The following is a 56,034-nucleotide window of genomic DNA, read 5'->3' on the forward strand; positions in this document are numbered from 1 at the left end:
GGCGTCAAGAGGATTGATAAAGAAAATCACCAGAAGCTCACTCGCGCGAACTTCCGCTTGCCAACCTGAAGCACGACCGTCTCGCCAGCGCGCAGCAGCAACCCTTTATCAGAGAGCTTCTCTCCATTCAGCCGAACCCCTCCCTGGTCAATCATTCGCAGAGACTCTGACGTACTCGCCGTCAAGCCAGCCTGCTTGAGAACCCCAGCAATCGCCAACCCTGCCTCACCAGCAATCAGCGAGACCTCGGGCAGATCATCCGGTATGGCGTTCCGTTGAAAACGCGCTTCGAAGTCTTCGAGGGCAGCAACAGCCGCAGCGGCCCCGTGAAAACGGGCAACCAGCTCCTGAGCCAGCAAGACTTTGACGTCACGCGGATTCCTGCCCTCAGCGATCGACTGGCGAAGCCCTTCGACTTCCGCCGTCGGCTTGAACGAGAGCAGCGTGTAGTAACGCCACATGAGCTCGTCAGAGATCGACATGACCTTGCCAAAGATCTCGCTGGGCGGCTCGTAGATCCCGATGTAGTTACCCAGGGACTTGGACATCTTGTTTACGCCGTCAAGACCTTCCAGCAACGGCATGGTCAGCACACACTGGGGCGGCTGGCCGTAATGCTTCTGCAACTCGCGACCAACGAGGAGGTTGAAACGCTGATCCGTACCGCCGAGCTCCACGTCGGCCTTCATCGCCACTGAGTCATAGCCCTGACAGAGCGGATACAGAAACTCGTGAATGGCAATAGATTGCTGAGCGGCGTAGCGCTTGGAAAAATCGTCGCGCTCGAGCATCCGCGCGACGGTATGCTGCGCGGCAAGGCGGATCATGCCCGACGCCCCGAGCGCCTCCATCCAGCTGGAGTTGAAGCACACCTCGGTTCGCTCAGGGTCAAGAATCTTGAAAACCTGCTCCTGGTAGGTCTTCGCGTTGTCGAGGACCTGCTCGCGGGTCAGCGGCGGGCGGGTGGTGTTCTTTCCGGAGGGGTCTCCGATCATCCCGGTGAAGTCGCCAATCAGGAAGAGCACCTGGTGCCCCAGCTCCTGAAAATGACGGAGCTTGTTGATCAGCACGGTGTGACCAAGATGAAGGTCGGGCGCCGTCGGATCGAAGCCAGCCTTGACGCGCAAAGGGCGGCCGCTCTTGAGCTTCTCAACCAACTCGCTCTCAACCAGAAGCTCGTCGGCCCCACGCTTGATGAGCCCCAGCATCTCTGTGATTTCAGTCATATTTATCCTCGCACAAGTCCCGACCTGCGCAGTTTTTGGTAGACTCCGAAGCTTATTTTTGCTTGGAAAGTCTGATGCGTGAAGAAAAGACGTCGATTTTAGCGCATCTCAAAAAGCTGCGTGAAACCGACCCGGCGCGGCTTTGGCGAATGGCAAGTGTGGCCATCGGCTCAGCCGTGGGCATGGCGGCGGCGATAGCAGTTGTCCCTGGCGCAAGCGAAAGCCCTTTCTCCACAGAGACTGTCGTTCAGCAACTCGGCACCCCACCGATCAGCATCAGTCGCCACGACGAACACCCCTTCATTCGCGAAGACCGCGTCCGCTCCGGCGAAAGCCTGGGCACCGCCCTGCGGCGGCTGGGCGTCTCCGACAGCGCCCAGATCTCCCAGGCAAACACCCAGAAGCTCCTCAAGCAACTAGCCGGCGCATTCCGTCCGGGGGCAACCCTCACCGTGGCCAGCAATGCGGAGGGCAGACTGGTAACAGCCACCCTTGCCCAGCCGGGCGCCGAAACAACCCCGGTCATCGAACCCAGAAACGGGCAACTCGAGGTCACTCAAAAGCCCCTAGAGCTCGAAAGCCGCGTGCACATGCAGAGCGGGACGATCCAGTCGTCCATCTTCTCCGCCCTAGACATCGCCGGCCTGCCTGACAGCGTCGCCGAAGCACTTTCGGACATTTTCGGCGACGCCATCGACTTCCACGCCGACCTGCGCCGGGGCGATCGCTTCAATGTGGTTTACGAGGTGTTCTACCACCGGGGCCGGGCCATCCGGACCGGGCGCATTCTCGCCGCAGAGTTCATCAACCGAGGGGTTCGCCACTCGGCCTATCTGTTCCGCGGAGCTGACGGCCACGAAGACTATTACAGCCAGGACGGCAGGAGCCACAAGGCCGGCTTTCTGCGCTCCCCGCTGGAGTTCTCCCGGGTCAGTTCCGGCTTCTCGATGCGCCTTCATCCGGTACTGGGCGTCTGGCGCGAACACAAGGGGGTGGACTACTCCGCTCCCCATGGCACCGCCGTCAAGGCCACCTCAGACGGCATCGTCGAATTCGTCGGTCAGCAAAACGGCTACGGCAACTTCATCGTCCTGCGCCACGGAGAAAAATACACCACCGGATACGGTCATCTGAGCGGCTTTGCCGGCGGGCTGAAGCCCGGCAACAAGGTACGCCAAGGGGAAATCATCGGTTTTGTGGGGAGCACAGGCTGGTCCACCGGCCCTCACCTGCATTATGAATTCCGCATCAATGACGTCCATCAGGATCCGCTTACGGTTTCACTGCCGAACGCCGCCGCGCTCACAAAAGCCGAGCTGCGCAGCTTCGAGACCCAGATCGCCCCACTAACCGCCCAACTCGCCCATCTGGAACAGAGCAAGACGGTATTTCTCGACTAGATAGGGTGCAGCCCAAACAAAAGGGCGCCATTGGCGCCCTTTTTCATGGACTGCTAGCAGCCAGAGTCAAACCGAGAAAGAGGAGCCACAGCCACAAGTGCTCGTCGCGTTCGGGTTGCGAATCACGAACTGAGAGCCTTCCAGGCCTTCCGTGTAGTCGATTTCAGCACCGACGAGATACTGGTAGCTCATCGGGTCGATCAGCAGCTTCACGCCATCCTTTTCCATCACGGTGTCATCGTCGTTGAGGATCTCGTCGAAGGTGAAACCGTACTGGAAGCCTGAACAGCCGCCACCGTTTACGAAAACCCGAAGCTTGAGGTCGGGGTTCCCCTCCTCGATGATCAACTCTTTAACCTTGTTTGCGGCGCTGTCAGTGAAGACCAACGGGCTCGGCGTATCAGTTACGGCGTTCATGGAACAACTCCTTCAAATTTATCTTCGAATTATGGTCAGCGCCCGACCTTCAGGTCAAGACGCCAACAACAAATAGTCGACAAATCTAGTCGTGTTTAGTTCAGGGCATCACCGGGATCTGGCCCAGGCCCGTGGTTTCGGCGAGCCCGAACAGGATGTTGAGGTTCTGTACCGCCTGGCCAGCCGCCCCCTTCACGAGATTGTCGATCACCGACAAGACGACGACCACGTCACCCCCTTGCGGACGGTGCACGGCAATGCGGCACATGTTCGCAGAGCGCACGGAGCGAGTGGAAGGATGCGAGCCCTTCGGCATCACATCAACGAACGCCTCACCGGCAAAACGCTCCTCGAACAGCGCTTGCAGATCCACATCCTTCTTGAGGCGGCCATACAGCGTCGCATGAATGCCGCGGATCATCGGCGTCAGGTGCGGCACGAAGGTCAGCCCCACCGGAGCCTGGGCGTAGCGCGACAAGCCCTGGCGGATCTCTGGCAGATGGCGATGGCCAGCCACGCCATAGGCCTGGAAGTTGTCGGCAGACTCGGAGAACAGGATGTGAGTCTCCGCCTTGCGCCCGGCGCCCGACACGCCCGACTTGGCGTCCGCCACAAGGCTGTCCAGCTCGATGACGCCAGCCTCGACCAGCGGGAGAAAACCGAGCTGCACGGCCGTCGGGTAGCAGCCCGGGTTCGCGATGACTCGCGCAGCCTTGATCGCCTCACGATTCACCTCCGGCAGACCGTAAACCGCCTCAGCGACCAGCTCGGGACAGGCATGCTTCATCCCGTACCATTTTTCCCATTCAGCGACGTCAGTGATGCGGAAGTCGGCCGCCAGATCGATGACCTTGACGCCCGCATTCACCAGCTCGACGGCCTGCTGCATGGCAATCCCATTGGGGGTGGCGAAGAACACTGCGTCACAGGCGGCAAGATCCGCAGACTGAGGATCGACAAAGCGCAGATCGACGCGCCGACGCAGACTGGGGAACATGTCCGCAACAGGCAGTCCCGCCTCACCGCGAGAGGTGATTGCCTTGATCTCCACCTCCGGATGCTGTGCCAGCAAACGCAGCAGCTCCACGCCCGTGTAACCGGTACCACCCACCACACCAACTTTGATCATGCTCGCCCCCAACAGGAAATGAATCGCCAGCCTTGAGCCGGCTCCAACAAGACATCAGCCGAAGATACTACTCCCAGATGACAAAAAGCCGCCCGAGGGCGGCTTTTTGGTACAGCCCGGAAGCGATTAACGCTTCGAGAACTGCTTGCGACGACGCGCCTTGCGGAAGCCGACCTTCTTACGCTCGACTTCACGGGCATCGCGAGTCACCAGACCGGCCTTCTTCAGCGGGGACTTGAGCTCCGCATCGTAGTCGATCAGGGCGCGGGTGATGCCATGACGCACGGCACCAGCCTGGCCGGATTCACCACCACCGGTAACGTTGACCAGGATGTCGAAGGTGTCGACAAAGTTGGTCAGCACGAGCGGCTGGCGAACGATCATGCGACCGGTTTCGCGGGAGAAGAACTGGTCAACCGGCTTGCCGTTCACGACGATGTTGCCGGAGCCCTTCTTGATGAACACACGGGCAACAGCCGACTTGCGACGACCAGTACCGTAGTTGTAAGTCACAGCCATTGTCGGCTCCTTAAATCGCGAGAACTTGGGGCTGCTGGGCGGCGTGCGGATGCTCGGCGCCGGCGTAGCACTTCATCTTCTTGAGCATGGCGTAGCCCAGGGGACCCTTGGGCAGCATGCCCTTGACGGCCTTCTCAAGAACACGAGCGGGGAAGCGCTGCTGCAGCTTGGTAAAGTTGGTTTCGTAGATGCCGCCCGGGTAACCGGAGTGACGATAGTACTTCTTGTCCTGGGCCTTGTTGCCGGTCACGCGCAGCTTCTCGACGTTGACGACGACGATGTAATCGCCGGTATCAACGTGCGGGGTGTAGATAGCTTTATGTTTGCCGCGCAAGCGACGCGCAACTTCGGAAGCAAGCCGACCAAGGACCAGATCCGTCGCGTCGACAACGAACCAGTCGTGCTTGACCTCATGCGGCTTGGCAGAAAACGTTTTCATGAAGATTCCTTAGACACTTTTCCCGACACCGGGAACGACCATAATTCGGAAAGCCGCGGATTCTATCGCGCAGCCTGGACCGATGTCAAATGCTATCACGCAGCAAGGACAAAAAAAGCGCAGACCGGGGAGGTCTGCGCTAAATCCACACCAAAGGAGGAGGGTGGAGGAGACACCTTTCAGCCGCTTCAGACCACAAAAGCAACTGGACTAGCTTGATTATCCTGGCACTCACCGGGCAAACACAAGCCATTTTTGTGCGTCGCCACACAAATCCTTGAATGCCTGCATAAATACCAGTGATTGTCGGGAAAACCCCTACAACACATTGTTTTAAAGTTGAAAAACATCACATACCCGGAAAGGAGGCCGCACACTCCTGCGCATGAACCCCGCCCAAAATGCTGCGTCGCGGCAAAATCCGGCAAGCCCGCCCTGCCGGGGATCGCTACAATCACAACCTGAACCGCACAATGCGGGCCTCCCCAACAGCCGTTTTCAAAGGACGCAAGGATGGAATGTGTAGTGAAGTGGGTCGGCGGCATGACCTTCATGGCCGAGACCGGCTCTGGCCACGTCGTGACGATGGATGGCGCCCCCGAGGCCGGTGGCCGCAACCTGGCCCCCCGGCCGATGGAGATGATGCTGGCCGGCGCCGGTGGCTGCACGGCCTTCGACGTGGTGCTGATCCTCAAGCGCAGCCGCCAGGACGTCATCGACTGCACCGTCAGCCTGAAAGCCGAGCGGGCCGACACCGATCCCAAGGTGTTTACCCGGATCGCCTTCCACTACACGGTGACGGGGCGCAACCTCAAACCTGACTCGGTTGAGCGCGCCATCAAGCTGTCTTACGAGAAGTATTGCTCTGCGACGATCATGCTCGGCAAGACCGCCGAGATCGAGCACACCTGGGAAATCGTCGAAGCCTGAGCCCGGCAAGCCGGGCCGCGGCGCCGCCGGCTAAACCCAGTAGGCGACGCCCGTCATGAGCTTCGAGCCGGCCTTCATGGCCGCCTTCACCGGCCCGGGCAGCTCGACACCACCGAGCTGCAGGGCCGTTTCTGCGTGCGCGACCTCATCGACCTTCATCTGCTCGACGATCTCGCGGGAGCGCAGATCCTGCTCCGGCAGCCGCGTCAGATGGCTCTTGAGGTGAGCCTCGACCTGACGCTCGGTTTCGGCCAGAAAACCCAGATTGGCCCGATCCCCGAAGCGCGCCGCGAGCATGCCGATGGCCAGCGAGCCGCCGTACCACAGGGGGTTGAGCAGGCTCTTGCGCCCGCCCAGCTCGGCAATGCGCCTCTCGGTCCAGGCCAGATGCTCGGTTTCCTCCTGGGCGGCGCCGGCCAGCGCCTTCTTGATGCCCTCGTTGTCCGACATCAGGGCCTGCCCCTGGTAGAGCGCCTGTGCGCAGATTTCACCGCAGTGATTAACGCGCATCAATGCCGCCGCATGGCGCCGCTCCTCTTCGGACATTTCCGCCTCTGGTTGCGCTTCGCCAGGAACAGGGCGCACTGTGTGGGCATTGGCAAAAACTGTGCGCAAGGCCCGGTCGAAACCGATTATCAACTGGTCAATCATCTCTAACACCCCGGCAATCAGAACAATCAGCGCACACCCGCATCCCTGCGGAGAAGATCGAGGATCTCGGGCAAGGACGGCCGAACAGCACCAGGCGGGCAAAAATACTCTTTGGCCAGCACCGCATGATGGCGATTGAGCGCGTTATCGGCAATCCAGTGCCAGGCATCGCTGCGGGAAGGCACCCATTCGCCGCTCCGCCCCAGCGCGTAAAGCTTGCGCTCCGCCGTGGCGCAGCGGATTCCTTCGAAGCTCACGTTCTCCGCCCCGCCTGCCCCACGCACGACCAGGGTGTAGCGCACCACGCCATCCTCGGCAAGGCTCAGGGAGCGGACATCGATGAAAAACTGCGTGCGGGTCGGACTGCGCACATCCAGAGGGATGAGGTCGGCGCTCGAGGGATAAGCGGGGAGGCGAACCTCCGCCTCCTTCCACTCGGCGGCGGTGCTTTCCTCGAAGAGCGCCGTACGCTGGGCCGACGCAGGCAGCGCGGCGAAACCCAGAGCGAGTGCCACCAGCCCCCCGGCACCAAGCCGGCAAAAAAACTTGTACATGATGTATTCGGCCCCACGGAGGCGAACATGAAAGAGACGGACTCCAGGCCGCCCCGCGGGCCTGCTGCAGGCCACGCAGACAAAGCCTTTGCGGGCTTTCTGTAGCGGGGGAAACCGCACGCGGGATCCCCCGCCCCAGTCAGGAGGGCGGCGCTTCAGTATGCCCGTCCGCACCACCGGGCGGAAGATAGCTCGCCGGCACCTCAAAGAACATGTTGCGGAACAACAGACGGGAAAGCTCGAGGAGTGCCGACTGATACACCCCCCGCTTGAACTCGATCACCGCTTCCAGCGGCACCCAGTAATAACTCCAGCGCCAGGCATCGAACTCCGGGTGATTGCTCGCGCGCAGACAAACGTCCGAGTCGCGCCCCACCAGCCGCAGCAGAAACCAGATCTGTTTCTGCCCGCGATAGGTGTTGCGCCACTCACGCTTGATCCAGTGCTTGGGCACGTCGTACCTCAACCAGCCGCGCGTGCGGCCGATGATACGGACGTGCTCAGGCTTCAAGCCGACTTCTTCGAAGAGCTCACGGTACATGGCCTGTTCCGGCGATTCGCCGTGCTTGATTCCGCCCTGCGGAAACTGCCAGGAATGTTCTCGTATCCGTTTGCCCCAGAAAACCTCGTTGCGCGCATTCACCAGAATGATGCCGACGTTAGGCCGATAGCCTTCACGGTCGAGCATGGTGCAACCTTCAATTCATGAACTGGCCAGAATTCTTCCACAATTCCACCGCCCGTGAAAGGAGCGCGCCCGAATCAGGTCGCCACACGTCGCACGCCGCCAGAGCCCCGGTGCACGGTAAAATCCAGGGCTGTATTCACAACGGATTCCGTCATGCGTGCCTCTCAGTTCTTCCTCTCGACCCTCAAGGAAGCCCCTTCCGACGCCGAAGTCATCAGCCACAAGCTGATGATGCGTGCTGGCCTTATCAAACGCCTCGCCGGCGGCATCTACACCTGGATGCCCCTCGGCCTGCGCGCCCTGCGCAAGGTCGAGGCGATCGTCCGGGAAGAAATGAACCGAGCCGGCGCCATCGAGGTGCTGATGCCCGCGGTGCAACCCGCCGAGCTGTGGCAGGAATCCGGCCGCTGGGATTTCTACGGCCCCGAGCTGCTGCGCTTCAAGGACCGCCACGACCGCGACTTCGTCGTCGGCCCGACCCACGAAGAAGTCATCACCGACGTCGTCCGCCGTGACCTGCGCAGCTACCGCCAGCTGCCCAAGCACTTTTATCAAGTGCAGACGAAGTTCCGCGACGAGATCCGCCCGCGCTTCGGCGTGATGCGCGGCCGCGAGTTCGTGATGAAGGACGGCTACTCCTTCCACAGCTCCTTCGAGGATCTGCAGCGCGAATACCGCAACATGTACGACACCTACCACCGCATCTTCAACCGCCTCGGCCTGAAGTTCCGCGCGGTGGCTGCCGACACCGGCTCGATCGGCGGCACGGGCTCCCACGAATTCCACGTCATCGCCGAGACCGGCGAGGACGACATCGCCTACTGCCCCGACTCCGACTACGCCGCCAACGTCGAGCTGGCCGAAGCCCTCGCCCCGGCCGCGCCGCGTCCGGCGGCATCCGCCGCGCTCACCAAGGTGCACACCCCCGGCGTCAAGACCATCGACGAGCTCGCCGCCTTCCTCAAGCTGCCGGCCACCGCCACCGTCAAGGCCATCGTCGTCGATGGCGACGAAGCCGCTGGCAACAAGCCGGTGCTCCTGCTGCTCCGCGGCGACCACGAGCTCAACGAGGTCAAGGCCCAGAAGGTCGCCGGCGTCAAGAACCCGCTCACCTTCGCCGCCCCCGCCGACATCCTCGCCGCCTTCGGCGCCAACGCCGGCTCGCTGGGGCCGGTGGGCTTTGCCGGCCGCGTGGTGATGGACCGCACGGTGGCTGCAATGGCCGATTTCGTCACCGGCGCCAATGAAGACGACCACCACTACACCGGCGTCAACATCGGCCGCGACTTCCCCGAGGCCGAGGTGGCCGACCTGCGCAACGTGGTCGCCGGCGACCCGTCGCCCGACGGCAAGGGCACCCTCGAGATCTGCCGCGGCATCGAAGTCGGCCACATCTTCCAGCTGCGCACCAAGTACGCCGAAGCCCTCAACTGCAAGTTCCTCAACGAGCAGGGCAAGGAGCAGATCATGGAGATGGGCTGCTACGGCATCGGCGTGTCGCGCATCCTCGGCGCCGCCATCGAGCAGAACAACGACGCCCGCGGCATCATCTGGCCCGACGCCATGGCGCCCTTCCAGGTCGCCATCGTGCCGATGGGCTACGCCAAGTCCGAAGCCGTGCGCACCGCCGCCGACGCGCTCTACGCCGAGCTGCAGGCCGCCGGCATCGACGCCTTCCTCGACGACCGTGACGAGCGCCCGGGCTCGCTGCTGGCTGACAACGAGCTCATCGGCACTCCGCACCGGGTGGTGATCGGCGACCGTGGCCTGAAGGAAGGCGTCGTCGAATACCAGGGCCGTCGCGACGCCGAGGCCACCAAGCTGGCCGTGGCCGACGTAGCCGCCACCGTCATCGCCAAGCTGAAGGGCTGAACGATGAAGGCGCTGCGCCCCCTCCTCCTTCAGGGCTTTCTCGCGCTCACCGCGGGCATGAGCAGCGCGGGGGCGCAGGCCGGCAACCAGCAGTACGAACCCCTGGCCGCCAGCGTGCAGGCCGCCCTGCACGCCGCGGTGGCCGACCAGGCGCCCCTCGACCCGAGCTTCCAGCGCTCCCCCGAGCGGGCGCGCTGGCTCGCCGAGATGTCCCAGCGCCTCGCCCGGCGCATCCCCGACGAGGCCTACCGCTCCGAACTACTGCGCGCCGTGCACTACGAAGCCACCCGCGCCGGGCTCGACCCACAGCTGGTGCTCGGCCTGATCCAGGTCGAGAGCGGCTTCAAGAAATACGCTTTGTCTACCGCCGGCGCCCGCGGCTACATGCAGGTGATGCCCTTCTGGGCCAAGCTGATCGGCAACGAAGAGAGCAACCTCTTCCACATGCGCACCAACCTGCGCTTCGGCTGCACGATCCTGCGCCACTATCTCGACATCGAGAAAGGCGACCTCTTCCGCGCCCTGGGTCGCTACAACGGCAGCCTCGGCAAGGCCGAGTACCCCAACCTCGTGCGCGCCGCCTGGGAGCGCAACTGGAGCTACCCGGCCAACCTGCGCCTCGCCCAGAACTAGCCGCCGGGCTTCTGCAGCAGCTCAAAAAAAACAGGGCGCCGCGGCGCCCTGTGTGTTTTTGTGCCGACAGGCCTCAGGCGATGATGCCACCGCCAAGGCACACCTTGCTCTCGTAGATCACCACGCTCTGCCCCGGCGTCACCGCCCACTGGGGCTGGGCGAAGGCGATCTCGGCGCGGCCATCGGCCAGCGCATCGATCTCGCAGGGCGCATCGGGCGTGCGGTAGCGCGGCTTGGCGGTGTACACCCAGTGGGTGCGCGGATCGCGGCCCGACACCCACGACAGCTCGGTGGCGAACAGGCGATCCTTGAGCAACGCCGGGTGGTCGTGGCTCTGCACCACGTACAGCACGTTCTTCGCCACGTCCTTCTGGGCCACATACCACGCGTCGTGCTCGCCGGCTTCATCCTGGTTGCCCTTCAGGCCACCGATCAGCAGGCCCTTGCGCTGGCCGATGGTGTGATGCATCAGGCCCTGGTGCTGGCCGATCACCTTGTCACCCTCCAGGGTGCGGATCTCGCCCGGCTTTGCCGGCAGGTAGCGGGACAGGAACTCGCGGAACGGCCGCTCGCCGATGAAGCAGATGCCGGTCGAGTCCTTCTTGTCGAACACGTGCAGCCCGGCCGCCTCGGCCATCTTGCGCACCTCCCGCTTGTAGAGGCCGCCCAGCGGGAACAGCGTCTTCGAGAGCTGCGCCTGGTTCAGGCGATACAGGAAATAACTCTGGTCCTTGGTGCCATCCTCGGCCTTCAGCAGCTGGAATTCGGTGCGCCCGTCGTTGGTCCATTCGCGCACCTGGGCGTAGTGGCCGGTGGCGATACGGTCGGCGCCCAGCGCCAGCGCGTGGTCGAGGAAGGCCCGAAACTTGATCTCGGAGTTGCACAGGATGTCGGGGTTCGGCGTGCGGCCGGCCTCGTACTCGCGCAGGAACTCGGCAAACACCCGGTCCTTGTACTCCTTCGAGAAGTTCACCACCTCGAGGTCGATGCCCAGCACATCGGCCACCGACACCACATCCACCAGATCCTGGCGGGTCGAGCAATATTCGTCGTCATCGTCGTCCTCCCAGTTTTTCATGAACAGGCCGACCACGTCGTAGCCCTGCTGCTTGAGCAGCAGCGCCGCCACGGACGAATCCACGCCGCCGGACATGCCGACGACGACTTTTTCCTTACGAGACATTCGGTCCCTCTCCATCCAGCCAATCTTCCAGGGGCAACACCACGGCTGGATCGCCATGTTCCCCGAACCACGTATCCACAACGAAACTGGCGCCCACCCGGGGCGCCTCCGCATTCTCCCGGACAACCGCCGAAAAGTGCTGGGTCACCACCCAACGCGTGCGGCGCCGGATCGGCTCGACCGCATGGAAGCGCAGCAGGCCGCGCCCTTCGAGCAGCTTGAGCAGGCGGGTCGTGCTCTCCGCGTGGTCGATGCAGTCCATCATTCCATGCACGCCATCGTCGAGGAAATCCCCCGGCCGATCGGCGCTGATCGGCGATTGGGTGCCCGCCCAGCGGTACAAGCGCCCCATCACCTGGCCAAGGATGGCCCGCTCTTCCACCGCCGACTCGGCCCGCCCCAGCGACGCGGCCACCTCGCCCAGCTGCGCCTCCGAAAACACCACCTCGGCCTCGGCGAGACAACCGTAATTGAAACAGATCGCCACCCGCGCGTCGGCCATGGCAGCACCACCTGCCGACAGCCCGGCCAGCGCCAGCAACACCGCACCGAGGCGCCGACCCATCATGCGTCGTAGTGCCGCAGCAGATCCAGCGGAAACCGCCGGCCGGCGAGGTAGTCCTCGCAGCACTGGAGGATCAGCAGGCTGCGGTGACGCTCCCGCGTGGCGCGGAGCTCGTCGAGGCTCAGCCACACCGCCCGCACGATGCCGTCGTCGAGGCGTCGCTCCGGCTCGAAGCCCTCGACGCTGCCGCCGAACGCGAAGCGCAGGTAGGTGATGTCGCTGCCCGGCTTGGGCCACTGGTAGATGCCCACCAGGAACTCCGGCCGGAAGCAGTGGGCCGTCTCCTCGAGGGCCTCCCGGGCCGCCGCGGCCACCAGCGACTCACCCTTCTCCAGGTGCCCCGCCGGCTGGTTGAAGCGCAGGCCGTCGTCGGTTTCCTCCTCGACGACCAGAAAGCGCCCGTCCCGCTCGACAACCGCCGCCACCGTCACGTTCGGCTTCCAGATTTCCATGCCCATTCCGTCCGCAGAAATATCCGCATTTTACCCCCTTCGGCACGAGGGTCCGCAGGCTTGCGGAATGCGCTAGAATCGCGGGCTTGAATTTACTGATTTCAGTTGGAGAACCCCCACCATGTCTATGGCAGACCGCGACGGTTTCATCTGGTACGACGGCAAACTCGTTCCGTGGCGTGAGGCAACCACCCACGTGCTCACCCACTCCCTCCACTACGGCCTGGCCGTCTTCGAGGGCGTCCGTGCGTACAACACCGTCAGCGGCACTGCGATCTTCCGCCTGGCCGAGCACACCCAGCGTCTGCTCAACTCCGGCAAGATCTACATGATGGACATCCCTTACAGCAAGGAAGTCCTGATGGAGGCCCAGCTCGAGGTCGTCCGCGCCAACAAGCTCGAATCCTGCTACCTGCGCCCGATCGCCTTCTACGGCTCCGAAAAGATGGGCATCTCCACCAAGGGCGCCACCGTGCACGTGGCCGTCGCCGCCTGGCCGTGGGGCGCCTACCTGGGTGAGGAAGCCCTCGAGAACGGCATCCGCGTCAAGATCTCCTCCTACGCCCGTCACCACGTCAACGTGACGATGCCGCGCGCCAAGCTGTCGTCCACCTACGCCAACTCCATCATCGCCAACGCCGAAGCCGTCGAAGCCGGCTACGACGAGGCGCTGCTCCTCGACACCAACGGCTTCGTGGCCGAAGGTGCCGGCGAGAACCTCTTCCTGGTCAAGGACGGCGTGATCTACGAACCCGAGATCGCCTCCGCCCTCACCGGCATCACCCGCGCCTCGGTGATCCAGGTGGCCAAGGAGTTCGGCATGGAAGTGCAGTCCCGCCGCGTCACCCGCGACGACGTGTACGTGGCCGACGAAGCCTTCTTCACCGGCACCGCCGCCGAAGTCACCCCGATCCGCGACGTCGATGGCCGCATCATCGGCAACGGCAAGCGTGGCCCGGTGACCCACAAGCTGCAGAAGCGCTTCTTCGAGATCGTCAACGGCCAGGCGCCCGAGTACGCCCACTGGCTGTCCCACGTCTGACCGCCCACGGAGACCTCCATGCCCGAGAATCAGGATAAATCCAAACCGATCGAAGTAACGGCCAAGGATCTGCCGCTGCACTGCCCGATGCCCGACGCCCCGCTGTGGGCGCGTCACCCGCGGGTCTTCCTCGATGTGGCCCACGACGGCAAGGCCAGCTGCCCCTACTGCGGCGCCAAGTACGTGTTCACCGGCGAGCTGCCCAAAGGGCATCACTGATTCTGCCGGGCCAGGCTGAGGCCAGCACGGGGGCGGCAACGCCCCCGTGTCACGTGGGTCCGCTCCGGCCCGGCAAGATCACCACGGCATCCCCGGCGGCGCCCGCATCCTGCTGCCGGATGCCTGGCTCCAACCCACGTCCTCCTTCCCTGCGAGACTCCCGCATGAGCAGCTCGATCTTCACCTCGCCCGAAGAAGCCGAAAGCGCCTTCTACGCCGCCCTCGCCCGCGCCGACCTCGACGGCATGATGGCCGTCTGGTCGGAGGACGAGGAGGTCGTCTGCGTGCACCCCGGCAGCATCCGCCTGATCGGCCTCTCGGCCATCCGCGAATCGTGGCGCCAGCTCTTCGAGAGCGGCACGCGGCTCATCATCCGACCGAGCCGGCCGGTGCAGTGGCTCAACGTGATGACCGCCGTGCACACCGTGCACCAGCACGTGCACATCGACGGTGACCACCGGCTGCACCCGCCGATCATCGCCACCAACGTCTTCAGCCGCGGCGCCGTCGGCTGGAAGATGGTCCTGCACCACGCCTCCCCCGCGCCCGACACCGACAACCTCCACGGCAGCGACAGCCCGCACATCGTGCACTGATGCCCCCGGCCAGCCCCGCCGACAGCTACCGCGCGCCGGCCTGGCTGCCCGGCGGCCATGCCCAGACCATCTGGCCGCTGCTCTGCAAGGGCCCCCTGCCGCGCCTGCAGCGCGAGCGCTGGAACACCCCCGACGGCGACTTCATCGACCTCGACTGGCTTCCCCACACCCAAGGCGCCCCGCTGGTGGTGCTCTTTCACGGGCTGGAAGGCTCCAGCCGCTCCCCCTACGCCCGCAGCCTGATGCGCCACCTGGCCGCCATCGGCTGGAACGGCGTGGTGCCCCACTTCCGCGGCTGCTCGGGCGAGCCCAACCGCCAGGCCCGCGCTTACCACGCGGGCGACGCCGAAGAGATCGAGTGGATCCTCGCCCGCATCGCCGCCCGCCACCCGGGCACCCCGCGCTACGCCGCCGGCGTCTCCCTCGGCGGCAACGCGCTGCTGGTGTGGCTCGGCACCCGCGGCCCGGCCGCCAGCCGGCACATCGACGCTGCCGCCGCTGTCTGCGCCCCCCTCGACCTGGCCGCCATGGGGCATCACCTCACGCGCGGCTTCAACCGGGTGTACACCCGCCACTTCCTCGCCACCCTCAAGGACCGCGCCATCGCCAAGCTGCGTGCCCATCCCGGGCTGTTCGACCCCGCCGAGGTGCTGCGGGCGCGCAACCTGCACGAGTTCGACAACCTCGTCACCGCCCCGCTGCACGGCTTTCGTGACTGCGACGACTACTGGCGGCGCGCCTCCAGCAAGCCGCTGCTGGCCAGCGTCGCCGTGCCCACGCTGGTGCTCAACCCCCGCAACGACCCCTTCATGCCCGCCGGCAACCTGCCCGGCCCGGCCGACGTCGCGCCGGCGGTGCTGCTCGAACAACCGGCCGAGGGCGGCCACGTCGGCTTCGTCAGCGGCCCCTGGCCCGGCCAGCTCGGCTGGCTGCCCCGGCGCCTCGTGCGCTTTTTCACGGAAGCCAGCAAAGCCTGAAGCGGCGCGCCCGATGACGCGGGGCGGTCATGGCGGGCGGCGTATAATTCATCTTTCATCCTTTGTGCACCGGAGCTTTCATGTTCGTCCCCGCCCCCGAGATCTTCAAGGCCTATGACATCCGCGGCATCGTCGACAAGACCCTGACCGTCGAAGCCGTCCGCGCCATCGGCCACGCCCTCGGCTCGGAAGCCGTCGCCCGCAAGCAGCAGGCCATCGCCGTCGGCCGCGACGGCCGCCTGTCCGGCCCGGCCCTGGCCGGCGCCCTCGCCGACGGCATCCGCGCCGCCGGGGTCGACGTCATCGACGTGGGCTGCGTGCCCACCCCGCTCACCTACTTCGCCGCCTACGAGCTGGGCACGAATTCCTGCGTGTCGGTCACCGGCAGCCACAACCCGCCCGACTACAACGGCCTCAAGATGGTGCTGGGCGGCCAGACCCTGTTCGGCGAGCTGATCCAGGCCCTGCGCCAGCGCATCATCGACGGCAATCTCGTCACCGCCGCCATCCCCGGCAAGCTCACCCAGGCCGACGTGGTGCCCGCCTACGTCAGCAAGATCCTCGGCGACGTCAAGCTCTCCCGCCCCATGAAGATCGTGATGGACTGCGGCAACGGCGTGGCCGGCGCGGTGGCGCCCGAGCTCTTCAAGCGTATGGGCTGCGAGCTGGTCGAGCTGTTCTGCGAGGTCGACGGCAACTTCCCCAACCACCACCCGGACCCGTCCAAGCCCGAAAACCTGGCCGACGTGATCCGCGCGCTGCGCGACACCGACGCCGAGATCGGCCTCGCCTTCGACGGCGACGGCGACCGCCTGGGCGTGGTCACCAAGGATGGCGAGATCATCTTCCCCGACCGCCAGCTGATGCTGTTCGCCGAGGACGTGCTCTCGCGCGTGCCGGGCGGCGAGATCATCTACGACGTCAAATGCACCCGCAACCTGGCCGGCTGGATCACCGCCCGCGGCGGCAAGCCCACCATGTGGAACACCGGCCACGCGCTGGTCAAGGCCAAGCTCAAGGAGACCGGCGCCCCGCTGGCCGGCGAGATGAGCGGCCACGTGTTCTTCAAGGAGCGCTGGTACGGCTTTGACGACGGCCTGTACACCGGCGCCCGCCTGCTCGAGATCGTATCCCGCCACGCCGACGCCAACCCGGTGCTCAAGGGCCTGCCGGACGCCGTCAGCACCCCCGAGCTCAACATCAAGATGAACGAGGGCGAGCCCTTCGCGCTGGTCGACAAGCTCAAGGCCGAGGCCAAGTTTGAAGGCGCCGAGAGCATCCTGACCATCGACGGCGTGCGCGTCGAATACGCCGACGGCTTCGGCCTGGCCCGCCCGTCCAACACCACCCCGGTGGTCGTGCTGCGCTTCGAGGCCGACAACGAAGCCGCCATCGCCCGTATCCAGGCCGACTTCCGCCGCGCTATCGAAGGCGTGTGGCCGGGCGTGCAGCTGCCGTTCTGAGGCGCCTCCGCCGCTTCAATGCAAACGCCCCGGGGTGAAAGCCCCGGGGCGTTTTTTTGGGTGGCCATGGAAAGCGTCCAGGCCGCAAACTTGAACTCGCCGACCTCAGACTTGCATCACTTCAAGTCCAAGTATCAAAAGTTCAAGTCCAACTTGAACACTTGCAAGTCCAGGCATCAAAAGTTCAAGTCAGACTTGAACTCGCGAAGCTCAAACTTGAAGTCACTCAAGTTTCAGCAACAAACACTCAAGTCGGACTTGAACTCACCGGGCTCAGACTTGAACTCAGTCAAGTCTGACTTGAGCGAGTTCAAGTCTGAGCATCAAATATCCGCATGCACGAACAGGTTGCCCTCGGCGATCTCCGGCACCACCATGCCACGGGCGAGCATCCAGTCGCGCACCGCCAGCCCGGTGGCCTGGGGCCAGGGGCGCAGCTGCTCGGGGCGGACCAGGCGATATTCGGCGAGCTCCTCGTTGAGGCGGATCTCGCCGCGGGCCTGCACGTGGTAGCCGATGATGATCTCGTTCTTGCGCGCAAACGGGTAGGCACCCAGCAGCTTCACCGACACGGCTTCGAGGGCGACCTCCTCCATCACCTCGCGCGCCACCGCCGCTTCGGGGGTTTCGCCCCGCTCGAGGAAGCCGGTGACCAGCGCGAACATCTTGTCGGGCCAGGCGTGGTTGCGGGCCAGCAGGATGGCGCCGTCGCGGTCCACGCACTCGATGACGGCCGCCACCACCGGCAGCGGGTTGTCCCAGCGCACGAAGCCGCAGCCGGGGGCGAAGCATAGCTGGCGCTCGGCGCCGGCCATCTCGCCCCACTCGAGGGGGCTGCCGCATTGGGGGCAGAAGCGCCAGCTGCTCATGGCTCAGCCCAGCTTGGCGCCGACCCAGCCGGCCACCGAGGCCAGCGCCGCCGGCAGGGCCGAGGCGTCGGTACCGCCGGCCTGGGCCATGTCGGGGCGGCCGCCGCCCTTGCCACCGACCTGCTGGGCGACCATGTTGACCAGCTCGCCGGCCTTGACCTTGCCGGTGAGATCGCTGGTGACGCCGGCGATCAGGCTGACCTTGCCGTCGCTCACACTGGCCAGCACGATGGCGGCGCTCTTCAGCTTGTCCTTCAGCTTGTCGAGGGTCTCGCGCAGGGTGGCCACGTCGGCGCCCTCCAGCGTTGCGGCCAGCACCTTGGCGCCGGCGATGTCGGCAGCCTGGCCGGCCAGGTCGTCGCCCTGGCTGGCGGCGAGCTTGCTCTTGAGGCGGGCGAGCTCCTTCTCGAGGGACTTGATGGTGTCGATCACCTGGCCGACGCGGGTCAGCACCTCTTGGGGCTGGGCCTTGAGGGCGCCAGTGACGCCATCCAGGAGCTTCTGCTGGTCTTGCACCAGGGCCACCGCCACGTCGCCGCACACCGCCTCGATGCGCCGCACGCCAGCCGCGACGCCGCCTTCGAGGGTGATTTTGAACAGGCCGATGTCGCCGGTGCGGGCCACGTGGGTGCCGCCGCACAGCTCTTTCGACGAGCCGATGGTGAGCACGCGCACTTCGTCGCCGTACTTCTCGCCGAACAGCATCATCGCGCCGGTCTTCTGGGCCGACTCGATGTCCATCACCGAGGCGTCGGTGGCGGCGTTGGCGAGGATCTCGTCATTGACGAGGCGCTCGATGCGGGCGATCTCGTCGGCGCTGACGGGCTGGGTGTGGGCGAAGTCGAAGCGGGTCTTGTCCGGGTCGACCTGGCTGCCCTTCTGCTGCACGTGGGCGCCGAGCACTTCGCGCAGGGCCTTGTGCATCAGGTGGGTGGCAGAGTGGTGGCGGGCGGTGCGGGCGCGGGCGGCGGTGTCGACCTTGGCGGTGACGCCGTTGCCCACGGTGAGCTTGCCGGTGGTGACCACGCCGTGGTGACCGAACACGCTCGCCTGGATCTTCTGGGTGTCTTCGACCGCGAAGATGCCGTGCACCGAGCGCAGCTCGCCGCGGTCGCCCACCTGGCCGCCGGATTCGGCGTAGAACGGGGTGTCGTCGAGCACCACCACGCCCATCTCGCCTTCGGACAGTTCATTGACCGCCACGCCGTCCTTGTAGAGGGCCAGGATGTTGCCCTTGGCCTCGAGGCCGTCGTAGCCGTGGAAGGTGGTGGCCGGGCCGTCGTAGTCGAGGTTGGCGGCCATCTTGAACTTGCCGGCGGCGCGGGCCTGCTCTTTCTGGCGAGCCATCGCGGCGTCGAAGGCGGCGGAGTCGACGGTCACGCCCCGCTCGCGGCAGACGTCGGCGGTGAGGTCGAGGGGGAAGCCATAGGTGTCGTGGAGCAAGAATGCCAATTCACCCCCAAACACAGCGCCTTCGACATAACTTAAAACATCAGTCAACACAGTTCCCGACTGATTGCAGTTATGCCCAATCCAATGCTGGATAAACTCTATTACCCCCGGATCACAGACAAAAAACAACTTCGGCGGCGAATTTAGTCCGGCTCCTTGCAAAGTCTGGTATTGCACTGCTTGTGATAACGCAAGGTGAAGCACTCCAATGTCAACGTCTCGCTCTGACCTCCCTGCGATACGCTTTACCTCGACAGGATGCTTTTTGTCACCTTTAGTTGCTACGAAGTCGATACGGAACTTGCCAACCTGCTGTTCAGCTAGCAGTTCATATCCATCGGCCCTCAACCTCGCCGCTACCATTGCATTAGCAACACCTTGTTCCGTGATGGCCATGCCGTTCTCGATGGTGGCGAAGAAGCGGTCTTCCTCCTGCTTGAGGATCTCGGTGACGCGCTGCTGGCCGGCCTTGAGCTCGGGGTAGGCGTCGCCCATCTCGGCCACCAGGTCGGGCACCATCTTGTGGAAGAAGGCGGCGCGGGCGCCCAGCTTGTAGCCGTGGCGGATGGCGCGGCGGATGATCCGGCGCAGCACGTAGCCGCGGCCTTCGTTGCCGGGGATCACGCCGTCGGCGATCAGGAAGGAGCAGGCGCGGATGTGGTCGGCCAGCACCTTGAGGGACGGGCTGTCGAGGTCGGCGTTGCTGGTCTCGCGGGCGGCGGCGGCGATCAGGGCCTGGAACAGGTCGATCTCGTAGTTGGCATGCACGTGCTGCAGCACCGCCGAGATGCGCTCGAGGCCCATGCCGGTGTCCACCGACGGTTTGGGCAGCGGGTGCATCACGCCGGCCTCGTCGCGGTTGAACTGCATGAACACGTTGTTCCAGATCTCGATGAAGCGGTCGCCGTCTTCATCCGGCGAGCCCGGGGGGCCACCCCAGATGTGCTCGCCGTGGTCGTAGAAGATCTCGGTGCACGGGCCGCAGGGGCCGGTGTCGCCCATCATCCAGAAGTTATCCGAGGCGTAGCGCGCGCCCTTGTTGTCGCCGATGCGGATCACACGCTCGGCAGGCACGCCGATTTCCTTGGTCCAGATGTCGTAGGCCTCGTCGTCCTCGGCATACACGGTGACGGTGAGCTTGTCCTTGGGCAGCTTGAACACGCCGGTGAGGAGCTCCCAGGCGTAGTTGATGGCGTCGCGCTTGAAGTAGTCGCCGAAGCTGAAGTTGCCCAGCATCTCGAAGAAGGTGTGGTGGCGCGCGGTGTAGCCGACGTTCTCGAGGTCGTTGTGCTTGCCGCCGGCGCGCACGCATTTCTGCGAGGTGGTGGCGCGGGTGTAGGGGCGCTTGTCGAAGCCGAGGAAGACATCCTTGAACTGGTTCATGCCTGCGTTGGTGAACAGCAGGGTCGGGTCTTCGTGGGGCACGAGAGAGCTCGAGGCTACGATCTGGTGGCCCTTGGAGGCGAAGAATTCGAGGAATTTCTGGCGGATTTCGGCGCTTTTCATCGGCGTGGGGTCTCCGGGGGGCGTCGCAGGGCGACTGTCGGGAACGCAGGTTTCAAAGCCTGAAATTGTAGCATTCAACCCCGCCCGCTCCCTCTGGCTATAATCCCCGCTCCAAGAACATACCAAGAGAAGAGGGAGCAGCCATGGGCCACCGCCTGTCCAAGATTTACACCCGCACCGGCGACGCCGGCACCACCGGCCTCGGCAACGGCAACCGGGTGTCCAAGAACAGCCTGCGCATCCACACCCTGGGCGAAGTGGATGAAGCCAACGCCGCCATCGGCGTCCTGCTGTGCGAGGAGATGCCCGATGAAGTGCGTCAGCTGCTCGTCAATGTGCAGCATGACCTCTTCGACCTGGGTGGCGAGGTGTGCATCCCCGGCATGGAGATGATCACCGCCAAACAGGTGCAGCACCTCGAGGACGAACTCGACCGCTTCAACGACGACCTGGAGCCGCTGAAGGACTTCATCCTGCCCGGCGGCACCCGCGCCGCGGCGATCTGCCACCAGGCCCGCACGATCTGTCGACGCGCCGAGCGGATGATTGTCGCGCTGGGCCAGGAAGAAGCCGTGAATGACGCCCCGCGCCAGTACCTCAACCGGCTCTCCGACCTGCTTTTCGTGCTGGGGCGCGTGCTCAACCGGGCCGGCGGCCAGGGCGACGTGCTGTGGCAGAAGCGCAAGAACGCCTGAGAGATGCTGTCGGTCTGGATACGGGGCCAGACTGTGGGTCCGGCTTCAGCCGGACAGCACCCGCCAAATCAGGAGAGATCCTCAATTTAACGCTAGTGTGCGGCGGAAGCCGCACCTGCAACGCTCCGTACACCACCTCGTCAGGGATGAGGTGCTGGTTTACCAGTCCACCTTGTTCACAGTGCCGAGCGAGCGGCCCAGAAAGCGCTCGCCGATGGTCTGGAAGCGCAGCGGGATGTCGGTGACGGTGTAGCAGTAGGTGGGCAGGCTTCGGCCGTCGTTGGCGATGCCCATCTCGGTGAGCGTGCGCGCGGCCTGCTCGGCGACGGTGATGGCCGAGTCGACGAGGCGGATATCCGGCCCGACCACATCCTGCAAGAGCGGCTTGATGAGCGGGTAATGGGTGCACCCGAGCACCAGGGTATCCACGTTCTCGGCCATCACCGGCTTGAGGTATTCCTGGGCGGTGAGGCGGGTCACCTCGTGGTCCAGCCAGCCCTCCTCGACCAAGGGCACAAACAGCGGGCAGGCCTGGGAATACACCCGCACGTTCGGATCGAGGGCGTGCATCCGGCGGGCGTAGGCGTTGCTGTTGATGGTGGTTGGAGTGCCGATCACGCCTATCGCCCGCGAGCGGGATTCAGCCACCGCGGCGCGGGCGCCGGCCTCGATGACGTCGAGCACCGGGATCGCGCCGGCCTTGTCCTTGACCACCTGCGAAGCCACCGCCGCCATCGTGTTGCAGGCGATGATCAACATCTTGACGCCCTGATCCAGCAGGTAGTCGGTGATCTGCCCGGTGAAATGCTCGATGGTGGCCACCGACTTGACGCCGTAAGGCACGCGAGCCGTATCCCCGAAATAAACGATGTTCTCGAGGGGCAGGCGCTCCATCAGGGCGCGCACGACAGTCAGGCCACCCACACCGGAGTCGAAAACTCCGATCGGCAGCTTACCGGTATCAGGCATGGCAGCAGGAAAAATGCGAGGGACGAGGAGCGCGGATTCTACGCCACCCCGGCGCCGGGCGGCGCCCGATGGCGCTCAGTAATCGAGGCGCGAGACCAGCTCGGCCTCTTCTTCGGGGGTCAGTGCGAACTTGTAAGCCGATTTTTCGTCGGGCAGCTCGCGCCACTTGCCACCGATCTCCCGCAGCCGGCGCTCGATCTTGGCGCAGCTCAGGTGCATCAGGATCGCCGGCGCGTTGACCCGCTCGCAGATCCGCTCGGAACCCAGCTGCTCGAACTCGAGCAAGCGTTCGTAGAAGGCCCGATGGCGCGGGTTGATCTCGATGAGGATGTCGGTGCAGCCCTTGACGCGGTGGGCATAGATGTAGAGCAGATGGATCAGCGAGATGATCAGCCGCTTCGAGCGCGCCGTGGGGTCGATGGCAAAGCGCCCGAACTCGCATAGCTTGCAGCCCTGAGCCCGCAGCCGCGCGGCTTCGGCGCCATAGGTGCTGTCGAGGGCCAGACCCGCAGGTGAATCGACGTTGACGGTGACGGTGGCGTAGATCCGCCCGAACAGCTCGGCGTTCATCGTCAGCTGATTGGGCTCTTCGGCCGTGCCGACGGCACCGTAGCCCCGCCAGGCGTAGCGTTTCTGGATCAGGAGGTCGGTTTCACGCCGGCGCTCGCCGTCGCGCATGAGCATCTTGATCCGGAACTTGTCCTGACGATGAGCAGGAACATCAACCTTCGGGCCGTCCTCTGCGATGCAAAGTGGGTCGAAGCGCCATGACTCCATGGCAGTGACTTCCGCCAGGGTTTGCGGCGGACGCACTTCTTCGGACGAAGGTTTGGGATCTTTACGGAACATTGATCGATACTATACAGCGCCTTGAACGTGCGGGCCATCGTGTTGTCTGAGGGCCCAGGCAACGTGTTCCCTCACCATAAGGGACGCATCTTCCCGCCGCTTTTCGAGCGCCGCAAGGACATCTTCCGCAGAAGGCGCATTACCCAGGGCTATCGCCAGGTTACGCAGCCAGCGCTCGTGGCCGATGCGGTAAATGGGGCTCCCCGCCATCCGCTCGTTAAAATCGGTCTCCGACCAGCAGAACAATTCTGCGAGCCGCGCCCCGTCGAGGCCGTGCCGAGGGGCGAAATCGGGTTCGACAGCCTTGCGGGCGAATCGGTTCCATGGACATGCCAGCTGGCAGTCGTCGCAGCCGTATATCCGGTTGCCGATCATCGGCCGGAACGCCTCCGGGATCGACTCCTTCAACTCGATGGTCAGATACGAGATGCAGCGACGGGCGTCGACCCGGTAGGGTGCAACTATCGCCCCGGTCGGACAGGCCGAGATGCAGGCGCTGCAACTTCCGCAGTGGGCGTCGGTAGCCGCATCGACCGGCAGCAGCAGGTCGGTGTAGATCTCGCCCAGAAAGAAGAACGACCCCGCCTGGCGGGACAGCAGCAGGGTGTGCTTGCCCCGCCAGCCCAGCCCCGCCTTCTCGGCGAGGGCGACCTCCATGACCGGCGCCGAATCGACGAAAACCCGGGCCGCATGGGGCACGGATTGGGCGACCCGGTCGGCAAGCCGCTGCAGGCGGGCCCGCAGCACCTTGTGGTAATCCCGGCCCAAGGCATAGCGCGAGACGTAGGCCCGGGCTGGGTCATCCAGCACCGCCAGCGCGTCCTCGGCATCCGGCAGATACGACATGCGCGCCGAGATCACCCGCCGGGTACCCGGCACCAGAGCCTCGGGCCTGGAGCGCTTGAGCCCGTGTTTGTACATATAATCCATCTGCCCATGGCAGCCGGCCTCCAGCCAGGCAGCCAGCCCCGCCTCGGCGGCGGAGAGCCCAGTATCCGTGATACCCACCTCATCGAAGCCGAGCGCCCTGCCCCACGACTTGATATCCGCAGCGAGGCGGGTCAGGTTTTCCTGCCCGCCAGAAAGATTATCGTGTTCGAAGTTCATCCCCGAAATGATAGCGGCCCCTCAGCACGGCTGCACCTGCCCGACGAAGACGCCACCCTGGCGGCCGGCGCACGGCTGGCTACGGCCCTCCCCCCGCGCCTGACGATCCTGCTGCGGGGCGACCTGGGCGCCGGCAAGACCACCCTGACCCGCGGCCTGCTGCGCGGCCTGGGCTTCACCGGCCGGGTGAAGAGCCCCACGTATACCTTGGTCGAACCGTACAAAGATTCTAGAATAAGCGTATATCACTTTGATTTTTATCGCTTCACCCATGCAGAAGAGTTTCTTGAGGCCGGCCTCGACGAGTATTTCGAAGGCGACGGAGTCCGCCTTGTCGAATGGCCTGACCGGGCACACCCCTACCTCCCCGCAGCAGATCTCGAAGTCCTGCTGCATGTCGCCCCATCCGGCGGGCGCGAGCTTTCACTGCGTGCGCTGAGCCCGGAGGGCCAAACATGTCTCAACGATTTCATCGCGCATACCGCCACCCGGCCTCCGGCCAGCCCGCCAAGCTGAAGGGCGACATGCCGGGCAGCCCGATCACCCGGCGGCGTTTTCTGGGCTCCACCGGGGCGGCCCTGCTGCTGATGATCAGCCCAACTGGCCAGGCAGCCCAGACTTCGATGCTGGCAGTGCGGGTGTGGCCGGCCCGCGACTACACCCGCGTCACCCTCGAGAGCCGCAGCCCGGTCAACTTCACGCACCAGACGGTGCGCAACCCCGAGCGGCTGGTGGTGGACCTGGAAGGGGTGGAGCTCAACGACATCCTGCAGTCCCTGCCGTCCAAGATCAGCGGCCAGGACCCTTACATCCAGCTGATCCGCGCCGGCCGCAACCGGCCGGGCGTCGTCCGGCTGGTGATCGAGCTCAAGGCCGAGGTCACACCGCAGGTGTTCACCCTCGCCCCGGTCGGCGAGTACGGCCACCGGCTGGTGCTCGACCTCTACCCGGTCGAGCCTGTCGACCCGCTGCTGGCGCTGCTCGAAAAGATCTCGCCCGAAGAGGCCGCTGCGGGCGGTGTCAGCCCGCCGCAGCGCAGCGACGAGGCCCCGCGCCGGGCTGCCGCGGAAACACCCCGCAAGCCGGAAGCCCCCCGGCAGGCCCGCCTCGACGAGCGCCCCACCGAGCCGAACCCCGGCCGCAGCAGCGACGACGAGCGGGTCAGCCGGCTGATCACCATCGCCATCGACCCCGGCCATGGGGGCGAAGACCCCGGCGCAGTGGGCGCAGCGGGCAGCTTCGAGAAACATGTGACCCTGTCGGTCGGCCGGCGCCTGAAGGCCAAGATCGACGCCCAGCCCAACATGCGCGCCATGCTCACCCGCGACGCCGATTACTTCGTGCCGCTCCAGCAAAGGGTGGCCAAGGCGCGCCGGGTGCAGGCCGATCTCTTCGTGTCGATCCACGCCGACGCCTTCATCAGCCCGACCGCCCGCGGCAGCTCGGTGTTCGTACTCTCCGACAAGGGCGCCTCCAGCACCGCCGCACGCTGGCTGGCCCAGAAAGAGAACGCCGCCGACCTGATTGGCGGCGTGAATCTGGGCGTCAAGGACGACCACCTGGCCCGCACCCTGCTGGACCTGTCACAGACCGCGTCGATCAACGACAGCCTCAAGGTGGGCAAGGCCGTGCTCGGCGAGCTCGGCACCATCAACAAGCTTCACAAGGGTCAGGTGGAGCAGGCCAGCTTTGCCGTGCTGAAAGCGCCGGACATCCCGTCCATTCTGGTCGAGACCGCCTTCATCTCGAATCCGGAAGAAGAAGCCCGCCTGAACGACGAGGCTTATCAGGACCACATGGCGGAAGCCATCATGCGCGGGTTGAAGCGCTACTTCGCCAAGAACCCGCCGATGGCCAAGTCCAAGCTGGCACGGCTGGACTGAGGTCGCCCGCCCCCCTTAGCCGGGGGGCGGCGAAGCTAGCGGATACACACCTTGCGCACCTGCTTGAGGTCGGTGAGGCCGGCCAGCACCTTCTCGATACCATCCTGACGCAGTGTGCGCATGCCCTCCTCGAGGGCCGTCGCGAGCAGGTTGGCGACCCGGGCACGCTCCTGGATCAGCGCCTTGACGGAGTCTGAGCCGATCATCAGCTCGTGGAGGCCGAGCCGCCCCTTGTAACCCCCGGTGCAGTGCTCACAACCGACCGGCTGATACAGCGTGAATCTACCCTTGCTGTCCCCGTAGCGCTGCCGCCAGGCGTCAAGAATCTGCTCCCGGGCCCGCTCAGGGTCTTCGCGGAAGGGCTTGGTCTGCATGAGGTCTTCGCAATACTCGTCGAGGAGATGGCGGATCTCGGTTTCTTCCGGGTGGTAGGCCTTCTTGCACTTGCTGCACAGGCGCTTGGCGAGGCGCTGGGCCAGCACACCAAGCAGGGCGTCGGCAAAATTGAAGGGGTCCATGCCCATGTCGAGCAGACGGACGATGGACTCCGGCGCGCTGTTGGTGTGCAGGGTGCTGAAGACCAGGTGACCGGTGAGCGAGGCTTCGAGGCCGATCGAGACGGTTTCCTTGTCGCGCATTTCGCCGACCATGATCACGTCCGGGTCGGCGCGCAGGAAGGAGCGCATCACGGTGGGGAAATCCAGCCCGGCCTTGCGGTTCACCTGAACCTGGCGCAAGCCTTTCTGGGTGATTTCGACGGGGTCCTCGGCAGTCCAGATCTTGGTGTCGGGCGTGTTGATCGAGCCGAGGATGGAGTGCAGCGTGGTGGTCTTGCCCGAGCCGGTCGGGCCGCAGACGAAGAAGATCCCGTAGGGCTTGCCCACCGCGTCCTTGAGCCGCTCGAAGTTGCGCTCCGACAGCCCCAGCTGCTCCAGGGGCAGCGGCTCGCTGTTGGCGAGGAGCCGCATCACCACGTCTTCCATGCCGCCGGTGGTGGGCACCGTGGCCACCCGCAGCTCGATGTCGAGGGGGCCGAAACGGCGGAACTTGATCTTGCCGTCCTGGGGTTTGCGCCGCTCCGAGATGTCGAGGTCGCACATGATCTTGATGCGCGTGACGAGGGGGCTGCGGTAGCTGGAGGGCACCTCGATGTAGGGTACCAGCGAGCCATCCTTGCGGAAGCGGATCTGGGTTTTCTCCTTGCCGGGGCGGGGCTCGACGTGGATGTCGGAGGCACCCTGGCGATAGGCGTCGACGATGATGCGGTTCACCAGCTTGACCAGCTCGTTGTCGGCCGCAGCCGAGACGTCTTCGGGAGTGGTCGTGCCGTCGCTGTCGTCATCCGAGAGGTCGGAGAGGATGTCGCTCACCGATCCGTCATCCGCAGCGACGCCAAAGAACTGGGCAACCGCCTGCGCGAACTCCGCCTGGGTGGTCACGCAGTAAACGGGATGGGCCTTGGGGAAGACGTTCTGCACAACCCGCGAGGCGATCGCCTGCTCGGGGTCGGTGACGAGGATCAGCAGACCCTCGGTGTTCTCTTCGAGCGGCAGCCACTGGGCTTGCTGAACGTAATCGCGCTTGAGGTTCTTGAGCAGGTCGAGGGGCTTGACCCGATCCTGGCGAAACGGCTCGTAGGGAATGCCGAAAAACCGCGACAGGGCGCTGCCGATGTCGGAGGCCTTGAGCTTGAAGTGCTCGATGAGATATTGCTCGAGGGCGATGCCCTGCTCCCGCGCGGCGCTGGTGGCGGCTTCGAGCTCGGCGCTGGTGAGCTTGCCGTCGTTGATCAGGCCCTCGTAGCGCGACTTGGGCTGGATCAGGGCATGACGCCGCTGGGCGAAGGCGATCGCCAGGGTCTGGCCCAGCCCCTGCACGCCCTCTTCGGCGATCGCCGAAAACACCTCGCCATTGCGGGTATTGATGAGCTGGATGACGCCGAGCACCTCGCCGTCGTCCGGGCTGGCGATGGGGGCCACGAGCATCTGGTGGCAGCGGTAGCCGGTGCGGTCGTCCACCTCGCGGCGGAACTCCATGCGCGACGAGATGGCTTTCAGCTCGCGCTCGTCGTAGGCGTCGTGGATGTTGAGCATCTGCCCGGTGAGTGCCACGTAGCCGGCGACGCTGTTTTCGGCGATCGGCAGGCGGATCGTGCGGATGCTGTGCAGGCCGGTCTTGACCCGCGACGAGATGGTGGTGCGGCTCTCGTCCACCACGTAGATGGTGAGGCGATCGGCGGCAAACAACGAACAGATCTCCGCCGACAACTCGAAGATGATCTCGTCGATGTTCTCGGTCGCGTGGACGCGGTTGGTGACCGCCTGGAGCCCCTTGAAGAAGGCCAGCCGGCTTGCAACGTCACCGACGCCGGACCTGCTTGCTACGCTGCTCATAGTTCTGTCGAATCCCCGATGACGGCCCCGCTCGAAGGCAGGCGCAGCCTGTGTGTTAGGAGCACTTCAACGGCGGAAAGCCGGTTTTCCTTTAACGAAGCGGGCTAAAAGGCGAGTTCGAGGCCGTTGTAAAGGGCCTTGGGCGTGAAGCGCCCGCGATAGTTGGCGATCTCGTCCAGCGTGGTCTGCGCGCGGCTGGGCTTGAGATGGGTGATCCAGACCTCCGGGTCGACCTTGATCCGATCCAGGAACAAGGCCAGCAGGCTCGGGCAGAGGTGACGCGAGGCGAGCGCGAGCTCGTGCAGGGCATCCGGGAAGGCCGTCTCGACGATCAGGTGACGCAGGTCGGGAATCGAATTGATGGCGGCGATCAGCGGCTCTGAGTAGGCCGTGTCGCCGGAAAAAACCAGGCTGCCGCCCTCGCCCTTCAGGTGGTAGGCCACCGCCGGAACGGTGTGCAGGGCCGGCAAGGCAACGATCTGCCGGCCGCCGCCGATGTGCGTCGATTCGCCGGTGCGCATTTCCTGGAAGCGCAGGAAAGGATTGCCCCGATCAGGGATGGACGAAAAATCTGGCCACACCAGCCAGTTGAAGATGTGCGAGCGCAGGATCCGCAGGGTCTCCGCCGAACCGTGCACGACGATGGGCATGGAGCGCGCCTCGCCGACCGTATCGACGAGGAGCGGGATCATCGCGATGTGGTCCAGATAGGCGTGGGTGACGAAGACATGATCGATGCGCAGCAGGTCTTCGAACTCGAGGTCGCCGACCCCAGTCCCCGCATCGATCAGAACGTCGTCATCCACGAGCAGGGCCGTGGTGCGCTGACCGCGCCCCCCGATGCCACCACTGCACCCAAGAACCCGCAGCTTCATTTTCTTCTCATGGAATTCCGCAAGCGAGGCAACCGGACTGGACGCCCAAGCACCAGATAACAATCGACTGCCAACGCGTCAGAGTACGACTCGTTGGCGCGGCCAGACACCACAAATTTCACGCTTCGCCGGCAATCCGGAGGCCTCATGCGAATCAGGCCCGATTTTGCGAGAAGAACTCCATTTTCACACCGGCGATCTCAATAATATCGTTATCGTTGAGTCGATGAGCCTGGGCATCCAGCGAGCGCCCGTTCACCACGGGGAAGACCGTGCCTTCGACGTGGGTGATGAAGTACCCGTGGGGCCGCCGGGTGATGACCGCCACCTGCGTACCGGGCTTGCCCAGGGTGGTGAGCGACTTCGACAGCTCCAACGTGCGCCCTGCGTGGGTGCCGCTGAGGATCTGGATCATCCCGACCGCGCTGGACGATGCCGGTGCCGGCGCCGGTGGGGCCTCTGGGGCCGCAGCAGCCTGACGTCCGTTGTCGGTGCCGATCGACTGGGAAAAGGAGACGTCCTGGTCTGCCGCCAGCGGCGCACCGCCATCCGAGATGTACTTCAGCCGGTACTTGCCCAGCTCGATCACGTCGTTGCTCTGCAGGACGTGCTTCTTGACCGGCTGCCCATTGACGTAGGTGCCGTTGGTGCTGTTCATGTCCTCAAGGAAGGCATCGTTCAGGATCGTGACGATCGCCGCATGGTCACCGCTGATCGCCAGATTGTCGATCTGGATATCGTTGTGCGGCTTGCGCCCGATGGTCGTGCGCTCTTTTTCGAGAACCATCTCCTTAAGCACCAAACCATCCATGCTCAAAATCAACCTGGGCATCACAATTCCTATCTGAAACCTGCCTTAACCAAGCTCGGCGCCAAGCCGCCCCGGGGTGCAGGACGACACGATGACAACCGAGATATTATCCACGCCGCCCCGATCATTGGCCAGATCAACCAGATGTTCGGCAGCCAGCCGGGGGTTGGCCCCCAGCGCACCGAGCACTTCGGCGATATCGGCATCGGGGAGCATCTCCGTAAGCCCGTCCGAACACAGCAGGTAAATATCGCCCGCCTGGATCACCGAGACGGTCAGATCGGGCACGACCGACGCCGCCACCCCCACCGCCCGCGTGAGCAAGCCACGCAAGGCAGCTCCCGCCCGCGACGGGGGGACAATCATGCCCGCGTCCCTTTGCTCCCGCAATACGCTGTGGTCACGGGTCAGGCAAGTCAGTGCCTCGTCCCGCCACCGATAGATGCGGGAGTCGCCCACATGACAGGTCAGCAGCGTGCCGTCCGCCCGCAAACACACCGCCACCAGCGTGGTCCCCATGCTGCGCAGGCTGGGATCACTGGAGGCCATCGAAAAAACCGCCCTGTTGGCCTCGGCAACCGCAACCTGCACGTCACGCTCGGAGACCTCACCATCCGCCAGACATGCGCGAAGGTGAGCCACCCATGCATCCACGGCAAGGCGCGCAGCCACATGGCCACCGGCATGGCCACCCATGCCGTCGGCAACGATGGCGATGCCGAGATCCTCGTCACAAAAGACGCAATCCTCGTTACGCCCCCGGATCTGCCCCACGTGGGTTTCCATCACCATCCGCCAGAGACCCACTTGCTCCCCTCCGTACCCAAGACCCTCTGGCCTGAAAAAACGCGCCGGGGGCGTGCCCACAATGCAGCCCCTCCAGCAAAACGCCTGAAAACGCATTATCGCCCGAGCGCGGGGTAAACAGGCTAGCGATCTGCAGACAGCTGGGGCGGCAGACAGGGGCGAGGCCCCCGGTCAAGCCGCGGGCGGGGGAAGGAGCGCTGCCTCGGAGTGGGTGGCCGGACGCTAGACCCGCTGGGCGTCCTTTGGCGCGCAGTCAAGAACCAGCACCGACACGTCGTCACCGGCCGGCTGATGCCCAAGATGCCGGGTGAGCGCCTGACGCAGGCAGTTGACCCGCCCGCCGCGGAGGCTGCCAAGCAAAGCCTGCTCCAGGCCAGCCCGACCGAAAGGCTCACCGCTGACGCTCTCAGCCTCGGTCAGCCCGTCGGAGCACAGCATGATCTGGCAGGGTGCATCCCAGGTGAACTCGTCGTGATGGGGAACGATCTCTGACGAGGGCAGGATGCCCAGGGGCAGCTGGGACGACACGAAGCGCTGCACGACCCGCCCCTCGTCGTCCACCTGGAGCACATCCGGCACCCCGCCCACCCAGAGCTGCCCGCGCTTGCTGCCAAGCTCCAGGCGCACCAGCGCGGCCGCCACGAAGCGCCCCGGCGGCAACAGGCCGCAGAGCATGGAGTTGAGATCCGCCGCCAGCGCCGACACCGGCAGGTTGGCCGCCGCGCCGCGATAGAAGGCCCCTAGCACCGGCAGCACGCTGATCGCCGCCGCCAGGCCATGGCCGGTGGCGTCGGCGAGCATCGCATACAGCGCGCCGCTCGGCGCACGGGCCACGGCCACCACGTCGCCGGAGAAGTTGCGCGCCGGCATCACCGCGTACTCCACCGCGCTGTCACGCAGCCAGTCGCTGCGAACCTGGCGCTCCATGATCGCCATCGCGAGCTCCTGCTCGCGCACGGATTCATCGTGGTACTGCTGCAGGCGCGCCGCGTCCTCGGCCAGCTGGCGCTGGATGCGGCGCGCCTCCGAGACGTCGCGGACGACCCCGATGAACATGCGCCGGGTGGGCAGGCAGATGTCGGAGACGCCCAGTTCGAGCGGAAACACGCTGCCGTCCTTGCGCACACCGCTCATCTCGCGGATCTGGCCGACCACGTGCTTCTCGCCGCCATCAAGGTAACGGGCCAGATAGCCGTCGTGGGCACTGCGGTGCGGCTCGGGCATCAGGATGCGCAGGTTCTGCCCGACCATCTCGGCCGCGGTGTAGCCGAAGATGCGGCAGGCCGAGCGGTTCACCGACAGGATCGTGCCGTCCTCGTCCGCCGAGATGATGCCGTCGATCACGCCGTTGGCCACCGCCCGCACCTGCTCGAGGGAGCCCGACAGGCGCCGCTGCATGTCGAGCAGGCGCCGCAGGGCCTTGAAGCGCGCGGCGAACACCGGGAAGGACAGCGGCTTGGCGAGGTAGTCGTCGGCCCCGATCTCGAGGCCCTGGACGATGTCGCCTTCGCCGCTGAGGGCCGACACGATGATGATCGGCACCCAGCGCTCGTCCTCCATCGCGCGGATCTGGCGGATCGCCTCGAAGCCGTCCATGCGCGGCATCATGAGATCCATCAGCACCACATCGGGCGCCTCGCGGCGGAAGAGATCCACCGCCTCCTGGCCATCCGCGGCGTAAAGCGGCGTGCAATTGAGATGGGCCAGGAAGGCGCCCACGATGGTGCGGTTGGATGCGATGTCGTCGGCGACGAGCACCCGGAGCGTGTTTTCAAGCATCGGTATTCTCTGACTTGACTGGCGGAGCGGTCACGACGGGCCCTTGGCCGGAGGTCGTCACCATCGCTGGATACCTCATTTGGACGTCTCGTCGCGCGGCACCGTCACCACCACGCGATTGCCCGGCGGGATGTAGGTGAGGCTCGAAAACGACAGCTGGCGAGACAGGGCGATGCCCCGCCCGTTAGGTGCAAAGGCCCGCTCCGGATCGAAATCGAGGAAGCGGCGCCAGTCGAAGCCCTCGCCGTCGTCGGAGATCTCGAAGACCCAGCGGGCCGAGTCCTTGCGCACCCGCATGCGTACCGCCCGGTCTTTGAATTCGGGCAGGGTCAGGCGCCGGCGGATCTCGTCCTCCCAGCAATCGCTCTCGCGCAGGCGGCTCTTTTCGGCAAAATCGATACCCAGATTGCCGTGCTCGACGCCATTCACCAGCAGCTCCGACAAGCCCATCGCCAGCGTCTCCGGCTGGGGCCCGAGCAGCGCGACGAAGGACGCCAGCCGGCGGGCGTCGTCGAGGCTGCGCACGACGAACTCACCTTCGCCCAGGCAGGCCAGCGCGTGGGCGTGATCCGCCAGGTTGGCGGTGAGCTCCCGGCGCACCCGCATGTCGTCGAGGGCCGAGCGGATGATGGTGAGGAGGGCCTCACCCTCGAAGGGCTTGGTCAGGTAGTAGAAGGCCCCCGCCGCGAGACCCTCGCGGATCTGCTCCGGCGAGGTCGCCGCGGTCTGCATGATCACCGGGATGCCGGCGAGACGCTCGTCGGCCTTCATTCACTGGAGCAGCATGATGCCGTCCATGCCCGGCATCATGCGGTCGAGCAGGACGAGGTCGAAGGCTTGCGTGGTGTCGCAGAGAGCGTCCCATGCGGCCTCCCCGGACTCAACCATCACCAGATCGAAATCCATCTCGTCCAGATATTCGCCAACGATATCGAGATTGAACGGCTCGTCGTCCACGACGAGGATTCTTGCCTGGGTCATTGAACTTCTCCCTCTTCCTGGGGCATCGCGAGCTCATGCTCTGGCAATCTGCCCAGGGGTAATGTCACGGTAAATTCGGCGCCGCCGGCCGGGTTGTTGCACGCCTCGATGCGACCGCCGTGGGCCTCGACGATCTCACGGCAGATCGCCAGGCCAAGGCCGGTTCCGCCGGCGCCGGTGCGCGTCCGGGAGCTCTGCACGAACTTGTCGAACACGCACAGCAGCTCATCGGGTGGAATGCCCACCCCTTCATCCGACACCACCAGGCGCAGGGCCGCAGCCCCGCCGCCAGCCATGCCATCCGTGATGCGCACGTGGATCACCTTGCCCTCGGGCGTGAACTTCACCGCATTGGCAACCAGGTTGCGCACCACCTGCCCCAGGCGCGCTGCGTCGCCGACGCAGACCCCGGCGGTGGCCTCCATGCGGAACTCGACCCGCTGCCGGCGGGACTGGAGCAGCAGGTCGAACTCGCCAACGATGTCGCGGGCGAGCCTCTCGAACTGCACCTCCTCCAAGTTAAGCACCATCCGGCCCGCTTCGCACTTCGACAGATCAAGAAGATCGTTGAGGAGGAGCATCAGCCGGTCGCCGCTCGCGTGGATACGCTGGAAGTACCCGCGCAGCTTTTCGTGGCCGGCGGTGGCCACCCGCGACTCGCCGAGCCGGGCGTAGCTGAGCACCCCGTGCATGGGGGTGCGCAGTTCGTGGGACATGTTGGCCAGAAAGACCGACTTGGCCTCGTTGGCCGTCTCGGCCGCCTCCTTGGCCAGCCGCAGGTCGTGGGTGCGGGCCTCGACGAGGGACGCCAGGTTGAGGTTGTGGTCGAGGATCTGGGCCTCGCGGGCCTTGGCCTCGTCGATGTCGGTGTGGGTGCCGATCATCCGCAGCGGCTTGCCGGCGGCGTCGCGCTCGACCACCAGGCCCCGCGCCAGGATCCACTTGTAGCGCCCGTCCTTGCAGCGCATCCGCAGCTCCCGCACGTAGCACGGCGACTCGCCACGCAGGTGTTCATCCTCGGCGGCCAGCGCCCCCGGCAGGTCTTCCGGGTGGACGCGGGAGGCCCACGCATCGGTGTCCTCCGGCAGCTCGCCGGGCTCGAAGCCCAGCATCGTCAGCCAGCGCTTCGAGCGGAACACCCGCCCCGTGGCGATGCTCCAGTCCCACACCCCGTCGCCGGCGCCATCGAGGGCAAACTGCCAGCGGGCCTCGCTCTCGCGGAGGGCGAGCTCGGCGTCCTTCAGTTCGGTCACGTCACGCAGCACAAGCAGGGTGCCGCCGGTGGGGATCGCCCCCAGCCGCGCCTCGAAATGCCGCCGGCTGCCATGCCGCGCCGACGAATATTCGATGCGCTGGATGCGCCCGCTGCGCGCCGCCGCCAGCGCGGCACCGCCAAACCGGCGGGCCGTGTCGGCCGACAGCACTTCGTCGAGCCGGCGGCCCAGGAAGCTCTCGGGCGGCATCGCCAGATCACTCGCGCTCGCGGCATGGTGACGCACGATGCGCAGGTCGCCGTCGAGCTGGAACAGCATGTCGGGCATCGCCGCAATCAGCGACTCGTTGGTCGCGTTGGCCTCCCGGATCGCCCGCTGCTCGGCCTTGCGGGCGCTAACGTCCTCGACGAGCACCCAGCGCTGGCCCGCCTCGCTGCCGCCCACAGCGGCGGTCGTCACCACGACGGGCACCCGCTCACCGCTCGGGCGGATGTATTCCTTCTCGTAGGCCACCATCCGTTCGCCCAGGGATGCAGCGACCATGGCCTGGACATCCCGCAGGGCGAACTCCGGCGGCGTGAGCGCCGGACAGCTGGCGCCACACACCACGTGTTCGGGATAGCCGGTGATACGGCAGAACTCGGCGTTGGCCTGCAGGTAACGCCCCTCCTCATCCATCAGGGCCATCCCGATGGAGGCATTGCGGTACAGGGAGTCGAGCCGGGCGTGGGAATCCGCCACCTCCTGACGGGCACGCCGCAGGCTGGTCACATCGGACACCGCACCGGCCGTGCGATGCGGCCGGCCCGCGGCATCGAACTCAGTCTTGCCGACCAGATGAAACCAGGCCGGCGTGCCGTCCCGGCGGCGCCAGGCCAGCTCGCAATCCAGAGCCGAGCCCTGGCGCAAATGGGCGCGCAGCGCGGCCAGCAGCTCACGCCGGACGGCGCCATCCAGCGTGCGGAGGATGCCCCTCGGGCTGCATGGCAGGGCCCCCGCCTCGTATCCGAGCAGCTGCGCGCAACGCGGCGAGAGGTAGAGGGCGTGACACCCCGCATCGTGCTCCCACTCCCAGATCCCCTCATCCGTGGCCGACACCGCCAGCTCGAAGCGCTTCTCGCTGCGCCGCAGGCCGGCGGTCATCACCCCCGCGATCCCCTCGGCCCGCTTCTGCTGCCCCGAGAGGTTGCCCAGCAGGAAAGCCAGCAGTGCCGATGCGACCAGGCCACCGCCCGCCGCCAGGGTGGACGCGGCGATCTGGCCGGACGGAGGCGGCGGATAGATGGACAAGGCCCACACCCGGCCACCAAAACGCCACTCGCGGCGCAGCCCGGCGGTAGCAGCGTCCGGGACACCTTCAGTGGCGTACAGCTGCTCGGGCGAGCCCTTGCTCACGTCGTCGACGCGCAGGCCATAGCCGGGGGCGACATCGTGGCTCAGGGTGTCGAACAGCGCCTGCAGCTTGAGGCCGACCCCGACCATGCCGTAGGGTGCCTCCGCCTCGCCGCTCTCTTCGACCAGCAGCGCCTTGCGGTACAGCAGGACGCCGAGGATGGGCGCACCGGAGTCCCGCGCCTGGAGCCTGAGGGGGCCGGTCATCGCCGGCCTGTCGGAGCGCAAGGCCTCGTCCATCGCGGGGCGCCGGAGCGCATCGCCGTAGCCATCGTAACCGATGGAGACAAGCGTTCGCGGCGACTGGGGCCAGATGTAACTGACTGGAAAAACGAAGACCGCACGTGCCGGATCGGGGGCGGGCAAGACCTTCACCTCCCGCTCGTAGGCGGCCGAGAGCAGCGCCTCGACGGCGCCGACCCGGGCCGTTTCGACACGTCGCATGAAACCAATGCCGACGACCTCGGGCAACGCATCGATGGGCCGCAGGCCGGCCACGTAGTTTTCGAACTCGCGCCGCTCGACGAGGTTCTGGGCGCTGAACAGCCCGGCGACGCTGCGCAGGATCAGGTCGACCTTGCCGAGCCGCTCATTGACCTGCTGCAGCAGCCGATCCGCCGCGGCTTCGTGATAGGCCGACTCCAGGCGACGCTCGTTCTCACGCAGGAAAAACCAGCCCGTCAGCGTGGCCAGCAACCCCATCACCAGCGCCACGGCAAACCAACGCGTCTCGATGGCGCAAAACCCGCCACTCCGCCTCGGTAAGAGGCGGGCATCCTGGGAGGTTGCGGGGCGCGGGTTCATCCCCGGCGTGAACGGCCCGCCGCCTTAAAGCTTGAGGGGCAGGCCCCAGCTTTGTCGGGCCCCTGAAGTCAGGCGCAGCCGGCGCTGTCCTTGACACCACATTTACGCAGAATGTTTTCCAGCGGGCAGAAACGCGTGAAACCGCTCTGGAAGAGGTTGGCCCCCACGAAGGCCGTAAACCACAGGAAGTTGTGGCTCACGAAGAAGGGGCTGCCTTCGACGCCGAGGGCCAGGGAGATCAAGACAAAGGCGCCGGCGAAGATGCGGACGAACTGGTTGACGGTAAGACTCATGATTGCGCTCCGTTATCGGTCGCAGCCCGCCGGTGGGTGGCCGCGTAGTAAAGAACCGGGATCACGACGAGCGTGAGAAGGGTGGACACCAGCACGCCGAAGATCAGGCTGATCGCCAGGCCGTTGAAGATCGGGTCGTCGAGGATGAACACCGCGCCGATCATCGCCGCCAGGCCGGTCAGGCCGATCGGCTTGGCCCGCACCGCGGCGGCGTGGATGGTGGCCTCGGCAAGGCTCGTGCCGGCCGCCACCTGCTGGTCGATGAAATCCACCAGCAGAATCGAGTTGCGCACGATGATGCCGGCCAGCGCGATCATGCCGATCATGCTGGTGGCGGTGAACTGGCTGCCCAGCAGCGCGTGGCCCGGCATCACACCGATAAGCGTCAAAGGGATCGGCGCCATGATGATGAGCGGCACCAGGTAGCTCCTGAACTGCGCCACCACCAGCACGTAGATCAGCACCAGCCCCACCGCGTAGGCGGCGCCCATGTCGCGGAAGGTTTCGTAGGTGATCTGCCACTCGCCGTCCCACTTGATCGCGTAGCCGGCGTAGGGGTCGTCGGGCTGATGGATGAACCACTCGTCCAGCGTACCGGCCAGCCGCTCGCCGACCAGCGGCAAGTCCTTGACCCGGCTGCGGATGTCGAACATGCCGTAGAGCGGCGAATCGAGCCGCCCGCCCATGTCGCCGGTCACATACACCACCGGCAGCAGATCCTTGTGGTAGATCACCTGCTCGCGCCGGGTCGGCACCACCTGCACCAGGTCGGACACCGGCACCAGGGCGCCGCCGGCTTCGGCACCCCGCGCCCGCACCTTCATCTGCAACAGCGTGTCGATGCTGCCCAGGCGCTCGGCCGGCAGCGTGAGGCGCACCGGGACTTCATACTTGTTGTCGCTGCCATGCACCGGCGTGACGTTCTCGCCGCCAAGGCCAAGACGCACCACCTCGACGATGTCGGCCTGGGCCACGCCGAGCTGGGCCGCCTTGGCCTGGTTCACTCGCAACACCAGCTTGGGGGCCTCCTCGTCCACCGTGTCGTCCACGCCGACGATGTCGGGCGTCGCCTCGAAGGCGGCGCGCAGCTTGCCGGCCACCGCCACCTGGCCCGCGTAATCGGGCCCATACACCTCGGCGACGATGGGCGAGAGCACCGGCGGGCCCGGCGGCACTTCCACCACCTTGGCGTTGCCGCCATGTTTCTTGGCGATGGCGGCCACCGCATCGCGCACCGCCACGGCGATCTCATGGCTCTTGCGGCTGCGCTCGTGCTTGCCGACCAGATTGACCTGGATGTCGCCCATCTCGGGCTGGGAACGCAGGTAGTACTGGCGCACCAGGCCGTTGAAGTTGATCGGCGCGGCGGTGCCGGCGTAGGCCTGGAAGTCGGTCACCTCGGGCACCGTGGCCAGCTCGTCGCCGATCTCGCGGAGCACCTCGGCGGTGGTTTCGACGGGCGTGCCGACGGGCATGTCGAGCACCACCTGAAACTCGCTCTTGTTGTCGAAGGGCAGCATCTTGAGCACCACCAGCTGCACCACCGCCAGCGACACCGACAACGCAATCGCCAGCACCACGCCGAACCACAGTTTGGCCCGCGCCCGCCCACCGGTTTGGGGGTCGAGCAGCGGCGTCATGATGCGGCGGAACAGCGCCTCGAGCCGCGTGGTGAGCTTGTCCGGCCCGTGCCCGGCGCTCCCGTGGGCCTGCCCCTTCATGAGCTTGCCGGCCAGCCAGGGCGTAACGACGAAGGCCACCGCCAGCGAGATGAACATGCCCATCGACGAGTTGATCGGGATCGGGCTCATGTAGGGCCCCATCAGGCCGCTCACAAACGCCATCGGCAACAGCGCCGCGATCACCGTGAAGGTGGCCAGGATGGTCGGCCCGCCCACCTCGTCGACAGCCTTGGGGATCAGCTGCCACAGGGGCTTGTCGGGCTCGAGGAGATGCCAGCGGTGAATGTTCTCGACCACCACGATGGCGTCGTCCACCAGAATGCCGATGGAGAAGATCAGCGCGAACAGGCTCACCCGGTTGAGCGTGAAACCCCACGCCCACGACGCAAACAGCGTGGCCGCCAGCGTCAGCGTGACGGCTGCGCCGACGATCACCGCCTCGCGCCGGCCCAGCGCAAAGAACACCAGCAGCACCACCGCAGACGTGGCGAAGACCAGCTTGCCGATCAGCTTGTCGGCCTTCTCGGTGGCGGTGGCGCCGTAGTTGCGGGTCACGGTGATCTCGACGCCCTCGGGCACGATGCTGCCCTTCAGCGCCTCGATGCGGCGGATCACCCCGTCGGCCACGTCGGCGGCGTTCTCGCCGGGCTTTTTGGAGATCGACAGGGTGACCGCCGGAAAGCGTTCGCCGCCGGCCTCCGCCGCACCGCCCGACGCCTTGCCGAGCCCGTGCCACACGAAGCGCGAGGGCTGATCCGGGCCGTCCAGCACGTCGGCCACGTCGGCCAGATACACCGGTTTGCCGCCCGAGACGCCCACCACCAGCTTGCGCACATCGTCGGCGCTGGCGATGTAGGTGCCGGTCTGCACCAGCACCTCGCGGTTGTCGCGGGTCAGCGTGCCGCTGGGCTGGGAGGCGTTGGAGAGCAGCAGCGCGCCTTTCAAGTCTTGCGGCGTGATGCCGAAGGCGTTCATCCGCCCCGGGTCCATCAGCACGCGCATCACGTGCCCCGGGCCGCCGATGGTGGCCACGTCGCGGGTGCCCTTGACGCGCTTGAGTTCGAGCTCCACCGCCCGGCCGACCTGCTGCAGCTCGAAGGCCGAGCGGGCCGGGTCGCGGGTCCACAGCGTGAGCGCCACCACCGGTACGTCGTCGATGCCCTTCGGCTTGACGATCGGCGGCTGCACGCCCAGCTGCGGCGAAAGCCAGTCCTGGTTGCTGTGGATGGTGTCGTAGAGGCGCACGATGGCGTCCTGGTTCTTGACGCCCACCTTGAACTGCACGGTGATCACCGCCATGCCGGGGCGCGACACCGAGTACACGTGGTCCATGCCGGCGATGCGCGACAGCACCTGCTCGGCCGGCCGCGCCACCAGCGACTCGACGTCCTTGGCCGAGGCACCTGGGAAGGCCACCATCACGTCGGCCATCGTCACGTCGATCTGGGGCTCTTCCTCCTTGGGCGTGATGAGGGTGGCAAACACGCCGAGGAGCAGCAGCACCAGGGCCAGGAGAGGTGTCAGCGCGTTCTGCTGGAACAGCGCTGCGATACGTCCGGAGATTCCCATGGCGGCCTCAGGGCTTGCGGCGGACGAGGCCGGCGCGCACCGGGTCGAGGGCGACGGTCTCGCCGCCGGACAGGCCCGCCAGCACCTCTACCGAGGCGTCGTCGAGCGCGCTACCCAAACGCAGCTGGCGCAGGCTGAAACCGCCCTTGCCGTCCGCCACATACACGCCGGTCACCTCGCCGCGCCGCAGCACGGCGGCGCTCGGCACAGTAAGCCGCGGCGCCGAACCGACCACAAAATGCACCCGCGCCGCCATCCCCGGCACCACACCGGCCGCATCGGCAGGCAGCGCCACGCGCACGCGGGCGGTGTGGGTGCGCGGGTCGGCCGCCGGTAGCACGGTGACCGAGGCCGCATCCAGCCAGCGCCCGCTCTCCGGAAACTCCACCTTCGCCTGCAGGGCCCCGCGGCCGAGGCTGGCGAGCTGCTGCTGGGGCACGTCGGCCACCGCGCGGAGGGCGCCGGGCTCGTAGATCAACATCAGCGGCCGCCCGGGCTGGGCCATCTCGCCCGGCTCGGTGAGGCGCTGGGCGACGACCCCGGTGAGGGGTGAGGTGACCGTCGCGAAGCCCCGCGAGGCGTCCGCCTGGGCACGCCCGGCCTCGGCCGCCGCGTGCTGGGCCCTGGCCGCATCAAAGGCCGCCTGGGCCTGGTCGAGGGCGGCAGCGCTGATGAAGTTGCGCGCCCGCAGGCTGCGCGTGCGCTCGAGGGCCGCGCGGGCATCCACCAGCCGAGCCTGCGCCGCCGCGACATTGGCCGCCGCCGCGGCCACGGCCTGGTCGGCCTCGCGGGTGTCGATGCGCATCAGCACGTCGCCCTGGCGCACTCGCGCGCCGGCATCCGCCCGCGCCTCCAGCACCCGGCCCTGCACCTGGGCCGCGACGGTAGCCTGGCGCACGGCCTCGATGGTGGCCTCGCTGGCGTGGCTGCGGGCCCGCAGCTGGGGCTCGATCTTGACGGTGGGAACGGCGGCCTCGCCCTCTGCCGCAACAAGCGCGGCAGGCAACAGAAGCAGCCCGGCAATCAGAAGGCCCGAACGGGCGTGCAGGGTATATCGGCTCATAATATAAGAATACACTTATATTATGAGCCGTCAAGGCGGGCGGGCCTTCGCCCGCGGCGAATCAGGCGGCGAGGTTCAGGTGAGCCTCGCGGCGCACGACGCCCTCGACACAGCGCCCGCCATCGAGGAAGACCAGGTCGGGGAAGGCCAGCATCCGCGCGATGGCGATGCCGCGCCCGTGGGGCTCGACGGAGCGCAGCGGGTTGAGCTGCATGTAGGGGTCCGGGTTGAAGCCATCCCCCTGATCGCGGATCAGGAAGCGGATCTCCCGCGGTCGGCACTCGACCCGCAGGAAGGCAAAGCGCCCCTGGTGTTCGGGCAGTTCGAGCAGGCGCTCGACCTCGTTGCGCCAGGCGCCGCAGCTCATCAGCTCGCCCTTGCGGACAAAACCCAGGCCGAGGTTGCCGTGTTCGACGGCATTGAGCATCAGCTCCGACAGCGCGATCTGCACCATCTCGGATTCGGGGCACAGGCCCGCCACCAACTGCGACAGGCCGGTGACGTCCTCGAGGGTGCGGAAGGGGAAATAACCACCCGACGGAGCAGACAGCTCTCCCGCCGGCATGGCCAGCGCTGCCTCCAGGGAGCGCTGGCCGAAGGGTTTGATCAGGAAGCCCGACGCCCCCCGCTGCAGGCCCAGCTCGACCGCCAGCAAGTCCTCGGCCTCCAGAAGCAGGGTCACCGGCACACCGGCCGCGCGAAAATGGGGCAGGAGCTCGAGGCTGCCGCTATGGGAACCGCCATCCACCACGACCCGGTCGACGCGCGGGCGGGTCGCGCCCAGCCGGCTGAGCGCTTCCGCGTGGGACAGGCGCTCGGTGGTGAAACCGGCCGCCGTCAGCCAGCCCTCGAGCTCGCCCCCCACCACCGGATCGCTTCCCACCAGCCAGATACGACACGCCATCGACACTTCGCCCTCTTGCCTCCAGCCCCCCGCAACCGACATATCAGGCTCCTGCCGAGTATGCGGCCATGGCGCGCACGACGCCTTCATCCTCACCAACCGCCGACACCAGCTCGATACGGCAGCCGGGGTGCTTCTGCCGCGCTGCATCCATGAGCGCCGGCACATCCCGCTTCAGGTGCCCACCCTGGGCCAGAAACAGCGGCACGACCCGGACCGATTCGGCCCCGGCGCGTGCAGCCTCATCCACTGCATCCACCAGATTCGGTTCCATGAACTCGAGAAAGGCGACGGTCACCTTAACCTCCGGACGCAGCCTCCGGACCTCCGCGGCGACACGCTGGGCCGGCAGGGCCCAGTCTGGGTCCCGCGCCCCATGGGCGAACAAGACAATTGATTCGATTGACATTTTTGTATCTCCAGCCGGCCTCGATGACGAAAAAGTAAGCACCAATTTGTGCCCTTCCCCTCCTTCGGGGCAGGGCCTCCCGGGGCCGCGCTACGTTAAGCTTTACAAGATGTTAAACCGCCAAAAGCGGCATTCATGGTGAAATTCGGGTCCGCACCTCACTTCCTGCTGCCATGTGTGACATAGTCCCTCAGAACAAGGCTTTCGTTCCCGCGATCACCGCCGCCGCCCTGTGCGCCGCCCTCCTGAGCGCCACGGCCCAGGCCGATCTGCGCCCCGAACCCGTCCCCGGCGGGGTCGCCGAAATCCACGTCGCAGCGGCCGGAAACCCTCGCCCCGAGGTGCGTTTCGACGGGCGCCCGGTGCTCCTCCGGCAGCGTGCCGACGGCTGGCACGCGGTGGTCGGCCTGCCCCTCGACACACCGGTCGGCGAGCAGACCATCCAGATCGGCCCCGAGGGCAACAGCCGCGCGCAGACTTTCGTGGTCGGCCCCAAGGCCTACCCGGAGCAGCGCCTCACGATCAAGAACCCCAAGATGGTCACCCCACCCACCGACGAGCTCGCCCGCATCGCCGAGGAGCGCGAACGCCAACTCGCCATCCGCAGCCGCTTCCGCGACGTGCCGGTGAACCGGGTCGACCTCGACCTGCCGGCCGACGGGCGTCTGTCCAGCCGCTTCGGCCTGCGCCGCATCTTCAACGGCGAACCGCGGGCGCCCCACACCGGCCTCGACGTGGCGGTGCCGACCGGCACCCCGATCCGTGCCCCGGCCGACGGCGTGGTGAGCCTGGTGGACGACCTCTACTTCAACGGAAAAACGGTTTTTGTCGACCACGGCCAGGGCTTCGTCAGCATGGTCTGCCACCTCGACCAGGCCCGCGTGGAGGTCGGCCAGAAGGTGGCCCGGGGCGAGCGCCTGGGCGACGCCGGCAGCAGCGGCCGCGCCACCGGCCCGCACCTGCACTGGAGCGTCTACCTCAACGGCGCGGCCGTCGACCCGGCCCTCTTCATCGCGCCGCCGAAAGCGCGTTGATCGCCCGCGCCGCGGCAAACAGCCCGACCGTGGCCGTCACCGTCACCACCGAGCCGAAGCCGGCGCAGTTGAGGCCGGCTGGCCCGCCCTGGGGCAGGTCGCAGGCCGCGCCGGCTTGCGGGTAACGCAGGGGCTCGGTGGAATACACCGCCTCCACGCCGAACTTCTTCTTCGGATCGCGGGCAAAGCCGTGGCCCTTGCGCAGCTGCCCGCGCACCTTGGCGAGGAGCGGGTCCTGCACCGTGCGCGACAGGTCGTCGACGCGGATCTGCGTCGGGTCGATCTGCCCGCCCGCCGCACCGCAGGTCACCACCGGCACCCCGGCGCCGCGGCAGAAGGCGATCATCGCCACCTTCACGCGCACCGCGTCGATCGCGTCGATCACATAGTCGAAGCCCGCCCCCAGCAGCGCCGCGGTGTTGTCGGCGGTCACGAAATCATCCACCACCGTCACCGCGCAGCCCGGGTTGTAGCCGGCGATGCGCTCGCGCATGGCCTCCACCTTGGCCTGGCCGAGGGTAGCGTCGGCGGCGTGGATCTGGCGGTTGATGTTGGATTCGGCCACGTGGTCGAGGTCGATCAGCGTGAGCCGCCCGACGCCGCTCCGCGCCAGCCCCTCGGCCGCCCACGACCCGACGCCGCCGATCCCCACCACGCAGACCCGCGCCGCGGCCAGCCGGGCGCGCCCGTCCTCGCCGTACAAACGCGCGATGCCGCCGAAGCGGCGGGGGTCGTCGGGGGCGGAGATGTCGGTGGTTTCCATCGGTCGGGCGATTTTTGAGGAAGACCAGGATTATCCGCCAGGACGCCCCTCGCCCCTATACCTCCGCCGTGGATTCCTGCCGCGGCGCGACGGCGCGATAATCACGCCCATTCCGCCCACCCCAGCCAAGCCCATGCCCCGCTACCAGCACATCCTCTTCGACCTCGACGGCACCCTGATCGACTCCGCCCCCGCCATCCTCGCCAGCTACCGCGAAGCCTTCTCCCGCTGCGACGTGGCGCCGGCGCGCGCCATCGACGAGAGCATCGTCGGCCCGCCGCTCATCGAAACCCTGCAGCTCATCACCGGCAGCCACGACAAGGCCCTCATCGAGCGCCTGGCCGACGGCTTCAAGGCCAGCTACGACAGCGAAGGCTACAAGCAGACCGCCGCCTACGCCGGCGTCGGTACAATGCTCGAAGCCCTGAAGAGCGCCGGCCTGCAGCTCTCGATCGCCACCAACAAGCGCATCCTGCCGACCCGCCTGATCCTCGCCCACCTGGGCTGGCTGGGCTACTTCGAGCACATCTACGCCCTCGACCTGTTCGAACCCCGCCTCCCCGACAAGGCCGCGATGATTGCCCGCCTGCTGGCCGACCACGAACTGCCGGAGGGCCGCTCCATCTACATCGGCGACCGCAGCGAGGACGGCGAATCCGCCGATGCCAACCAGCTGCCCTTCATCGCCGCAACCTGGGGCTACGGCAGCATCGAAGCCGCGGCGATGGCCGGACACTGGCGGGCAGCGGCCTCGCCGGCAGAGCTCGGCGCTCTCCTGCTGGCAGACTGAACACAGGGCACCGCCTTGGCATTTCAGGCAGGCATCCACTAGACTCGAGGGTCCCGCAAAGCCTCTGCCCGACGAGCCGTAGCACCGGCCGCGGGCCCGATCCCGCCATGCCCACAGCCCGCCCGGCCAGCATCCTCCGCCCTGCCCTCTTCCTGGCAGCCATCGCCCTCGTCGCCAGCGGCCCCGCCGACGCGCGTCGCGTTGGTGGCGGCCGGTCAGTGGGGATGCAGCGCAGCGTCTCGACGCCCCACGCCACACCTGACGCCCCTACGAGCCACCTCGCCCCGACGGTCACCTACAGCCGGGCCGTGGGTGAAGCCCGCTACGGCGGCAGCGATCTGCCGGGCGACGTCGCCCGCGTCGCCTTACGCTCGCGCTACCTCGAAGAACAAAGCCGCCGGGAAGCCGAAATCCTGGAGCGCCGCCGCGCCGAACGGGCCCTCCGCGGCAGTGGCCGCGCGTCGGAGGATGAAGCCGGCCCGAACACCGCCGCCCCCCCGTCCCACCCTGGCCAAGCCTCCACCGCGTCCTCCCCGCCGCCAGTGAATCGCGCCCCACGCCCGGCCGACCCGAACTTTGCCCGCCTCACCGACGGCGCGGGCCCAGCGGCCACCGCCTGCGAGTTCAAGCCCGTCATGGCCGACCGGGACTACCTTGCCTGCGGCATCACGCCTCCCGGCCTCCAGGCCGAGCTGCGCTGAGCCCTGTGCGCCGGGCGGAGGCGCGGGGCAGACGGCCAGCCCAAGCCCCCGAATAACCCGCCTTTCCCCCCGCTGTTCCAGTCTAAGCCCCTCCCCTGCCACGCATAACATCGTCTCCATCCCCCATTGGAGCGATGATGAAAGCCGTGATCCTCGCGGGTGGCCTCGGCACCCGCATCAGCGAAGAGACCGTCAATCGGCCCAAGCCGATGATCGGCATCGGCGGCCGGCCGATCCTCTGGCACATCATGAAGATCTACTCCAGCCACGGCATCCACGACTTCGTGATCTGCTGCGGCTACATGGGCTATGTGATCAAGGAGTACTTCGCCAACTATTTCCTGCACATGTCCGACGTCACCTTCGACATGAGCCAGAACAGCATGGAGATCCACGAACGCCACGCCGAGCCCTGGCGCGTCACCCTGGTGGACACCGGCGACACCACCCAGACCGGCGGCCGCCTCGGGCGGGTGCGCAACTATCTGCAGGACGACGACGCCTTCTGCTTCACCTACGGTGACGGCCTCGCCGACATCGACATCAGCGCCGAGATCGCCTTCCACCGTGGCCATGGCAAGCTCGCCACCGTTGCCGCCGTGCAGCCGCCCGGGCGTTTCGGGGCACTCGAGCTGGATGGCAGCTCGGTCAGCGCCTTCGTCGAAAAACCCCTGGGTGACGGCGGCTTCATCAATGGCGGCTTCTTCGTGCTGTCCCCCACGGTGCTGGACCTCATCGACCACGACCAGACCGTTTTCGAGGGGCCCGTGCTCGGCGAGCTGATCCAGCGCGGGCAACTGGCCGCCTTCGAGCACACCGGCTTCTGGCGCCCGATGGACACCCTGCGCGACAAGCTCGTCCTCGAAGACCTCTGGAACCGCGGAGCCGCCCCATGGAAAAACTGGTGACCCCTGCTTTCTGGCGCGGCCGGCGGGTCTTCGTCACCGGCCACACCGGCTTCAAGGGCGGCTGGCTCAGCCTGTGGCTGCAGCACCTCGGCGCCGAGGTCTTCGGCTACGCCCTGCCGCCCTCCACCGTGCCGTCGCTGTTCGACGAGGCCGGCGTGGCGGACGGCATGCACTCGGTGCTTGGCGACATCCGCGATCCCGCAAGGCTCGCCGAAGCCCTCGCCAGCGCCCGCCCCGAAGTCGTCCTGCACCTGGCGGCCCAGCCGCTGGTGCCGCTCTCCTACGCCGAACCCGCCGCCACCTTCGCCACCAACGTGATGGGCACCGTCAATCTGCTCGAAGCCGTGCGTGACACGCCGGGGGTGCGGGCGGTCGTCGTGGTCAGCAGCGACAAGTGCTACGAAAACCACGAGTGGGTGTGGGGCTACCGGGAGACCGACGCGCTCGGCGGCCACGACCCCTACTCCGCCAGCAAGGGCTGCACCGAGCTGGTCGCAGCCTCCTACCGCCACGCCTTCCTGGCCGGCCAGGGCGTCGCGCTTGCCACCGCCCGCGCCGGCAACGTCATCGGCGGCGGCGACTGGACCGCCACCCGGCTGGTGCCCGACGTACTGGCCGCCTTCGCCGCCGGCGAGCCGGTGCTGCTGCGCAACCCCGGCGCCATCCGCCCCTGGCAGCATGTACTCGAGCCCCTGGCGGGCTACCTGGCGCTGGCCCAGCGGCTTGCCACGGAGATCGACACCCCATCGGCCAGCTGGGCCGACGCCTGGAACTTCGGACCCGACGCCCGCGACGCGCGCAGCGTCGCCTGGGTCGTCGAGCGCCTCGCCCGGGGCTGGGGCCCCGACGCCCGCTGGAGCGCCAGCACCGACGCCCACCCCCACGAGGCCCACACCCTCAAGCTCGACTGCAGCAAGGCCCACAGCCGCCTGGGCTGGCACCCCCGCTGGGACGCCGAAACGGCCATCGCCAGAACACTCGCCTGGCACCAGGCCTGGCGCGGCGGCGCCGACATGCGCCGCTACACCCTCGACGAAATCACCGCCTTCGCACGCCAACCATGAGCCTCATCCGCCACACCCTGCGCCCCGACGCCGACGGCCGCCTGCAGCTCGACCTCCCCGAGCTCGCCGGCCAGGACCTCGAGATCATCGTCCGCCCGGCCCGCCCTGCCGCCAAGCCCCGCGCCTGGCAGGCCGGCGTCGACCCGGTGCCGCCCTCCGGCAAGGTTGTCGGCGACCCCGAAAAAGACGCCATGATCGACGCCGCGCTCGACGCCTGGCTCACCACCGGCCGCTTCAACGACGCCTTCGAGGCGCGCCTCGCGGCCTTCGTCGGCACCGCCCACGCGCTCACCGTCAACTCCGGCTCGTCGGCCAACCTGGTGGCCTTCTCCACGCTCACCTCACCTCGGCTGGGTGAGCGGGCCATCAAGCCGGGCGACGAGGTCATCACCGTCGCCGCCGGCTTCCCGACCACCGTCAACCCGATCATCCAGAACGGCGCCGTGCCGGTCTTTGTCGACGTGACGCTACCCGGCTACAACATCGACGTGGCCATGCTCGAAGCGGCCCTCTCGCCGCGCACCAAGGCGATCATGATCGCCCACACCCTCGGCAACCCCTTCGACCTCGATGCCGTGTGTGCCTTCGCCGAGGCCCACGGCCTGTGGCTGGTGGAAGACTGCTGCGACGCCCTCGGCTCCACCTGGAAGGGCCGCAAGGTGGGCACCTTCGGCCACCTCGCCACGCTGTCCTTCTACCCCGCCCACCACATCACCATGGGCGAAGGCGGCGCCGTGCTGACCAGCGACCCCACGCTCCGCCAGATCGCCGAATCCTTCCGCGACTGGGGCCGCGACTGCTGGTGCAAGCCCGGCTGCGACAACACCTGCGGCAAGCGCTTCGGCTGGCAGCTGGGCAGCCTGCCGCAGGGCTACGACCACAAATACACCTACAGCCACATCGGCTACAACCTCAAGATCACCGACATGCAGGCCGCCTGCGGCCTGGCCCAGCTCGACCGGCTGGACGGCTTCATCGCCGCCCGCAAGCGCAACTTCGAGCACCTCGGCGCGGCGCTGGCCGACGCCCGGGATTTCCTCGTCCTGCCCGAAGCCACGCCTGGCAGCGACCCGTCCTGGTTCGGCTATCCGATCACCCTCCGGCCCGAGGCCGGCGTCAACCGGGTCGACCTGCTGCAATACCTCGACCAGCACAAGATCGGCACCCGCCTGCTGTTCGCCGGCAATCTGGTGCGTCAGCCATCGATGGCCGGCCGCAACTTCCGCGTCGTCGGCACCCTGCCGGTGGCCGACCGCATCATGCGCGACACCTTCTGGATCGGCGTGTGGCCGGGGCTCACGGAGGCGCAGCTGGATTACGCCGCAAGCAAGCTTCTGAGCTTCGTCGGCGCAGCGTTCGACGGATGACCGCGATGCCCAAGGTCATCGAAACCCTGTTGCCGGGCTGTCTCGTCTTCGAGGCTTTCAGCGCCGGCGACGCGCGCGGCAGCTTCTGCAAGCCGTTCTCGTCGAGTTGGGGGAGCTCATTTGGCAGCTTTGCCGCCAAAGAGTTCTTCTACTCCACGTCGGCACGCGGGGTGCTGCGCGGCATGCATCTACAGACCGGCAACGCGGCCCACGCTAAGATCGTCTTCTGCATCGAGGGCGAAATCCTCGATGTGGTACTGGACCTGCGCCAGAACGCGGGCTTCGGCGCCAGCAAAGCCTGCCGCCTGTCGGCCAGTAACCGGCTTGCTATTCTAGTACCGCCCGGCCTCGCTCATGGCTTTCTCACCCTATCGGAAAGCGCCACTGTCGGCTATCTCGTGACGACGCCCCACGACCCGACCCAAGATACCGGCGTGCGCTGGAACAGCTTCGGTTTCGCCTGGCCGCCAGTCGGGACCGTTTCCTCGCGGGACGCGAACCTGCCTGAGCTGGACGACTTCCCACCTCAACCGGAGACGCATATTCCATGAGACTCTTCATCACCGGAGCCACGGGCTTCGTAGGGAGTCATTTGGTGCGTCAGGCCCTCGCCGCCGGCCACGAAGTGCTCGCCCTGCGCCGCCCGGGTAGCACACCCCGCATCCCTCTCACTACAGAGCCCAAATGGCTCGAGGGAGATCTGGAGTTCTTCGACGCGGGCAGCCTATGCCACTGCGACGTGATGATCCACGCCGCAGCCCACTCCGCCAACACGCCCTACGACAGTCTCGACGCCTGTATTCGTTGGAATGTCCTCGCAGCACTCCAGGCAGTCACCCGCGCACACGCAAGCGGCATCAGGGGCTTCGTCTTCGTGGGTTCGTGCTTCGAGTACGGAAACAGCGGCGGCGACTTCACCGCGATTCCCGCCGACGCTCCGCTCCGCCCCATGGGGAGCTATCCAGTCTCCAAGGCCATGGCGGGCCTAGCCCTGCTCGAATTCGCCCGGGAGCGGCAACTCTGCGCCAGCCTCGCCCGGCTCTTCCATGTGTATGGAGAAGGTGAGCCGAGCGGACGCTTCTGGCCGTCACTCGCCCGCGCGGCTGCGGACGGCCAGGATTTCGCCATGTCCGATGGCACCCAGGTACGCGATTTCGTTCCGGTGGAAACCGCCGCCTACCTGCTGCTGCGGGAAGCTGAACGTCTCGACACGCTTGATCTCCCGGAGCAGACCGTGGCCAACCTCGGCACCGGGCAGGGCCAGCGCCTCGTGGACTTCGCTGCCGCCGAATGGCGCCGCCTTGGCGCCGCCGGAGCCCTTCTCCCCGGCACCTACCCGCGCAGGATCGGAGAGGTCGAGAGACTGGTGGCCGACCTCACCCGCCGTCAGTGGCCCTGCTCGACGACTCCCCCCAGCGCACCTCCCCACTCCGCCCGATACGGACACACACGATAATGACCCAAGTCTCCAGCTCCCCGACCGTCACAATCCTGGTTCCGACGTTCAACCGACCGGAGCTCCTGACGGGCTGTCTCGATTCGATCCTTGCACAGACTTATCCCCACTACTGCGTCGAGATCTTCGACAACGCTTCGACGCCGCCCGTCACCCTGCCACCACACATCGCCAACGATCCGCGCTTTTCAATCACGCGCATCAAAGTGAACAGCATGAGGCGCCAAGCGCTGCTGGCCAGGATGCAAGCCATCGAAACCCCTTACACGGCGTTCCTGTTCGACGACGACAGGTGGGAAGCAACCAAGCTTGCAGAACAGATCGAGCTCCTCGAAGCGCGGCCCGATATCGTGGCCTGCTTCACCCGCGTATCGATCATCGATGACGACGGCAACGCTCAGACCAACCCACCACCTCCCTATCCTCACATTTTTCAGGGTCCCAACCGCAGCCGGGCCGAATGGGTCTCCCACTTTTTCACGTATGGAAACTGCCTGTGCCAACCCTCGGCGGTGATCCGCAGCCCCGCGCTGGCCAGCACCCTGACCCCGCTGCCTCTCGTGCAGCTTTGGGATTTTGCTATCTGGGTCGGACTGCTCAAAGCAGGCAACCTTCACATCCTCGAGAAGCCGCTGACCCAGTTCCGGGTATTCGGCTCCGGTGCCAACGAAAGCGCCCCGACCCCCGAATCGATGAATCGCCTCAACTATGAGACGTCCAGGATCCTCCACCTTTTCCGCGCCCTTCCCGACGAACTGCTGACGGAGGCTTTCATCGGCTCACCCGCCGACACCGAGCTTGCGCCCGACGCCGACGCGCTTGACGAAGCCATCTACGCAGCAGCGACCCGCCTCGGCTCGGCCAACCACTTCCGCTTTGCCGCCGAGTTCGCCGAAACCATATTCCTTCACCATTTCGCCGCCCAGGACGACTACAAGAGTGCAGCCTGGTTCGAACGCTTTGTTGCCGCCGCTAGCCAAACCCGCGCCACGCTTACAGTCCGCTCGGGCCGGCTGCCACCGCCGGCGGACCGCAGCCTGAGCTTCGTCATATGCTCAGTAGACAACACCAAGTTCGCCCACATCAGCAGACGCATCGACGAGATCTGCACGGCCCCCTACGAGATCGTGCGGATCAGTGACGCAAAGAGCCTCTCCGAGGGTTACACCCGCGGCATCGCCCGCGCCCGATACGACAATGTCGTTTTATGCCATGACGACATAGACCTAATGTGCGGCAACGCGCTGGCTGACATTCTGCATGCGGCGCTGCATGAATTCGATGTGGTCGGCGTGGCCGGCGCCCGGGTTCTCAAGAGTGCCTTCTGGATGAACGGCGGCCCCACCAACACGGCGGGTCTCGTCATCCACGGCCCGGCAGGCAAGCCCGACGCCGCCTTCAGTGTCAACTACTACGACAGCAGCGAAGCACCTCGCGTCGAGGTCCAGGCTCTGGATGGTGTTTTCATCGCTGCAAAGAAACAGGTATTCGACAGCGTCCATTTCGACGCTGAATGCTTCGATGGTTTCCACCTGTACGACATCGACTTCAGCTATCGCTGCCATCTGAGAGGCTTGCGCGTCGGCGTCAGCAAGGATCTGCTGCTCGTCCATTCGTCAGTGGGCAATTTCGATGAAACCTGGCTGGATTATGAACAACGCTTCCGCAAGAAATACCCCAGCCTCCACCCGGCACAACTACTGCCGATCCATTCCCCGGCAACGGTTCAAGCCAGCTCCCTGGAAGCGGCAGTTCTGATCTGCCTGAGCCCCGATCCAGCGGGCGGCGAAGGCAAGCGTCGGCCCCGCAAGGGAAACGAGCGCTACGCCCTCTGGCGCCAACGCACGAGCCTCCAGGAGATCGACGCCCAGCTGCTCGCCGAGCGCATGGTGCTCCAGTGGTCCAGTCGCCCCGGCATTCACCTTTTGATGGCGGTCCACCCGGGGGAGGAGAGCCTGCTCGCCGACACCCTCGACAGCCTAGCCGCCCAGATCTACCCCGAGTGGCTGCTGACCGTCGTCACCGCCCTGCCCAAGCCCCCGGAGGCGGACGAGATCCCGCGCCTGCAGTGGCTCGCGCTGCGGGACGCGGTCCACATCGACTACGTCATCGACGAGATGGCCGCAGCCTCGCCAGGCCAGTGGCTCGCCCGCATCGAACCTGGTCTGAGCTTCGAAGCCCATACCCTGCAGGTGCTTGCCGACTACATCAACCTGCACCCGGAATGGCAGTTGATCTACTGCGACGAAGACACCCGCGAAGCGGACGGCAGCTTCAGCGAGCCCCTATTCAAGCCCGACTTCAACCTTGACCTGCTGCGTGCCCAAGCCTACCTCGGCAGCTTCGTAGTGGTCGCCAAGGCCGCTTTCATGGCTGCCGGTCGCTACGGCAGCCACACCGGCGCCGAAAACTACGACCTCGCCCTGCGCGTCCTCGACCAGGCCGGCGAGACCGCCATCGGGCATCTGGACCAGATGCTCGCCCACCTGCCCCGCACGTCCAGCCGCGCGATGCAGCCCGAAGCCGAAAAACAGGCACTAATCAACCACCTCGCCCGCCGCGGCCTGGATGCCGAGATACGCGACGGCCTGCTGTTCGGCACCCGCCACATCGAGTATCGGTGGCCCGACAAGCCGAAAGTCAGCATCGTCATCCCCACCCGTGACCGGGGCGAATATCTGCGGCCGCTGCTCGACAGCATTCAGGAGCGGACGCGCTACCCCGATTACGAAGTCGTCATCGTCGACAATGACAGCCGCGACCCGGACACCCTGCATCTCCTGGCCAGCCTGCAAGATGCCCCCTGCTGGAGAGGGAAGGCTCGCGTCGTGGCCTGCCCCGGCGAGTTCCGCTGGTCGGCCAGCGCCAACACCGGAGCCGAAGCGGCCCATGGCGACTACCTCCTGTTCCTCGACAACGACACCCACGTGGTGCAGGACAACTGGCTGGACCGGCTGATGGGCATCGCCCAGCGCCCGGAGGTCGCCATCGTCGCCCCCCGCCTCAGTTACCCCGAGTCCGGCAAGACCCAGCAAGGCTGCTGGTTCCTCGGCATGGCCGGGACCGTGGGCAACCCCTGGGACAACCAGCTCGAACTCACCGACCCCGGCTACATGGGCCGCGCCCTGTGCGACCAGAACGTCAGCGCCGCCAGCGGTTCGGCACTGCTCGTCCGGCGTCGCGTATTTGCCGAGGCGGGCGGATTCGACACCGCCGACTTCCCGCTTTATCACGGAGCACTCGACTTCTGCCTGAAGGTCACCGGGCTTGGTCACAAAATCGTCTGGACACCCCAGGCCACGCTAGTCCATTACAACGGGGTCTCCATGCAGGCCCGCCAGCGCAAGCCCGAAGGCCGACTCACCGATCAGGTCGCCATCCTGCGCAGCAACGAGACCCTGCTCGATCGCTGGCTCCCCCGCCTCGCCCGTGACCCAGCCTATAACCGCAACCTGAGCCTGATCGACGCCTTCGCGCCTGAACACGTGGCCCCTATGGACTGGGATCCGAGCTTCCATGACCGGCCGCGGATCCTGGCTATCCCGGTGCGCGGCGGTGCCGGTGAATATCGCCTGCGCGCCCCCCTTCGGGTGATCGGTCAAGCCGGACTCGCGCAGACGATGATATGCGAACAACCGAAGGCCGGCATGATGCGCATCCTCATGCCGACCGACATCGCACGTGCCGAACCGGACGTGCTCATCCTCCATCAGCCCCTCGACGACTTTCAAAGCGACGCCATCGAGAACTACGCCCGCCATCTCCCCCGGGTGCGCCGGATCCTGACCATCGACGATCTGCTCACCGAACTCCCTCGCAAACACCCCTCTTACAAACAAGGCTACAAGGACGGGCGCCAGCGTCTGCGCAAGAACCTCTCACTGCTTCACCGGGCCGTCGTCAGCACCCGCCCGCTGGCCGACCTGTGCGCAGAGATGATCGACGACGTCCGGATCATGCCCAACTGCCTGGAGTGGGCAGTCTGGGGCGACGCCCAGCCCCTGCGTCTACCGCGCCAGAAGCCCCGCGTCGGCTGGGCTGGCGCTCAGCAGCACCTGGGCGACCTCGAACTCATCTACCCGGTGGTCGAAGCCCTCGCCGACGAAGTGGACTGGATCTTCATGGGCATGTGCCCGGAGCCGCTCAAGCCCTTCGTGCGCGAATCCCACGGCTTCGAGTTGGACTTCGCCGCCTATCCCAAGGCGCTGGCCCGCCTCGACCTGGACCTGGCCATCGCGCCCCTTGAGATCCATGCCTTCAACGAGGCCAAGAGCAACCTGCGCCTCCTCGAGTATGGCGCGATGGGCTGGCCGGTGATCTGCACCGACATCCACCCGTATCAGAACGCACCGGTCACCCGCCTGCCGAACGAACCCGAAAAATGGATATCCACCATCCGCGAGCAGCTTGCCGAGCCGGCCGCCCTGCGCGAGGCCGGCCTCGCCCTGCAACGCTGGGTCCACGAAGGGTTCATCCTGGAGAACCATACAGCAAGCTGGTTTGCCGCCTACGGACCATGAAGGGTTTCGTTGTCATCGCCTGAAAACCTGTTGCCAGCCGGCGGCCACCCACCGCCGGCTGTGTGATTTTTGAAGCTAAAGCTTTGATTTTTAGCGCCGCTATCAAAAGCCAAGCGGCAATCCGCCTTCTGCACTGGTAGGCGACATTCCTACAAATTGTCAATGTTTTT

Annotated in this window: 51 protein-coding genes; 21 read left to right on the plus strand and 30 right to left on the minus strand. The window is 66.2% G+C overall.

Going from position 1 to position 56,034, the window contains the following annotated elements:
- Positions 1 to 26: 26 nt before the first annotated feature.
- Complete coding sequence (tyrS, locus tag ZRA01_RS09880) at positions 27 to 1,226, minus strand: tyrosine--tRNA ligase (RefSeq protein ID WP_141351678.1); 1,200 nt, start codon at positions 1,224 to 1,226, stop codon at positions 27 to 29.
- Positions 1,227 to 1,300: 74 nt separating this feature from the next.
- On the opposite strand from tyrS, the gene ZRA01_RS09885 reads away from it, so the two are divergent.
- A complete protein-coding gene (locus ZRA01_RS09885) occupies positions 1,301 to 2,626 on the plus strand; it encodes a M23 family metallopeptidase (protein WP_141351680.1) in 1,326 nt (441 codons plus the stop codon).
- A 66-nt stretch (positions 2,627 to 2,692) separates the two neighbouring features.
- On the opposite strand, the gene erpA is transcribed toward ZRA01_RS09885, so the two are convergent.
- The 4 genes from erpA to rplM all read right to left on the minus strand — a co-directional run bounded on the left by erpA (position 2,693) and on the right by rplM (position 5,130).
- Positions 2,693 to 3,043 carry an iron-sulfur cluster insertion protein ErpA gene (gene erpA, locus ZRA01_RS09890; protein WP_141351682.1) on the minus strand — a complete coding sequence of 117 codons (351 nt, stop codon included), beginning with the start codon at positions 3,041 to 3,043 and terminating at the stop codon, positions 2,693 to 2,695.
- Positions 3,044 to 3,143: 100 nt separating this feature from the next.
- Positions 3,144 to 4,172 carry an N-acetyl-gamma-glutamyl-phosphate reductase gene (argC, locus tag ZRA01_RS09895; RefSeq protein ID WP_141351684.1) on the minus strand — a complete coding sequence of 343 codons (1,029 nt, stop codon included), beginning with the start codon at positions 4,170 to 4,172 and terminating at the stop codon, positions 3,144 to 3,146.
- A 126-nt stretch (positions 4,173 to 4,298) separates the two neighbouring features.
- Positions 4,299 to 4,691 (minus strand): 30S ribosomal protein S9, encoded by a 393-nt coding sequence (rpsI, locus tag ZRA01_RS09900; protein WP_141351686.1) that lies wholly within the window; start codon positions 4,689 to 4,691, stop codon positions 4,299 to 4,301.
- 10 nt (positions 4,692 to 4,701) lie between these two features.
- Positions 4,702 to 5,130 carry a 50S ribosomal protein L13 gene (rplM, locus tag ZRA01_RS09905; RefSeq protein ID WP_141351688.1) on the minus strand — a complete coding sequence of 143 codons (429 nt, stop codon included), beginning with the start codon at positions 5,128 to 5,130 and terminating at the stop codon, positions 4,702 to 4,704.
- 513 nt (positions 5,131 to 5,643) lie between these two features.
- Between rplM and ZRA01_RS09910 the strand changes: the two genes are divergently transcribed.
- On the plus strand, positions 5,644 to 6,060 hold the full coding sequence (locus ZRA01_RS09910) for an OsmC family protein (RefSeq protein ID WP_141351690.1): 417 nt from the start codon (positions 5,644 to 5,646) through the stop codon (positions 6,058 to 6,060).
- A 30-nt stretch (positions 6,061 to 6,090) separates the two neighbouring features.
- Here the strand turns inward: ZRA01_RS09910 and coq7 are convergent, their stop codons facing one another.
- From coq7 to ZRA01_RS09925, 3 genes are all read right to left on the minus strand, one after another.
- A complete protein-coding gene (gene coq7 / locus ZRA01_RS09915) occupies positions 6,091 to 6,711 on the minus strand; it encodes a 2-polyprenyl-3-methyl-6-methoxy-1,4-benzoquinone monooxygenase (RefSeq protein WP_141351692.1) in 621 nt (206 codons plus the stop codon).
- Positions 6,712 to 6,737: 26 nt separating this feature from the next.
- The gene (locus ZRA01_RS09920; RefSeq protein ID WP_141351694.1) at positions 6,738 to 7,265 is read right to left on the minus strand and encodes a CNP1-like family protein; all 528 of its coding nucleotides are present in this window, start codon (positions 7,263 to 7,265) and stop codon (positions 6,738 to 6,740) included.
- 139 nt (positions 7,266 to 7,404) lie between these two features.
- Entirely contained in the window at positions 7,405 to 7,953 is a 549-nt protein-coding gene (locus ZRA01_RS09925; protein WP_141351696.1) for an RNA pyrophosphohydrolase, read from the minus strand.
- A 153-nt stretch (positions 7,954 to 8,106) separates the two neighbouring features.
- On the opposite strand from ZRA01_RS09925, the gene ZRA01_RS09930 reads away from it, so the two are divergent.
- On the plus strand, positions 8,107 to 9,825 hold the full coding sequence (locus ZRA01_RS09930) for a proline--tRNA ligase (RefSeq protein WP_141351698.1): 1,719 nt from the start codon (positions 8,107 to 8,109) through the stop codon (positions 9,823 to 9,825).
- Between the two features lie 3 nt (positions 9,826 to 9,828).
- Positions 9,829 to 10,458, plus strand: a complete 630-nt coding sequence (locus tag ZRA01_RS09935) for a lytic transglycosylase domain-containing protein (RefSeq protein WP_141351700.1) — start codon at positions 9,829 to 9,831, stop codon at positions 10,456 to 10,458.
- Between the two features lie 73 nt (positions 10,459 to 10,531).
- Here the strand turns inward: ZRA01_RS09935 and mnmA are convergent, their stop codons facing one another.
- Genes mnmA through ZRA01_RS09950 form a run of 3 tightly spaced genes read right to left on the minus strand, consistent with a single transcriptional unit; the run spans position 10,532 to position 12,664 of the window.
- Complete coding sequence (mnmA, locus tag ZRA01_RS09940; RefSeq protein WP_141351702.1) at positions 10,532 to 11,641, minus strand: tRNA 2-thiouridine(34) synthase MnmA; 1,110 nt, start codon at positions 11,639 to 11,641, stop codon at positions 10,532 to 10,534.
- The gene (locus tag ZRA01_RS09945) at positions 11,631 to 12,209 is read right to left on the minus strand and encodes a hypothetical protein (RefSeq protein ID WP_141351704.1); all 579 of its coding nucleotides are present in this window, start codon (positions 12,207 to 12,209) and stop codon (positions 11,631 to 11,633) included. The genes mnmA and ZRA01_RS09945 overlap by 11 nt, the downstream gene beginning before the upstream one ends.
- Positions 12,206 to 12,664, minus strand: coding sequence for an NUDIX hydrolase (locus tag ZRA01_RS09950; protein WP_218028695.1), 459 nt, complete (start codon positions 12,662 to 12,664; stop codon positions 12,206 to 12,208). The genes ZRA01_RS09945 and ZRA01_RS09950 overlap by 4 nt, the downstream gene beginning before the upstream one ends.
- A gap of 115 nt (positions 12,665 to 12,779) precedes the next feature.
- Here ZRA01_RS09950 and ZRA01_RS09955 point away from each other — a divergent pair, with 115 nt between their 5' ends.
- The 5 genes from ZRA01_RS09955 (at position 12,780) to ZRA01_RS09975 (ending at position 16,955) form a co-directional block, all read left to right on the plus strand.
- Positions 12,780 to 13,700: a branched-chain amino acid transaminase gene (locus tag ZRA01_RS09955; RefSeq protein ID WP_141351708.1), complete on the plus strand. Its 921-nt coding sequence runs from the start codon at positions 12,780 to 12,782 to the stop codon at positions 13,698 to 13,700.
- Positions 13,701 to 13,718: 18 nt separating this feature from the next.
- Entirely contained in the window at positions 13,719 to 13,919 is a 201-nt protein-coding gene (locus ZRA01_RS09960; RefSeq protein ID WP_141351710.1) for a zinc-finger domain-containing protein, read from the plus strand.
- 164 nt (positions 13,920 to 14,083) lie between these two features.
- Complete coding sequence (locus tag ZRA01_RS09965) at positions 14,084 to 14,515, plus strand: YybH family protein (protein ID WP_141351712.1); 432 nt, start codon at positions 14,084 to 14,086, stop codon at positions 14,513 to 14,515.
- Positions 14,515 to 15,492, plus strand: coding sequence for a hydrolase (locus ZRA01_RS09970; protein ID WP_141351714.1), 978 nt, complete (start codon positions 14,515 to 14,517; stop codon positions 15,490 to 15,492). The genes ZRA01_RS09965 and ZRA01_RS09970 overlap by 1 nt, the downstream gene beginning before the upstream one ends.
- Positions 15,493 to 15,572: 80 nt before the next feature.
- Positions 15,573 to 16,955 (plus strand): phosphomannomutase/phosphoglucomutase, encoded by a 1,383-nt coding sequence (locus tag ZRA01_RS09975; RefSeq protein ID WP_141351716.1) that lies wholly within the window; start codon positions 15,573 to 15,575, stop codon positions 16,953 to 16,955.
- A gap of 323 nt (positions 16,956 to 17,278) precedes the next feature.
- Here ZRA01_RS09975 and ZRA01_RS09980 read toward each other — a convergent pair whose 3' ends face one another.
- Together ZRA01_RS09980 and alaS are read right to left on the minus strand one after the other, a co-directional pair.
- Positions 17,279 to 17,824, minus strand: coding sequence for an NUDIX domain-containing protein (locus ZRA01_RS09980; protein WP_141351718.1), 546 nt, complete (start codon positions 17,822 to 17,824; stop codon positions 17,279 to 17,281).
- Between the two features lie 3 nt (positions 17,825 to 17,827).
- A complete protein-coding gene (gene alaS / locus ZRA01_RS21015) occupies positions 17,828 to 20,782 on the minus strand; it encodes an alanine--tRNA ligase (RefSeq protein ID WP_141351720.1) in 2,955 nt (984 codons plus the stop codon).
- A 143-nt stretch (positions 20,783 to 20,925) separates the two neighbouring features.
- Here alaS and ZRA01_RS09990 point away from each other — a divergent pair, with 143 nt between their 5' ends.
- Positions 20,926 to 21,477 (plus strand): cob(I)yrinic acid a,c-diamide adenosyltransferase, encoded by a 552-nt coding sequence (locus ZRA01_RS09990; protein ID WP_141351722.1) that lies wholly within the window; start codon positions 20,926 to 20,928, stop codon positions 21,475 to 21,477.
- A 159-nt stretch (positions 21,478 to 21,636) separates the two neighbouring features.
- On the opposite strand, the gene murI is transcribed toward ZRA01_RS09990, so the two are convergent.
- The 3 genes from murI to queG form a co-directional block, all read right to left on the minus strand.
- Positions 21,637 to 22,446: a glutamate racemase gene (murI, locus tag ZRA01_RS09995; protein ID WP_141351724.1), complete on the minus strand. Its 810-nt coding sequence runs from the start codon at positions 22,444 to 22,446 to the stop codon at positions 21,637 to 21,639.
- A gap of 75 nt (positions 22,447 to 22,521) precedes the next feature.
- Entirely contained in the window at positions 22,522 to 23,295 is a 774-nt protein-coding gene (locus tag ZRA01_RS10000) for an N-acyl amino acid synthase FeeM domain-containing protein (RefSeq protein WP_141351726.1), read from the minus strand.
- A gap of 9 nt (positions 23,296 to 23,304) precedes the next feature.
- Positions 23,305 to 24,402, minus strand: a complete 1,098-nt coding sequence (queG, locus tag ZRA01_RS10005) for a tRNA epoxyqueuosine(34) reductase QueG (RefSeq protein ID WP_141351728.1) — start codon at positions 24,400 to 24,402, stop codon at positions 23,305 to 23,307.
- Between queG and tsaE the strand changes: the two genes are divergently transcribed.
- Both tsaE and ZRA01_RS10015 read left to right on the plus strand, forming a co-directional pair.
- The gene (gene tsaE, locus ZRA01_RS10010) at positions 24,385 to 24,918 is read left to right on the plus strand and encodes a tRNA (adenosine(37)-N6)-threonylcarbamoyltransferase complex ATPase subunit type 1 TsaE (RefSeq protein ID WP_141351768.1); all 534 of its coding nucleotides are present in this window, start codon (positions 24,385 to 24,387) and stop codon (positions 24,916 to 24,918) included. The genes queG and tsaE overlap by 18 nt on opposite strands.
- 8 nt (positions 24,919 to 24,926) lie before the next feature.
- On the plus strand, positions 24,927 to 26,285 hold the full coding sequence (locus ZRA01_RS10015) for an N-acetylmuramoyl-L-alanine amidase (protein ID WP_141351770.1): 1,359 nt from the start codon (positions 24,927 to 24,929) through the stop codon (positions 26,283 to 26,285).
- 35 nt (positions 26,286 to 26,320) lie between these two features.
- Here the strand turns inward: ZRA01_RS10015 and ZRA01_RS10020 are convergent, their stop codons facing one another.
- The 13 genes from ZRA01_RS10020 to ZRA01_RS10075 all read right to left on the minus strand — a co-directional run bounded on the left by ZRA01_RS10020 (position 26,321) and on the right by ZRA01_RS10075 (position 43,261).
- Positions 26,321 to 28,678 carry a GspE/PulE family protein gene (locus ZRA01_RS10020; protein ID WP_141351730.1) on the minus strand — a complete coding sequence of 786 codons (2,358 nt, stop codon included), beginning with the start codon at positions 28,676 to 28,678 and terminating at the stop codon, positions 26,321 to 26,323.
- Positions 28,679 to 28,782: 104 nt separating this feature from the next.
- A complete protein-coding gene (locus tag ZRA01_RS10025; protein ID WP_141351732.1) occupies positions 28,783 to 29,553 on the minus strand; it encodes a 3',5'-cyclic-nucleotide phosphodiesterase in 771 nt (256 codons plus the stop codon).
- Positions 29,554 to 29,707: 154 nt separating this feature from the next.
- Positions 29,708 to 30,385 (minus strand): FHA domain-containing protein, encoded by a 678-nt coding sequence (locus tag ZRA01_RS10030; protein ID WP_141351735.1) that lies wholly within the window; start codon positions 30,383 to 30,385, stop codon positions 29,708 to 29,710.
- A 24-nt stretch (positions 30,386 to 30,409) separates the two neighbouring features.
- Entirely contained in the window at positions 30,410 to 31,267 is an 858-nt protein-coding gene (locus ZRA01_RS10035) for a PP2C family protein-serine/threonine phosphatase (RefSeq protein WP_141351737.1), read from the minus strand.
- A 126-nt stretch (positions 31,268 to 31,393) separates the two neighbouring features.
- Positions 31,394 to 32,950, minus strand: a complete 1,557-nt coding sequence (locus ZRA01_RS10040) for a SpoIIE family protein phosphatase (protein ID WP_141351739.1) — start codon at positions 32,948 to 32,950, stop codon at positions 31,394 to 31,396.
- Positions 32,951 to 33,025: 75 nt separating this feature from the next.
- Entirely contained in the window at positions 33,026 to 33,721 is a 696-nt protein-coding gene (locus tag ZRA01_RS10045) for an ATP-binding response regulator (protein WP_246093574.1), read from the minus strand.
- A complete protein-coding gene (locus ZRA01_RS21020) occupies positions 33,722 to 33,931 on the minus strand; it encodes a response regulator (protein WP_246093582.1) in 210 nt (69 codons plus the stop codon). It abuts the gene before it with no gap.
- Entirely contained in the window at positions 33,928 to 37,239 is a 3,312-nt protein-coding gene (locus ZRA01_RS10050) for a PAS domain-containing protein (RefSeq protein ID WP_170182933.1), read from the minus strand. The genes ZRA01_RS21020 and ZRA01_RS10050 overlap by 4 nt, the downstream gene beginning before the upstream one ends.
- A 170-nt stretch (positions 37,240 to 37,409) precedes the next feature.
- Positions 37,410 to 37,634, minus strand: a complete 225-nt coding sequence (locus ZRA01_RS10055) for a YgaP family membrane protein (protein WP_141351743.1) — start codon at positions 37,632 to 37,634, stop codon at positions 37,410 to 37,412.
- On the minus strand, positions 37,631 to 40,885 hold the full coding sequence (locus ZRA01_RS10060; RefSeq protein WP_141351745.1) for an efflux RND transporter permease subunit: 3,255 nt from the start codon (positions 40,883 to 40,885) through the stop codon (positions 37,631 to 37,633). Before ZRA01_RS10060 ends, ZRA01_RS10055 begins: the two co-directional genes overlap by 4 nt.
- Before the next feature lie 7 nt (positions 40,886 to 40,892).
- Entirely contained in the window at positions 40,893 to 41,891 is a 999-nt protein-coding gene (locus ZRA01_RS10065) for an efflux RND transporter periplasmic adaptor subunit (RefSeq protein ID WP_246093600.1), read from the minus strand.
- Positions 41,892 to 42,009: 118 nt separating this feature from the next.
- Positions 42,010 to 42,852: an ATP-binding response regulator gene (locus tag ZRA01_RS10070; RefSeq protein ID WP_170182934.1), complete on the minus strand. Its 843-nt coding sequence runs from the start codon at positions 42,850 to 42,852 to the stop codon at positions 42,010 to 42,012.
- Positions 42,853 to 42,895: 43 nt separating this feature from the next.
- On the minus strand, positions 42,896 to 43,261 hold the full coding sequence (locus tag ZRA01_RS10075; RefSeq protein ID WP_141351750.1) for a sirohydrochlorin chelatase: 366 nt from the start codon (positions 43,259 to 43,261) through the stop codon (positions 42,896 to 42,898).
- A 173-nt stretch (positions 43,262 to 43,434) separates the two neighbouring features.
- On the opposite strand from ZRA01_RS10075, the gene ZRA01_RS10080 reads away from it, so the two are divergent.
- Entirely contained in the window at positions 43,435 to 44,295 is an 861-nt protein-coding gene (locus ZRA01_RS10080) for a peptidoglycan DD-metalloendopeptidase family protein (protein WP_141351752.1), read from the plus strand.
- On the opposite strand, the gene tcdA is transcribed toward ZRA01_RS10080, so the two are convergent.
- Positions 44,270 to 45,058 carry a tRNA cyclic N6-threonylcarbamoyladenosine(37) synthase TcdA gene (gene tcdA, locus ZRA01_RS10085; protein ID WP_141351754.1) on the minus strand — a complete coding sequence of 263 codons (789 nt, stop codon included), beginning with the start codon at positions 45,056 to 45,058 and terminating at the stop codon, positions 44,270 to 44,272. The genes ZRA01_RS10080 and tcdA overlap by 26 nt on opposite strands.
- 133 nt (positions 45,059 to 45,191) lie before the next feature.
- Here tcdA and ZRA01_RS10090 point away from each other — a divergent pair, with 133 nt between their 5' ends.
- The 8 genes from ZRA01_RS10090 to ZRA01_RS10125 all read left to right on the plus strand — a co-directional run bounded on the left by ZRA01_RS10090 (position 45,192) and on the right by ZRA01_RS10125 (position 55,864).
- On the plus strand, positions 45,192 to 45,848 hold the full coding sequence (locus tag ZRA01_RS10090) for an HAD family hydrolase (RefSeq protein ID WP_141351756.1): 657 nt from the start codon (positions 45,192 to 45,194) through the stop codon (positions 45,846 to 45,848).
- A 107-nt stretch (positions 45,849 to 45,955) separates the two neighbouring features.
- Positions 45,956 to 46,549, plus strand: a complete 594-nt coding sequence (locus ZRA01_RS10095; protein WP_141351757.1) for a hypothetical protein — start codon at positions 45,956 to 45,958, stop codon at positions 46,547 to 46,549.
- Between the two features lie 137 nt (positions 46,550 to 46,686).
- Positions 46,687 to 47,457, plus strand: coding sequence for a glucose-1-phosphate cytidylyltransferase (rfbF, locus tag ZRA01_RS10100; protein WP_141351759.1), 771 nt, complete (start codon positions 46,687 to 46,689; stop codon positions 47,455 to 47,457).
- Complete coding sequence (rfbG, locus tag ZRA01_RS10105; RefSeq protein WP_141351761.1) at positions 47,442 to 48,521, plus strand: CDP-glucose 4,6-dehydratase; 1,080 nt, start codon at positions 47,442 to 47,444, stop codon at positions 48,519 to 48,521. Before rfbF ends, rfbG begins: the two co-directional genes overlap by 16 nt.
- Complete coding sequence (gene rfbH, locus ZRA01_RS10110) at positions 48,518 to 49,888, plus strand: lipopolysaccharide biosynthesis protein RfbH (protein WP_141351762.1); 1,371 nt, start codon at positions 48,518 to 48,520, stop codon at positions 49,886 to 49,888. The genes rfbG and rfbH overlap by 4 nt, the downstream gene beginning before the upstream one ends.
- Positions 49,889 to 49,893: 5 nt before the next feature.
- Positions 49,894 to 50,439: a dTDP-4-dehydrorhamnose 3,5-epimerase family protein gene (locus tag ZRA01_RS10115; protein ID WP_170182935.1), complete on the plus strand. Its 546-nt coding sequence runs from the start codon at positions 49,894 to 49,896 to the stop codon at positions 50,437 to 50,439.
- On the plus strand, positions 50,436 to 51,344 hold the full coding sequence (locus tag ZRA01_RS10120; protein ID WP_141351764.1) for an NAD-dependent epimerase/dehydratase family protein: 909 nt from the start codon (positions 50,436 to 50,438) through the stop codon (positions 51,342 to 51,344). Before ZRA01_RS10115 ends, ZRA01_RS10120 begins: the two co-directional genes overlap by 4 nt.
- Positions 51,344 to 55,864, plus strand: coding sequence for a glycosyltransferase (locus ZRA01_RS10125; RefSeq protein WP_170182936.1), 4,521 nt, complete (start codon positions 51,344 to 51,346; stop codon positions 55,862 to 55,864). The genes ZRA01_RS10120 and ZRA01_RS10125 overlap by 1 nt, the downstream gene beginning before the upstream one ends.
- Positions 55,865 to 56,034: the final 170 nt, after the last annotated feature.

This window comes from Zoogloea ramigera (assembly GCF_006539865.1).
Lineage (GTDB): Bacteria > Pseudomonadota > Gammaproteobacteria > Burkholderiales > Rhodocyclaceae > Zoogloea > Zoogloea ramigera.

What these genes read in the sequence shown, in the direction of transcription:
- rpsI (WP_141351686.1), bottom strand. Translation starts at nt 4,691, where the DNA reads ATGGCTGTGACTTACAACTACGGTACTGGTCGTCGCAAGTCGGCTGTT.
- tyrS (WP_141351678.1), bottom strand. Translation starts at nt 1,226, where the DNA reads ATGACTGAAATCACAGAGATGCTGGGGCTCATCAAGCGTGGGGCCGAC.
- rplM (WP_141351688.1), bottom strand. Translation starts at nt 5,130, where the DNA reads ATGAAAACGTTTTCTGCCAAGCCGCATGAGGTCAAGCACGACTGGTTC.
- queG (WP_141351728.1), bottom strand. Translation starts at nt 24,402, where the DNA reads ATGAACTTCGAACACGATAATCTTTCTGGCGGGCAGGAAAACCTGACC.
- alaS (WP_141351720.1), bottom strand. Translation starts at nt 20,782, where the DNA reads ATGAAAAGCGCCGAAATCCGCCAGAAATTCCTCGAATTCTTCGCCTCC.
- ZRA01_RS10095 (WP_141351757.1), top strand. Translation starts at nt 45,956, where the DNA reads ATGCCCACAGCCCGCCCGGCCAGCATCCTCCGCCCTGCCCTCTTCCTG.
- ZRA01_RS09975 (WP_141351716.1), top strand. Translation starts at nt 15,573, where the DNA reads ATGTTCGTCCCCGCCCCCGAGATCTTCAAGGCCTATGACATCCGCGGC.
- ZRA01_RS09990 (WP_141351722.1), top strand. Translation starts at nt 20,926, where the DNA reads ATGGGCCACCGCCTGTCCAAGATTTACACCCGCACCGGCGACGCCGGC.
- ZRA01_RS10030 (WP_141351735.1), bottom strand. Translation starts at nt 30,385, where the DNA reads ATGCCCAGGTTGATTTTGAGCATGGATGGTTTGGTGCTTAAGGAGATG.
- ZRA01_RS09950 (WP_218028695.1), bottom strand. Translation starts at nt 12,664, where the DNA reads ATGGGCATGGAAATCTGGAAGCCGAACGTGACGGTGGCGGCGGTTGTC.
- ZRA01_RS10000 (WP_141351726.1), bottom strand. Translation starts at nt 23,295, where the DNA reads ATGTTCCGTAAAGATCCCAAACCTTCGTCCGAAGAAGTGCGTCCGCCG.
- ZRA01_RS09965 (WP_141351712.1), top strand. Translation starts at nt 14,084, where the DNA reads ATGAGCAGCTCGATCTTCACCTCGCCCGAAGAAGCCGAAAGCGCCTTC.
- ZRA01_RS10070 (WP_170182934.1), bottom strand. Translation starts at nt 42,852, where the DNA reads ATGGCGTGTCGTATCTGGCTGGTGGGAAGCGATCCGGTGGTGGGGGGC.
- tcdA (WP_141351754.1), bottom strand. Translation starts at nt 45,058, where the DNA reads ATGGAAACCACCGACATCTCCGCCCCCGACGACCCCCGCCGCTTCGGC.
- ZRA01_RS10040 (WP_141351739.1), bottom strand. Translation starts at nt 32,950, where the DNA reads ATGCTTGAAAACACGCTCCGGGTGCTCGTCGCCGACGACATCGCATCC.
- ZRA01_RS10035 (WP_141351737.1), bottom strand. Translation starts at nt 31,267, where the DNA reads ATGCGTTTTCAGGCGTTTTGCTGGAGGGGCTGCATTGTGGGCACGCCC.
- argC (WP_141351684.1), bottom strand. Translation starts at nt 4,172, where the DNA reads ATGATCAAAGTTGGTGTGGTGGGTGGTACCGGTTACACGGGCGTGGAG.
- ZRA01_RS10025 (WP_141351732.1), bottom strand. Translation starts at nt 29,553, where the DNA reads ATGAAGCTGCGGGTTCTTGGGTGCAGTGGTGGCATCGGGGGGCGCGGT.
- ZRA01_RS10115 (WP_170182935.1), top strand. Translation starts at nt 49,894, where the DNA reads ATGCCCAAGGTCATCGAAACCCTGTTGCCGGGCTGTCTCGTCTTCGAG.
- ZRA01_RS09920 (WP_141351694.1), bottom strand. Translation starts at nt 7,265, where the DNA reads ATGTACAAGTTTTTTTGCCGGCTTGGTGCCGGGGGGCTGGTGGCACTC.
- ZRA01_RS10075 (WP_141351750.1), bottom strand. Translation starts at nt 43,261, where the DNA reads ATGTCAATCGAATCAATTGTCTTGTTCGCCCATGGGGCGCGGGACCCA.
- ZRA01_RS09910 (WP_141351690.1), top strand. Translation starts at nt 5,644, where the DNA reads ATGGAATGTGTAGTGAAGTGGGTCGGCGGCATGACCTTCATGGCCGAG.
- ZRA01_RS09945 (WP_141351704.1), bottom strand. Translation starts at nt 12,209, where the DNA reads ATGATGGGTCGGCGCCTCGGTGCGGTGTTGCTGGCGCTGGCCGGGCTG.
- ZRA01_RS10020 (WP_141351730.1), bottom strand. Translation starts at nt 28,678, where the DNA reads ATGAGCAGCGTAGCAAGCAGGTCCGGCGTCGGTGACGTTGCAAGCCGG.
- murI (WP_141351724.1), bottom strand. Translation starts at nt 22,446, where the DNA reads ATGCCTGATACCGGTAAGCTGCCGATCGGAGTTTTCGACTCCGGTGTG.
- ZRA01_RS10125 (WP_170182936.1), top strand. Translation starts at nt 51,344, where the DNA reads ATGACCCAAGTCTCCAGCTCCCCGACCGTCACAATCCTGGTTCCGACG.
- ZRA01_RS09935 (WP_141351700.1), top strand. Translation starts at nt 9,829, where the DNA reads ATGAAGGCGCTGCGCCCCCTCCTCCTTCAGGGCTTTCTCGCGCTCACC.
- ZRA01_RS10060 (WP_141351745.1), bottom strand. Translation starts at nt 40,885, where the DNA reads ATGGGAATCTCCGGACGTATCGCAGCGCTGTTCCAGCAGAACGCGCTG.
- coq7 (WP_141351692.1), bottom strand. Translation starts at nt 6,711, where the DNA reads ATGATTGACCAGTTGATAATCGGTTTCGACCGGGCCTTGCGCACAGTT.
- ZRA01_RS10055 (WP_141351743.1), bottom strand. Translation starts at nt 37,634, where the DNA reads ATGAGTCTTACCGTCAACCAGTTCGTCCGCATCTTCGCCGGCGCCTTT.
- rfbG (WP_141351761.1), top strand. Translation starts at nt 47,442, where the DNA reads ATGGAAAAACTGGTGACCCCTGCTTTCTGGCGCGGCCGGCGGGTCTTC.
- rfbF (WP_141351759.1), top strand. Translation starts at nt 46,687, where the DNA reads ATGAAAGCCGTGATCCTCGCGGGTGGCCTCGGCACCCGCATCAGCGAA.
- ZRA01_RS10080 (WP_141351752.1), top strand. Translation starts at nt 43,435, where the DNA reads ATGTGTGACATAGTCCCTCAGAACAAGGCTTTCGTTCCCGCGATCACC.
- ZRA01_RS09885 (WP_141351680.1), top strand. Translation starts at nt 1,301, where the DNA reads ATGCGTGAAGAAAAGACGTCGATTTTAGCGCATCTCAAAAAGCTGCGT.
- ZRA01_RS09970 (WP_141351714.1), top strand. Translation starts at nt 14,515, where the DNA reads ATGCCCCCGGCCAGCCCCGCCGACAGCTACCGCGCGCCGGCCTGGCTG.
- ZRA01_RS10090 (WP_141351756.1), top strand. Translation starts at nt 45,192, where the DNA reads ATGCCCCGCTACCAGCACATCCTCTTCGACCTCGACGGCACCCTGATC.
- mnmA (WP_141351702.1), bottom strand. Translation starts at nt 11,641, where the DNA reads ATGTCTCGTAAGGAAAAAGTCGTCGTCGGCATGTCCGGCGGCGTGGAT.
- ZRA01_RS09930 (WP_141351698.1), top strand. Translation starts at nt 8,107, where the DNA reads ATGCGTGCCTCTCAGTTCTTCCTCTCGACCCTCAAGGAAGCCCCTTCC.
- erpA (WP_141351682.1), bottom strand. Translation starts at nt 3,043, where the DNA reads ATGAACGCCGTAACTGATACGCCGAGCCCGTTGGTCTTCACTGACAGC.
- ZRA01_RS09955 (WP_141351708.1), top strand. Translation starts at nt 12,780, where the DNA reads ATGTCTATGGCAGACCGCGACGGTTTCATCTGGTACGACGGCAAACTC.
- ZRA01_RS09960 (WP_141351710.1), top strand. Translation starts at nt 13,719, where the DNA reads ATGCCCGAGAATCAGGATAAATCCAAACCGATCGAAGTAACGGCCAAG.
- ZRA01_RS21020 (WP_246093582.1), bottom strand. Translation starts at nt 33,931, where the DNA reads ATGACCCAGGCAAGAATCCTCGTCGTGGACGACGAGCCGTTCAATCTC.
- ZRA01_RS09925 (WP_141351696.1), bottom strand. Translation starts at nt 7,953, where the DNA reads ATGCTCGACCGTGAAGGCTATCGGCCTAACGTCGGCATCATTCTGGTG.
- ZRA01_RS10045 (WP_246093574.1), bottom strand. Translation starts at nt 33,721, where the DNA reads ATGAAGGCCGACGAGCGTCTCGCCGGCATCCCGGTGATCATGCAGACC.
- rfbH (WP_141351762.1), top strand. Translation starts at nt 48,518, where the DNA reads ATGAGCCTCATCCGCCACACCCTGCGCCCCGACGCCGACGGCCGCCTG.
- ZRA01_RS09980 (WP_141351718.1), bottom strand. Translation starts at nt 17,824, where the DNA reads ATGAGCAGCTGGCGCTTCTGCCCCCAATGCGGCAGCCCCCTCGAGTGG.
- ZRA01_RS10015 (WP_141351770.1), top strand. Translation starts at nt 24,927, where the DNA reads ATGCCGGGCAGCCCGATCACCCGGCGGCGTTTTCTGGGCTCCACCGGG.
- ZRA01_RS10050 (WP_170182933.1), bottom strand. Translation starts at nt 37,239, where the DNA reads ATGGGGTTGCTGGCCACGCTGACGGGCTGGTTTTTCCTGCGTGAGAAC.
- ZRA01_RS10120 (WP_141351764.1), top strand. Translation starts at nt 50,436, where the DNA reads ATGAGACTCTTCATCACCGGAGCCACGGGCTTCGTAGGGAGTCATTTG.